This window comes from Streptomyces litmocidini, from assembly GCF_014649755.1.
GTDB classification, from domain to species: Bacteria; Actinomycetota; Actinomycetes; order Streptomycetales; family Streptomycetaceae; genus Streptomyces; species Streptomyces litmocidini.
This window is the reverse complement of the sequence record NZ_BMTQ01000005.1, coordinates 54,374-111,222: the sequence shown is the minus strand read 5'-3', so window position 1 is coordinate 111,222 and position 56,849 is coordinate 54,374. Positions and strand designations below refer to the sequence as shown.

Genomic DNA, 56,849 nt, shown 5'->3' with positions numbered 1-56,849 from the left:
TGGACATCACCCGCGGCCCCGGTCTGAGCTGGGTGCGCTTCGCCCGCCAGGTCGCCGCCGAGGCGCTCGCCGGGGAGGGGCTCGCCACGCACGAGCTGGTCGCCAGGCCCCTGCAGGAGGCGCTGCTGAACGGCCTGCTGCTGGCCGCCGAGCACCCGTGGCGGGAGGCGCTCGCCCGTCCGGCGGAGGCGCTGCGGCCGGCCCCGGTCAAACGGGCCATGGACGCGGTGCGGGAGCGCCCCGAGCATCCGTTCACGACCACCGAACTCGCCGCCCTGGGCCGCGTCAGCGTGCGGCGCCTGCAGGAGTCCTTCCGGGAGTACGTGGGGATGTCGCCGATGGCGTACGTGCGGGAGGTCCGGCTCGACCGGGTCCGCGAGGAGCTGCGGACGGCCGCGCCGGACGAGGTGAGCGTGAGCGAGGTGGCCTGGCGCTGGGGCTTCACCCATCAGGGCCGGTTCGCGGCCCGCTACCGGGAGAGGTTCGGCGAGACGCCGTCCCGGACGCTCCGCGCGGGCCGCTGAGCGGAAGGGGCGTGTCCCCGCGCGCGTGCTTCCGGTGCGCCGACCTGCCGCGCAATCCGGACAGGGGTCGCGTTCCGCGGCTCGCGATGATCTTCGTCCGGACCTACGGTGAGCTGGTCAGGTGCGTCGGCGCACCGACGCCCGGGCCCCGGCCGGTCTCCCCCGTATCAGTCCGGCCGGGTCCCGTGTGGCCCCCGGGCGCTGCGTCCCGGGACCTGCGCCGCCCCCGGGCGGCGCGGCGCGTACGGGCCCGTGCGCCCCGGCCGGTGAGGCGGGGCCCCGCGCGCCCGGTCAGTGCGGCCGGCGGGGCGGGTCCGTGCAGAAGCGGCCGCCCACGTAGAGGTCGTCGGCGCTGCCCTCGGCCGGGAGGCCCTGCTCGGCGATGACCTTCTCCGCGTAGACCTCCGAGTCGTCCTCCGGCGCGTAGCCGAGCGTCCGGGCCGAGGAGAGGTCCCACCACGCGCGCGTGTTGGCGGACGAGCCGTACGCGACCGTGTGGGCCACCTCCCCCGCGGTGAGCGCCGCGTGCAGGAGACGGGCGCAGTCGGCGGGGCTGAGCCAGATCGAGAGCATCCGTACCGAGGTGGGCTCCGGGAAGCAGGAGCCGATGCGCAGGGAGACGGTCTCGACGCCGTACAGGTCCCAGTAGAGCTGGGCCAGGTCCTCGCCGAAGCACTTGGAGAGGCCGTAGAAGGTGTCGGGCCGGTGCGGGACGTCGACCGGGAGCGGCGGTTCGCCCTCGCGCGGGCGCCGGGCGAAGCCGACCGCGTGGTTGCTGGAGGCGAAGACCACGCGCCGGACCCCCTCCTCGCGGGCGGCCTCGTAGAGGTGGTGGGTGCCGGCGATGTTGGCGGCCATGATCTTCTCGAAGTCGGCCTCCACGGAGATGCCCGCCAGGTGCACGATCGCGTCGACGCCCCGGACCGCCTCGCGCAGCGCCGCGCGGTCCGCGAGGTCGGCGACGATCGCCTCCGGGGCCTCCGGCACGGGGACGGCGTCCAGGAGGCGGAGCTCGTAGCCGTACGGGGGCAGCAGCTCCCGCATCAGCGTGCCGACGCCCCCGGCGGCGCCGGTGAGCAGGACGGTGCGGGGTGCGGTCATGGAGCGGGTCTCCTCCGTCGAGCGGCGTTCACGCACGGCATTCACGTACGGCGTTCACATGAGCGGCGTTCACAACCGTGGACACGCTAGGGAGCTGCCCGACGGAGCGTCAAGATCCTTGACGGGGCCGCGCGATCGCCTTGACCGGCCGATCGGCGCTGTTCTAGCGTGCGTCGGGTCAGTGTTCACGCATAGGGACGAAAGTCATGACTGTGCACGACGGACTTCCCTGGGAGCGCCCGTGACCACCGCCCCGCTCGCCGCCCGCCTCGACGGCCCGCTGTTCTTCCCCGTCACCGCCTTCGCGTCCGACGGCTCCGTCGACCTCGCCGCCTTCCGCGCCCACGTCCGCACCGGAGTCGACGCCGGCGCCGCCGCCGTGTTCGCCTGCTGCGGCACCGGCGAGTTCCACGCCCTCACCCCCGAGGAGTTCCGGGACTGCGTCGCCGCCGCCGTCGAGGAGGCCGCCGGACGCGTCCCCGTCGTCGCCGGCGCCGGCTACGGCACCGCGCTCGCCGTCCACTACGCGCGGCTCGCCGAGGAGGCCGGCGCCGACGGGCTCCTCGCCATGCCCCCCTACCTCGTCGTCCCCGACCAGGCCGGGCTGCTCCGCCACTACGCCGAACTCGCCGACGCCACCGCGCTCGACGTCATCGTCTACCAGCGGGACAACGCGGTCCTCACCCCCGACACCGCCGTCGCCCTCGCCCGCACCGACGGCGTCATCGGCCTCAAGGACGGCCTCGGCGACCTCGGCCTCATGCAGCGGATCGTCAGCGCCGTCCGCTCCGAGGGCCTCGACCTGCTCTACTTCAACGGCCTGCCGACCGCCGAACTCACCGGCGCCGCCTACCGGGGCATCGGCGTCACCCGCTACTCCTCCGCCGTCTTCTGCTTCGCCCCCGACCTCGCCCTCGCCCACCACCGCGCCCTCGCCTCCGGCGACGACGCCACCCTGAACCTGCTCGTCGACGGCTTCTACCGGCCCCTCGTCGAACTCCGTGACCAGGGCAGGGGATACGCCGTCTCGCTCGTCAAGGCGGCCGTGCGCAGGGTCGGTCCCGACGTGGGCGAGGTGCGACCGCCGCTGAGCGAACCCGCGCCCGAGCACGTCGACGCGCTCATGCTGCTCGTCGAGCGCGGCCGGGCCCTCCTGGAGGAGGCCGGGGCGTGAGGGCCGGAGCCTTCCTCCGCCCCTGGGGCGTCGACGGCGACCCCGCCGCGCCCGGGTTCCTCGCCGAACCCGGCCTCGCGCAGGTCACCCTCGCCGCCGCCCACCGCCCCATCCGGGCCCTGGGCGCCCGTCACCCCGCCCCCTGATCCGCCGCCCGGGGGGTGTCGGTCAGGCCGGGTCCCCGGCGTCCGGCAGCGCCGCGAGGAGGCGCCGGGCCGAGGCGCGGGTGTCGGCGACGTGGGCGCGGGCCAGGGCCTCCGCGCCGTCCTCGTCGCGGTCGCGGACCGCCTCGTAGAGCCGCTCGTGCGCCCCGCACATCGGCTCGCCGTCCGCCTGCGCCGAGGTGAGCCGGAAGAGGCGGCGCAACCGGGAGTCGAGCGGGGCCATCAGGTCCACCAGGAGCGGGTTCCCGGAGAGTTCGACGACGCTGCGGTGGAAGTCGGCGTTGAGCGAGACGGCCTCGCGCAGCCGCCCGGACTCCGCCGCCCTCCGCGCCCGCGCCAGGAGCCGCTCCAGGTCCCGCAGGCCGGCGGGGGGAGCGTGCCGGGCGGCGAGCCGTGCGGCCAGGCCCTCCAGGTTCTCCCGCACGTCGAAGAGGTACTCGGCGTCCCGCGGCCCGAACCCGGCCACCACCGAGCCCCGGCGCGGCTGCACCGAGAGGAAGCCCTCCGACTCCAGGCGCTGCATCGCCTCGCGCACCGGCACCCGGGAGACCCGCAGCTCGTCGGCCACCTCCCGCTCCACGAGCCGCAGCCCCGCCGGGTAGTCGCCCTCGATGATCCGCTCCCGCAGCTCCACGTACACCCGCTCCCGCAGGGACGGATGGGTGTCCCCGATGGCGGTGCTGCGGGCGGCGGGGCGGGGGGTGGTCATGGGGAGGGCTCCAGTCGGGAGGTGCGGGGACGGCGCTTCCCCGATCTTCGCAGACGGGCCGCAGACGGGCCGGAGAAGGTTCCGAAGGAGGGGCCGCACACCGTTGCCTGGTATTCGGTATACCAGCTACCTTGGCGCCGCGCCGCGATCACCAGGGGCATCGCGGCGCACGCCCCCTGCGACCCGTACCCACTCCGCGAAGGAGACACCATGCGCGAGGCCTCCGCCCCGCCCCGGCCCACCGCCCTCCTCGGGGCCACCCTCCCCGACGGCCGCACCGCCGACGTCCACCTCCGGGAGGGCCGGGTGAGCGCCGTCGAACCGCACCTCCCGGACCGCCCCGTCCCGCCCGGCGCGCTCCACCTCGGCGGCGCGCTGCTGCTGCCCGCCCTCGTCGACGGCCACGCCCACCTCGACAAGACCCTCCTCGGCGCCCCCTGGCGCCCGCACCGGGCCACCGCCACGCTGCGGGAGCAGATCGCCGCCGAGCGCGACTCCCGCCGCACCGAGGACGTGCCCGTCGCCGAACGGGCCGCCGCCCTCGCCCGCCGCATGGTCTCCCTCGGCACCGGACACGTCCGCTCCCACGTCGACGTCGACCCCGACACCGGCCTCGACCACCTGCACGCCCTCCTCGACGTCCGCGAGGAGTTCCGCGACCGGCTCGGCATCCAGCTCGTCGCCTTCCCGCAGTCCGGGGTCGTCACCGCGCCCGGCGTCGCCGAACTCCTCGACGCCGCGCTCGCCGACGGCGCCGACCTCGTCGGCGGCCTCGACCCCGTGGGCTTCGACGGAGACGCCGCCGGCCAGCTCGACACCGTCTTCGGCCTCGCCGAACGCCACGGCAAGGGCATCGACCTGCACCTCCACGACGGCGGCGAGACCGGCACCGCCCAGCTGCGGGACATCGCCGCCCGCACCGCCGCCCTCGGCCTCGGCGGCCGGGTCGCCGTCAGCCACGCCTACGCCCTCGGCGACGTCGACGCCACCGAACTCGACCGCACCGCCACCGCCCTCGCCGCCGCCGGGGTCGCGATCATGACCAACGGCCCGAGCGGCCCCGTCCCGCCCGTCCTCCGGCTGCGCGAGCACGGCGTCCGGGTCTTCGCGGGCTCCGACAACATCCGCGACACCTGGTGGCCCTACGGCACCGCCGACATGCTCGAACGCGCCACGATCATCGGCCTCAGGACCGGCCTGATGACCGACCCCGAACTGTCCGTCGCGGCCTCCCTCGTCACCGACGAGGCCGCCGCAGCGCTCGGCCTCACCGACCACGGCCTCGCCCCCGGCGCCCGCGCCGACCTCGTCGTCGTCGCCGCCGGCTCCGTCCCCGAGGCCGTCGCCGCCCACCCCCGCCGACTCCTCGTGCTCCACGCGGGCCTGGTCGTCGGTCCCTTCGCCGACGACGCCCACCCCGCGCTCCTCCCCGTCGCGGGAGGAGCCGCGTGAACGCCGAGACCACGTCCCGCACGGCTCCCGAGGCGGCGGGCCGGCTCGCCGCGGGCCGGGTCGGCACCTTCGACCTCGTCTTCTTCGTCGTGGCCGCCGCCGCGCCGCTCACCGTCCTCGCCGGCGTCGCCCCCTTCGCCATCGGCATCGGCGGCCCCGGCGCCCCGCTCGCCTACCTCGTCTCCGGTGCCCTGCTGGCCCTCTTCGCCGCCGGGTTCACCGCGATGAGCCTGCACGTCCGCAACGCCGGGGCCTTCTACGCGTACGTCGCCCGGGGCCTGGGCCGCACCCTCGGCGTCGGCACCGCCTACGTCGCCGTCGTCTCGTACAACCTCGTCACCCCCGGAGTCGCCGCCGCCTTCGGCTACTTCGCCGCCGGATCGGTCCGCGACGCCACCGGCGCCGACGTGCCCTGGTGGCTGCTCTCCGGGCTCTGCGTCCTCGCCGTCGGCGTGCTCGGCCTGCTGAAGGTCACGCTCAGCGCCAAGGTCCTCGGCATCGCCCTGGTCCTGGAGGTCCTCTCGCTCGTCGTCATGGACGGCGGCATCCTCGGCGAGCGCGGCACCGCCGCCCTCGACACCGCGTCCTTCGCGCCCTCCACGCTCGCCGCGGGCGGCGTCGCGGGCATGTTCGTGCTGGTCATCGGCGCCTTCACCGGCTTCGAGGCCACCGCGATCTTCGCCGAGGAGGTGCGCGAACCGCAGCGGACCGTGCCCCGCGCCACCTTCGTCGCGATCGGCTTCCTCGCCGTCTTCTACTCCCTCGGCTGCTGGCTGATCATGGGCGCCTTCGGCACCGACGAGGCCGTGGAGCTGGCCCGTGCCGCCGACGGGCCCGAACTCACCTTCCGGGCCGCCGAACTGTACGCGGGACCCTGGCTGGCGGACGCCATGCACGGCCTCATCGTCGTCAGCGCCTTCGCCGCCACGCTCGCCTTCCACAACGCCGGAGCCCGCTACCTGTACGCCCTCGGCCGCGAGGGCCTGCTGCCCCGCCGCCTCGGCACGGTCTCCGGGAAGCACGGCTCGCCCGGCGGGGCCGTCGTCGCCCAGACCTGCTTCGACCTGGCCGTCGTCGGCGCCGGGGCGCTCCTCGCCGCCGACCCGTACGGCGAGGTCTTCCTGTGGACCAACAGCGTCGGCGTCCTCGGCATCATGGGCATGCAGGCCCTCGCCGCGCTCGCCGTCTGGGCCTACTTCCGGCGCGACCGGAGGGGCCTCTCGGCCGCCCGGGTCGTCTGGGCACCGCTCGTCTCCTGCGCCGGCCTCGCCCTGCTCACCGTCCTGGCCGTGGTCCACTTCGACCTGCTCACCGGCCGCACCGGCGCCGTGAACACGGCCCTCCTGGTGCCGCTCCCGGTGGTCCTCGCGGCCGGTCTGCTCGTGGCCCTGCGCATCCGGCGCACCGACCCCGGGCGGTACGCCTCGCTCACCACGGTGGACGTGGAGCGGGACTGAGGCGGTGTACGGGCACGGGTACGGCGCCCGCGCGGGGCCCGTACCGCCCCGGCCCGTGCCCGTACACCCCGGCCCGTGCCCGCGCCGGGCCCGGGCCCGTGCCCGCGCCGGGCCCGTGCCCGCGCGGGGCCCGTGCCCGTACGCCTCAGACCAGGTGGCCGTCCCGCGCCACCACCCGGCCCGCGCGGACCACCAGGTCACGGCGGGGCACGTCCACCACCGCCTGCGGCAGGCACTCGCCGTCGACGAGCATGAAGTCGGCGGGGGAGCCGGGGCGCAGGTCGGACCTCGGGAGGCCCAGGAGCTCCGCGCCGCCGTCCGCCGCGAGGCGGAAGCAGGCCTCCAGCTCCTCGTCGAGCCGTGCCTCCAGGGCCCAGGCGGCGAGCCAGGCCCGGCGCAGCATGTCCGCGTCGCCGAACGGGCTCCAGCTGTCCCGGACCCCGTCCGAGCCCAGGCCGACCGGCACCCCGCGCTCGGCGAGCCTCCGGAACGGCAGGATCGTCGCCGGGGAGAGGGCGACCGTCGTGAGCGAGACCCCGGATTCCGCCAGGAGGTCCGCCGTCTCGTCGAGCGCGCGGTCCGGGAGGGACGCGACCGCGAAGGCGTGTCCCACGTTCACCCGGCCCCGGAGCCCCAGCGCGCGCGTGCGGGCCGCGATGTCCCGCAGCGGCGCGAGTCCCTGCTCGCCCCGGTCGTGGAGGTGGATGTCGAGGCCGAGCCCGTGCTTCTCGGCGAGCCCGAAGACCGTGCCGAGCTGATCGCCCCCGTGGCCGCCGTCCGCGTCGAAGCCGGCCGGGTCGATGCCGCCGATGTGGGTGACGAGCCCGCTCGCGGCGGCCTCCGCCAGGAGCTCGGCCACCCCCGGCGTCCGGACCACCCCGTGCTGCGGGAAGGCGACCAGCTCGACGTCGACGATCCCGGCGAGCTTCCGGGCCGCCTCGGCGACCCCCTCGATCCCGGAGAGCCCGTACGCCGGGGCCACGTCCGCGTGGGCGCGCATCGCGCGGGTGCCCTGGGCGGCGGCGTGCGACATCAGCCGCAGCGCCCGCTCGGCGACCGGGGTCGGCAGGGCGCGGGCCAGCTCCACGTCACCCGCGACGTACTCGGCGATGCCGTGCGCGGGGCGGCGGCTGTGCCAGGGCTCGCCCCAGGAGGTCTTGTCGGGGTGGACGTGCGCGTCGACCAGTGTCGGCAGCGCGAGCCGGCCGGCCCCGTCGACCCGCTCGACGACCGCTCCCCGCGGGATCTCGGCCACGAGTTCGCCGTCCACGGCGATCAGGTCGCGGGGCGGGGCGCCGAAGGGACGGACGTCGTGGAAGAGGGTGGCGGTGGGGGGTGGGGTCACGTGGGCTCCTCGGGGGCGGGTGCGGGGCAGGTGACGCTCCATTTGGTATACCACGGGTCGTGCGGAGCCCCCGCGGTGCGGGTTCGGGGGCGGGTCCAGGCACGGGAGCCCGGGCGCGGCCACGCGCGCCGCTCCGCCGTGCCCGCCCACCCCGGGCTCTCGCCCCCCCCCGAGCAGGGGCCCCTCGCCCCGGCGGAACGACCGCCCGCAACGGCGGTCGGGGGAACCGGGCGCTCACCAGGCCAGGTCCTCCAGGGCGTCCAGGTCCGGGACGGCCGTCGGGGCCGGTTCCGAGCCGTCCGCGCCCACCCTCAGTTCCGCCCAGATCGTCTTGCCGCGCCGGGCGTAGCGCGTGCCCCAGCGTTCCGCGTACTGGGCGACCAGATACAGCCCGCGCCCGCCCTCGTCCGTCGTCGCCGCGTGCCGCAGGTGCGGCGAGGTGCTGCTGCCGTCCGAGACCTCGCAGATCAGCGTCCGGTCGTGGAGGAGCCGTACGCGCACCGGATCGGCCCCGTACCGCACCGCGTTCGTGATCAGCTCGCTGAGGATCAGCTCCGCCGTGAACGCCAGCCCGTCGAGCCCCCACTCCGACAGCTTCGCCGCCGCCGCGTTCCGCACCGGCGACACCGCCGACGGGTCCCGGGGCACCTCCCACTCGGCGATCCGGTCCCGGGCGAGCAGCCGGGTCTCCGCCACGAGCAGCGCGATGTCGTCCCGCTGCGTCGACGTGAGGAGCGTCGCGAGCACGTCCGCACAGATCTCCTCCGGGCTCCGGCCCGGCCGGGCGAGCGTCGTCCGCAGCAGCCCGAGCCCCGCGTCCAGGTCCCGCCCGTGGTCCTCCAGGAGCCCGTCCGTGAACAGCACCAGCTTGCTGCCCTCCGGCAGCCACAGCTCCGTCGACTCGAAGGGCACGTCGCCCAGCCCGAGCCCCAGCGGCAGCCCCGGCGACAGCTCGGGGAACTCGACCCGCCCGTCGGGAGCCACGAGCGCCGGACCGGGATGGCCCGCGCTCGCCACCGTGCAGAGCCCGGACGCCGGATCGTAGATCGCGTACAGACAGGTCGCGCCGGTGATGCCCTCGTCCCGCCGCCGCACCTCGCCGCCCGCGGCCTCCCCGTCCCCGTCCTCGATCCGGCCCGTCAGCTCGTCGAGGTGGCCGAGCAGCTCGTCCGGCGGCACGTCCAGGGTCGAGAAGTTGTGCACCGCCGTCCGCAGCCGCCCCATGGTCGCCGCCGCGTGCAGTCCGTGCCCCACCACGTCCCCCACCACGAGCGCCACCCGCGCCCCCGGCAGCGGGATCACGTCGAACCAGTCACCGCCCACCCCGGCCTTCGCCGGAAGGTACCGGTACGCCACCTCCACCGCGCCCTGGTCCGGCAGCACCCGGGGCAGCAGGCTCCGCTGCAGCGTCACCGCCATCGCGTGCTCCCGCGTGAACCGGCGCGCGTTGTCGATCGCGACCGCCGCCCGCGCCGCCAGCTCCTCCGCGAACGACAGGTCGTCCTCCCCGAACGGCTCCGGGGTGTCCGCCCGCCAGAAGTTGGCCATCCCGAGGACCACCCCGCGGGCGAGCAGCGGCACCGTGAGCAGCGAGTGCATCCCGTACGCCAGGGCCTGCGCAGCACCCTCCGGGTCCTGCGCCCGCCAGCCCTCCGCCGAGGCCAGCTCCGGCTCCACCACCGCGTGCCCGGCGTACAGGGCCTTCGCCATCGGGGTGCTGCGGACGTGGAAGTGGACGGTGTCCCCGACCGGCTGGAGCGGCTGGTCGGGCCGCAGCCCGCTCAGCGCCGTCCGCCGCATCTCCGTGGACGCGGCCGCGGCCGCGGGGGGCTCCTCCCCGCGCAGCACCGGTTCGAGCAGCTCCACCGTCGCGAAGTCCGCGAACCGGGGGACCGCCACCTCCGCCAGCTCCTCCGCCGTCCGTACGACCTCCAGCGTCGTCCCGATCCGCACCCCCGCCTCGTACAGCAGCTGCAGCCGGCCGCGGGCCACCGCCGCCCGGCCGGTCACGGCCGCCAGCTCCGTGGTGTCCCGCATCGTCATCACGCTGCCCGACTTGGTGCCGTCCGTGAGCGTGGGCCGCACGCTCACCGCGAGCAGCCGGTCGCCCGCCCGGTGCACCTCGTCCGTCGCCGACCGCCCCGACTCCAGGAGTTCGACCGTCCGCGGATCCAGACCGAGCTCCGAGACCGGCAGCCGCTCCGCCTCCGCCGAGAGGCCGAGCAGCCGGCGCGCCTCGTCGTTGGCGAGCAGCAGCCGGTGGTCGGCGCCCATGATCAGGACCCCTTCCCGGACCGCGTGCAGCACCGCCTCGTGATGCTCCTTCATCCGGGTCATCTCCGCCGGCCCCAGACCGTGCGTCTGCCGCCGCAGCCGCCGGCTCACCAGGGCCGCCCCGCCCACGGCCGCCACCAGGGCGCCGCCCGCCGCGCCGATGAGCAGCGGCAGCCGGTTCTGCACCGAGTGCGAGATGCTCTCCACCTCGATGCCGCTGCTGACCAGGCCGACGATCTTTCCCTTCTCGTCCACCACCGGCACCACGGCCCGCACGGCGTCGTTGGGCGCGCCCCGGAACAGCTCCGTGTACGACTCGCCGTCCACCGTCGCCCGCGAGAGGTCCCCGGTCGCCTTCTTGCCGATCAGTTCCGGCTGCGAGTCGGTGTACCGCACCCCGGAGGGGCTCAGGACCGCTATGAAGTCCACGCCCGTGGCCCGCCGGGTCGCCTCCGCCCGGTCCTGCAGCCGTGCCGTCGGATTCGGCGAGGTCAGCGCCGTGTCGATGCCGGGCGCGTGGGCGAAGGCCTCCGCGACCGCGAGCGAACGGATCCGGGCGTCCCGCTCGGTGTCCCGCCGCTCCTGGTGGAACGTCACGAACGCCGCCACCGCGATCACGAGCAGCGCGATCAGCGCCTCCAGGGCGAACACCTGCCCGGCGACGCTCCGCAGCCCCGTGCCACGGCCCCGGACCCGCCCCTTCTCCTGTTTCTCCCGCGCGTGGGCCCGCCCCCGCCCCCCGTCCCGGTACCGGGCCGTCATCCCGTGCTCCTGGCGATCAGGAGCGCCACGTCGTCCGGCGCGCCCGGCCGGCGCAGCGCCCGCAGGAGCCGGTCACAGGTCTCCTCCAGCGGTCCGCGGTCCTCGTCGAGGAGGCGTACGAGCAGGTCGAGCCGCTCGTCGATCGCCTCGTGGCGGGTCTCGATCAGACCGTCCGTGTAGAGCACCAGGCGGTCCCCGGGCCGGAACGGCACCCGAGCCGTGCGGAAGGTGCCCCCTCCGACGCCCAGGGGCACCCCCGTGGAGAGCCGCACCAGCTCGGCCGGGCCGTCCACCGGGACCCGGACGGGCGGCAGGTGGCCCGCGTTCGCGATCCGGCACCGCTGCCGCACCGGATCGTGCACGGCGAAGAGACAGGTCGCGATGTAGTGCTCCAGACCCGCCGTGATCCGGTCCAGATGCCGCAGCACCTGCGCCGGGGACAGGTCCAGGTCCGCGAACGCGCAGGTCGCCGTCCGCAGCCGGCCCATCGTCGCCGCCGCGTCGATCCCGCTGCCCATCACGTCCCCGACGACGAGCGCCGTCTTGTCGTCGGGCAGCGCGATCACGTCGTACCAGTCGCCGCCGACCTCGCTCGACGCGTGCGCCGGCTGGTAGCGGGCGGCGACCTCCAGCCCCGTCCGCACCGGAGGCGCCCCCGGCAGCAGGCTCCGCTGGAGCGTCACCGCCGAGTTCCGCACGCTCTGGTACCAGCGGGCGTTGTCGATGCTGACGGCCGCGCGGGCCGCCAGCTCCGTCGCGAGCAGGACGTCGTCCCTGTCGAAGGGCAGCGCGTTGCGGTCCCGCTTGAGGTCCAGCGCGCCCAGCACCTCGCCGCGCGCGATCAGCGGCACCGCCAGATACGAATGGACCCCCGCCCGCGCCAGCAGCTCCGCGGCCTCGGGACTCCGCGCGATCCGCGACAGGTCGCCGGGGCCCACGTGCTCCACCAGGACCGGCAGACCCGTGTGCACGCACCGGGTGACCAGCCGGTCCGCCCCGTACATGGCGACCTCCCCCGGGGGGTCCGCCGCCGGCAGCGCCTCCGTGCGGCTCCCGGCCTTCACCGCGAGCGCGCGGAACAGCTCGGGCCCCTCCTCGGGCGCGCCGGGCCTGCGCAGCGCCAGGACGGAGTCGAGGACGTCGACCGCGGCGATGTCCGCGAGCTCCGGCACCACCACCGAGGCCAGCTCGTCGGCCGTCCGCTCCACCTCCAGGGTGGTGCCCACCCGCGCCGAGGCGTCCGCGATGAGCGCGAGCCGCCGCCGGGACCGGTCCGCGTCCGCGTCCGCGCGGTGCCGCTCGGTCACGTCGATCACCGAGGCCGCGACGCCCTGGACGCGGCCCTCCGCCCCCTCCAGGCGGTAGAAGGAGAGGGACCAGGTGTGCTCCTGCTCCGGATCCGCCGGGGTCCGGCCCACCACCGAGTGGTCGAGGACGGGCTTCCCCGTCGCCAGCACCGCGCGCAGCGCCGTCTCCACGGCCTCGGCGTCGACCTGCGGGAGCATGTCGCCGATCCGTCGGCCGAGGTGCGCCGCGGCCGGAACGCCGTTGATCCGTTCCAGGGCCGGGTTCACCAGGACGTAGCGCAGCTCGGTGTCGAGGACGGCGAGGCCGATCGGAGACTGGGACACCAGCCGGTCCGAGAGCGCCAGCTCGGTCTCGATCCGCTCGACGGCGGCGCCGTCGGCGGCGATCCCCAGCGCGTACAGGTCGCCCAGGTCGTCGGTGAGCCGCATGTTGCGGAACTCCACCCGGCGGACGGAGCCGTCCTTGTGCCGTACGGGGAAGGTGCCGGCCCAGGCCGTGCCGCCGTGCAGCACCTCGCCGAAGAGGCGCATCGCCTCCTCCCGGTGCTCCTCGCCCACGATCAGCCGGGCCACGTAGCGGCCGAGGGCCTCGTCGGCGCGGAAGCCGAAGAGGTTCTCCGCCTGCGGGCTCCACAGCACGATCCGGCCACGGGCGTCCACGACGACGGCCGCGACCCCGAGCACGTCGAGGAGCCCCTTGCCGTCCAGGGGCACCCCGACCCACCCCGTCGTCCCCGTCCCCGTACCCGGGAAGGAACCGGCCGTCACACTGCCCTCCTCCCGCCGCGCCGTGCTTGTCTCCATGCTCCACGCCCCCTGGCCGCGCCGCACCGCGAGGCCGCTCGTACCACTGGCTGCGGACAACCGCTCCACGGGTGCGGTGCCCACCCCCGCGGAGGCCATTCACCCTGCCGCTCCGGAACGCCCCGCGGCACGGCCCCCGCCGCGAGCCCGGGGGCCCACCCCACCCCCGCCACCGCGACCAGCGCGAGCCCCACGACGGCGAGGGTCCGTTCGGGGATCCGGCGCAGCGGGGACCCGTGACCAGCCCCGTGAGGACCGAGCCGACGCCCTGGACCGCGTACAGCACCCCGGCGAGCACGGGCGTCCAGAGGGCGAAGGCGGCCAGTGCCGCCAGACCGTCCGAGCCCGTGGGGGACTCGATCCAGATTCCGGAGACCAGCCACATCGCCGTCGTCCCGAATCCGGACACGGCGACACCCGTCCGATACCGGCGCATGGCCGAAGACCGGCGTCTGAGGAGGGCCGACCGGACCGGTCGGTTTCCCTGGACGGTTCCCCGGAGGCGGCGCCAGGACCAGGGCCCGCTCGTTTCCTCGCGGCTCCGCGAGCCCCGGGAGCAGCGGTGCGCGGGCGGGTTCCCGGTCACCGGTCAGCCGTCCGTGCGCCCCGGCCGGCAGGGCCCGGCGTGGTGCGCCTCAGCCGACGCCCTCCCCCTCATCCACGCGCGGCCGCCCGCTCCTCGTGCCGCAGCGCGGCCCCCGTCACCACCGCGCCGAGCCCCTCCCACAGGCCCACGCCGACGAAACCGGCCGGGGCGCGGCCGGTGACGACCGCCAGGGTGAAGACGGCGCAGGTCAGGAGCCGGAAGGGGACGGTCCACCGGAAGAACGGCTTCCAGTCGGCGAGCGCGGCGAGCACGTAGTACACGCCCATGTTCAGCGCGGCCATCGAGGAGGCCGTCAGGAAGACCAGGGTGTGGTCCCCGTCCGCGCGCCCGCCCTCGGGCACCGGCTCGAAGCCCATGACGGTGAGCAGGGCGTCCGGGGCGACCAGGCCCACCACTCCCAGGGCGGCGGCGAGGACGCCGAAGACCGCCATGGTCCAGCCGGACAGGGAACGGGGCAGGCGCACGGCGGTCCTCCGCGGGACGGGAGCAGAGTCGGCGAATCGAATGCGTGCTCGGTGAGAGCGTGACCCTGCATATCGCGCGACGGGGCACGACGGCCAATCGGCCCCCGCACCACGTCACTTCGGCGCCGTCTCCCCCGTCACCTCAGCGCCGCCTCCATCATCTTCTGCGCCACCGGCGCGGCCAGGCCGTTGCCGCTGACCTCGGAGCGGGCGGCGCCCGAGTCCTCGATCATCACCGCGACGGCGACCTGCTTGCCGGTCGAACGGTCCTTCGCGTAGGAGGTGAACCAGGCGTACGGCGTCTTGCTGTTGTTCTCGCCGTGCTGCGCGGTGCCGGTCTTGCCGCCGACCTCGGCGCCGTCCACGGCCGCGTTGGTGCCGGTGCCCTCCTCCACCACGGTCACCATCGCGCTGCGCAGCTGCTCGGCCGTCGAGGAGGAGACGATCCGCTCGGCGTCCCCGTCCTTGAACGAGGCCAGCGCGTCGCCGTCGGAGTCGACGACCTCCGAGACCATGTGCGGGGCGGCGAGCAGACCGTCGTTCGCGAGCGCGGCCGACACCATGGCCATCTGCAGCGGGGTGGCGGTCACGTCGAACTGGCCGATGCCGGTGAGCGCCGTCTGCGCCTTGTCCATGCCGGACGGGTACACGCTCGCGTAGGCGCGGACCGGGACGTCCAGCCCGGTGTCGTCGAAGCCGAACTTCTCCGCCATCGCCCTCATCTTGTCCTGCCCCAGGTCGGCGGCCATCTTGCCGAAGACGTTGTTGCAGGAGTAGCGGAGCGCGGTGCGGATCGTGGCGTTCTCGCAGGGCGCGGAGGCGTTCTCGTTCCTCAGCACGGTCCGGGTGCCCGGCAGGGTGTACGGGTCGGGGCTCTCCGTCGCCGTGTCCACGGAGCCGTACAGGCCGTCCTCCAGGGCGGCGGCCGCGACGACCAGCTTGAAGGTGGAGCCGGGCGGGAGCGGCTGCCGGAGCGCACGGTTCACCAGTGGCTTGTCCTCGTCGGCCATCAGTCGCTTCCAGGCGTCGCCGTCGTTCGTCCCGGAGATCGTCGACGGGTCGTAGGACGGGGTGGAGACCATGGCGAGGATCCGGCCGGTCGCCGGGTCGACCGCGACCGCGGCGCCCTTCTTGCTCCCGAGCGCCCGGTAGGCGGCCTTCTGCACGGCCGGGTCGATCGTGGTGACGACCGTGCCCGGCTCCTGCTGCTTGCGGGTGACGGCGTCCAGGGGGTTCTTCAGCCGGTCGTCGGTGCCGTCGAGGACGTGGGAGTAGATGCCCTCCAGCTGGGTGGCGCCGTAGGCCTGCGAGCTGAAGCCGGTGACCGCGGCGTACAGTTCGCCGTCCGTGTAGGTACGTGCGTACGCGAGGTCCGATCCCTCCGTCCTCTTCGAGCCGGTGACCGGGGAGCCGGCCACGACGATGTTCCCGAGCGGCTGCGCGTACTGCGCGATGGTCTTCCGCCGGTTCTTCGAGTCGTCCGCGAGCGCCTTGCCTTCGTACGCCTGCACCCAGGTGGCCCGACCGAGCAGGGCGAGCACCAGGAGCAGGACGAAGACCGACGTGTTCCTGATCGTCTTGTTCATCGCACTGATGGGGACGAACGGACCGGCGGCGGACGTTCCGGATGTGTCCCGTTTCTCAGCGAACCTTCATGTCCGAGCACCGTGTGATCATGTGGGTGCCCCGGGGGAGGGGCCGCGGACGTAAGGGGAGGGGTCGCCGTGGGCGAAGGTGGGGAGAAGGACGGTCCGTCCGTGCCGGACGAGATGTGGGAGGAGTTCCTGCGGACCTCGGCCGACGGCGCGGGGAACGCCCCGAAGGAGCTGTCGGCGGCGGACCGCGAGGCCGCGGGCCGGCCGCGGGCCGAGCGCGCGGAACCGACGCCGTGGCGTGCGCACACGCCCGCGCGGCCCGAGCGGCCCGGACGGGGTTCCCGGCGGAGGAACGGCTGGTACGCGGCGGGGTTCCTGGCCTCGCTGGTGCTGTTCGTCGTGGCCCTGGACCCGGGCGGCGTCGTCGGCCGGACCGGCGGCGGGGAGCCGACCGGGAAGCCCCTCGCGCAGGAGACGGGACGACCGGAGCAGGCGCCTCCCCCGGAGCCCGGCGGGCGGCCCACCCTCGACGAGCCCTTCCGGGGCTCCCCGGCGGCACGCTGGGCGAACGGCACGGCCGGCATCACCGTGCCCGCCGCCCGGGCGACCGGCTGGATGACGAAGGCGGAGGTGGAGCGCGCCCTCACGCGGTCCCGCGACTTCCTCGCCGCGTCCGGCCTGGACCCGGCGGTGCTGCGCGGCGGACGCCCGGAGAAGGCGATCGCCCTGATGAACCCGCACCAGAAGGACGTCACGACCTACGTGACGGCTTCGTTGCGCGCACCGGACGAGGAGCACGACCCGCTGCTGCTCTTCAGCCGCTTCGACCCCGCCCGGGCGCGCCCGGCCGGGGACGTGGTGAAGACCCGCGGCCGGATCTCCTACCGGGAGGGGCGGCGCGGGGCCCTGGAGGTGACCGCCGACGTCACGTACGTGTACCCGGTCGCGCCGGCCGGCGGCGGCGATGAGGTCGTGCGGGTCATCGTGCGGCGGGAGACGGTGATGAGCTGGGACGACCCGTCGAAGGTGATCACCGAGGAGGGGACCTTCAGCCTCCTGTCGTACAAGACCGACATGACGAACGGCGGATGCGGCAACGCCACCGGCTATTTCCGGCCGGAGTTCGGCGGGGGAGGGGCGGGGGGCGGCGCGGGCGGCGAGTCGGTCGACCCGTACGACCGCACCGGGCCGATCACCGAGGGCCGCGGGAGCTGCGGAACCGCCACGCGCTCGTAACACCACCCCCCCTGCACGGGCCCGCGCCCTGCCTGGGCGGCGCCCGCTCCCCCTGCCCGTGCGGGCCCGCGCCCCGCGGGGCGGACCGCTTCCGCCACCCGCCCGTGTGGGCAATCGTCCCGCTGGGGCGGGACGGGTGGGCACACGGGACGGCGCCCCTCAGCGGCGCCTCCGCGTTCCGCGCCTGAACCCGCACCCGTGTGCGCCGTGCCCGTCGGTGCGGGTCAAGGCGCAGCAGCCTCGGGCGCCGGCAAGGGGCGCCGTCCGTTGTGCCCACCCTCCCCCAGGCTCTCGGCTTCGCTCGAGCAGGGGGACCCCCCTCGCCCCGGCGGAACGACCGCTCACAACGGCGGGGCGCGAGGGGCGGGCGCCGCCCCGCGGGCGGAGCCCGCAACGGGGGGGCGAGGGCGCCGCCCCAGCGTGTGCCCACCACGGGGACGCCGGCCCGGCGGGGCGGCCGGGTGCGCCGTCAGCCCGTCCGGACGAACCCCGACTCGTACGCCAGGATCACCGCCTGCGTCCGGTCCCGCGCGCCCAGCTTCGACAGCACCGCCGCCACGTGCGTCTTCACCGTCGCCGGCCCGACCCCCATCCGCTCCGCGATCTCCGCGTTCGTGAGGCCCGTCGCGACCAGGCGCAGCACCTCCCCCTCCCGTCCGGTGAGCCGCGCCGCCCACGGCGGCGCCACCGGCGGGTTGCGGCGGGCGTGTTCGGCGGCCAGTCCGCGGACCGCCGCCGGGTAGAGCAGCGAGTCGCTGCGCGCGACCAGCCGGACCGCGCTCACCAGCTCCTCCGCCGCCGCCCGCTTCAGCAGGAAGCCCGCCGCGCCCACGCGCAGCGCGTCGTACACGTAGGAGTCGTTCTCGAAGGTCGTGACCACCACGATGCGCGGTGGTGCCGCCATCCCGGAGAGGATCTGCTCGGTGGCCCGGATCCCGTCGATCTCCGGCATCCGGACGTCCATGAGGACGACGTCCGGCCGCTCCGCCCGCACCACCGACACGGCCTCGGCGCCCGTGGACGCCTCGCCGACGACCCGGAGGCCGGGTTCCGCGTCCAGGATGACCCGCAGCGCCGTCCGGACCATCCGCTCGTCGTCGGCGAGGACGATCCTGACCTCCGGGGCGTTCACCGGGGGATCCTGACCGCGAGGCGCCACGCTCCGCCCAGCGGGCCCGCCTCGGCGGTGCCGTCGAGCAGCCGGGCCCGTTCGGCGATCCCGCGCAGGCCGCGCCCGCCGTCGGGCCGGGTGACCGGGGGGCGGTCGGGCAGGGGGTTCTCCACCGTGATCTCCAACTCCTCGGTGCGGGCGTCGAGCCGTACGGCGACGGGCGCGCCGCCCGCGTGGCGGGCCGCGTTCGTCAGCCCCTCCTGGACGATCCGGTACGCCTCCCGCGACAGCGCCTCCGGTACGGCGCCCAGGTCACCGTCCACCGTCAGCGCCACCCGCGGCCCCGCGCCCCGGACCAGGGCCTCCAGGGCGTCGAGCCCCGGGCCCACGCCCTCCTCGGCGCCCTCGCCGCGGCGCAGCAGGCCGAGGGCCCGGTCCAGTTCGCCGACCGTGCGCCGGGTGGTCTCCTCGATCGCGGCCAGCGCCTCCCGTACGAACTCGGGGTCGGCCCGGTCGCCGTCCAGGACCCGGCGGGCCGCGCCCGCCTGGAGGGTGACCGCGCTCAGGGCGTGGCCGACCGAGTCGTGCAGCTCGCGGGCGAGCCGGTTGCGGGCCTCCGCCTCGGCGGCGCGCCGCTCGGCCGCCGCGAGCCGGTCCGCCGGGCCGGGGCCGAGCAGCCGGGGTGCCTGCCGGGCGAGCAGGGCTCCGGTCGCGGCGGCGACGGCGGCGAGCGCGAGCAGCATGAGCAGTCCGGCCGGCACCGCGCCCCGGAGCAGCCAGGTCGCGTCCAGGCCCCAGAGCCGGCCGAGTTCGGAGTCCCGGAGCCCCTGCGAGAACGGCAGCGCGAGGACCGCGACCGCGAACGGCGGCAGGGCCAGCGTCGCCCCGCTGACCAGCGCCCCGGCGCCCAGGTGCAGGGTGAACCACGCGGCCGTCCGGGCCCTGGCCCGTCCGCCGCGCGCCGGGGCGTCGGCGAACCGGTCCGCCGGCACCCCGCACAGCGTCCGTGCCGCCGCCACCGACATCGGCCGGGCGAGCGGGAAGAGCGCGACGACGGCGGCGAGCGGCAGCCCCGCCGCGTACGCCCCGAGTTGTGCCCCGAGGCCGCCGGTGAACATGCCGACGCCGTCGAACAGCGGTGCCACGACCAGGGAGCCGACCATCCAGAACGGCATGAACAGCGCGCCGCCCAGGATCAGATGGAGCCAGCGCAGCCTGGCCCGCTGCCCGAACAGGGCCCGTGCCGGTCTCATGCCCCGGCGCTCCGCCGCCGCGGGGCCGCGCTTTCCCTCAGGAAGGCCGCCACGCCCGCGGCGAGCAGGAACCCGGTGATCATGTCGCCAGCGTAGGACAGCTGTACGAGTCCGGGGACGCGCTTGCTCGGATCCGGGTCCGGCAGCAGCGAGACGAGCGACATGTAGGCGCCCCAGCAGCCGACGGCGGCCGAGGCCGTCCAGGCCAGGGCGAGCGTGGTGCGGACCCGGAGCCGGGCCGGCCGGCGCAGCACCAGGAAGAGGACGAAGGCGACGGCGGCGACGACGAAGCCGAACCGCTCGGCCTCCAGGACGTGGAAGTCGGCGTCGCGTTCGGCGATGCGGCGGGCGGACAGGCCCGTGGTCGAGCCGGCCGCCCACAGCAGGTGGAGCGCGCCCGGTACGAGCGCGGCCACCGCGCCGGCCACGGCGAGGCCCCGTGTCCCGGGCCCGGACGTGCGGGCGGACAGTTCGCCGAGCCGTCCCCGCCACGGACGGCCCCAGCGGTCCCGGGCGTACAGGGCGAAGAGGGTGCCGAGGGCGAGCCCCTGGAGGATGAAGCCGCCGTACACGACGCCGAAGACCCAGTCGTCCAGGAAGGGTTCACCGGGAGCGGCGGCCTTCTCGTCGCCGGTGACGAGGGCGACCGCGAGCTGCGCCGGGTAGCCGGTCACGATCGGCGCGAGCAGTCCGGTCGCCGCCCACATGGGGAGGACGAGGAGCCGGGTGGGGAACCGCCGGCCCCAGGCCTGGGTGAGCAGCAGGGCGAGGACGACGACGAGGACGTCGGCGACCACCGTGACCGAGTTGGCGATCACCATCATCCGCCGGTGCTCCAGGAGCACGCTCCCGGCCGGGATGCCGATCTCGCCGCCCGCCACCCAGACGGTCTTGAGCGAGACGTACGGGACGCAGGCGAGGATCGCGAGGAGGCGCAGCGCCCGGCGGGCGGGGCCGGGGCGGTGGCCGGCGCCGGGCGCCGGGGCGGGGAGGGACTCGGTCCGTGTCATGGCCCCACGCTCCCGCGCCGCTCCCGGCCGCCGCCTCCTGCCGGGCGGTGAACCCTCTCCGCCGCACGGGGGAGGAGCCCTCCTCCCGTCCGTCGCGCGCGGCCGGATTGGCCCATGCCCCCGATGATCGATTGGACCTGTCTGCCGGGCCAACGCCCGCCTAGGGTAAGGAACATGAACGAGATCGAGACCTTCGCCCCGCTCCTCACCCGCGCGGCCACCGCCGAGACCGCCGCCGACCCGAGCAGCGTGATGACCCTGCTCGCCGACTCCGACACCACCGGCGGCCTGCTCACCAGCTACCGCTCCTCGTTCGCCGAGGGCGCGGTCGGCGCCCCGGCGCACTTCCACACCAAGGCCTCGGAGATGTTCTTCGTGCTCGGCGGCTCGCTCCAGGTCCTGGTCGGCGAGGAGCTGACCGTCCTGGAGCAGGGCGACTTCCTCCTCGTCCCGCCGCACACCCCGCACGCCTTCGCGGCCGCGCCCGGCGCCGAGGCCGACGTCCTCTTCGTCTTCACGCCCGGCATGGCCCGCTTCGACTACCTGCGTCTCCTCGGCCGCGTGATGCGCGGCGAGGCGAGCTTCGAGGAGATCAAGGCGTCCTCGGAGCAGTACGACAACCACTACGTCGAGAGCCCGGTGTGGCAGAAGGCCCTCGCCGACCGCGCGTGAGCGGGTGGTTCAGAGGCGGCGGGTCGCGAGCGTCAGCCGGTCCCGCGCGTCGAACAGCGCGTCCTTGATCATCTGCTCGTGGGCCGGGGTGAGCCGCGCCACCGGCACCGAGCAGCTGATCGCGTCCCGCGCCGGGGTCCGGTAGGGGACCGCGACGCCGAAGCAGCGCAGCCCGAGGGTGTTCTCCTCGCGGTCCACCGAGTGGCCCTGCTCGCGGATGACGTGCAGCTCCTCGATGAGCTCCTCGCGGTCGGTGATCGTGTGCTCGGTCAGCGCCGGGAGCGTCTCCGGGAGCAGCTTGCGCACCTGCTCGTCGCTGTGGGTGGCGAGCAGCGCCTTGCCCAGCGCGGTCGAGTGCGCGGGCAGCCGGCGGCCGACCCGGGTGAACGGCCGCAGGTAGTGCTGGGACCGGCGGGTCGCCAGGTAGACGACGTTGGTGCCGTCGAGCCGTGCCAGGTGGATGGTCTCGGTGGTGTCGTCGGAGAGCCGGTCGAGGGTGGGCCGGGAGGCGGCCACCACCTCGTCGCCGTCGATGTAGGAGGTGCCGACGAGCAGCGCCCGCACCCCGATCCCGTACCGCGTGCCCGTCGCGTCCGTCTCCACCCAGCCCAGCTCGACCAGGGTGCGCAGCAGCATGTACAGGCTGGACTTGGGGTAGCCGACGGCCTCCTGGACGGCGGCGAGCGAGTGCATCCCGGGACGCCCCGCGAAGTACTCGAGCAGCTCCACGGTCCGCACCGCGGACTTCACCTGTGCCCCACCCGCGTCGGCAGTCGCCATGGCCCTCGCCCCTCTTCCGTTGCGCCGGCCGCCCCCGGCCTCCCCGTCCGGACGGGGCCCCTTGTGGAGACGGCCGGGCCGTCCATAGAGTCCCACCCGGATGCGTTCATCCATGGGAACTGCGTTCAGAATAGCGAACAGGGGCGTGGCGGTGGCGGCAGAACCAGTGTGGAGCGTGGACCCCCGGACGGGGAAGCCGCGCGAGCAGGTTGCGGTGGAGGCCACAGCCGAGGAGGTCGACCGCGCCGTCAGAGGCGCGCACGCCGCCCGCGGGGCCCTCGCCGACCGCGCCGCGCGGGCCGCCTTCCTCCGTACCGCCGCCGACCTCCTCGACGCCTCCGGCGAGCACGTCGTCGAGGCGGCCGACGCCGAGACCGCCCTCGGACCCGTCCGCCTCACCGGCGAACTCGCCCGCACCACCGCCCAGTTGCGCGCCTTCGCGGACGTCGTCGAGGACGGCTGGTTCCTCGACGTCCGGATCGACCTCCCCGATCCCGGGGCCACCCCGCCCCGCCCCGACATGCGCCGCTGGAAGATCCCGCTCGGCGTCGTCGCCGTCTACGCCGCCGGCAACTTCCCGCTCGCCTTCTCCGTCCCCGGCGGCGACACCGCGAGCGCCCTCGCGGCCGGCTGCCCCGTGGTGATCAAGGCCCACCCCGACCACCCCGCCACCTCCGAGCTCTGCGCCTCCCTGCTGCGCCGGGCCGCCGTCAAGACCGGGCTCCCCGAGGACGTCGCCGTCCTCGTCCACGGTTTCGACGCGGGCGTGGAGCTCGTCCGGCACCCGCTCGTCGCGGCGGCCGGCTTCACCGGCTCGATCCGCGGCGGCCGGGCCCTCTTCGACGCGGCCGTCACCCGGCCCGTCCCCATCCCCTTCCACGGCGAACTCGGCTCCCTCAACCCGGTCGTGGTCACCGAGGCCGCCGCGGCCGAGCGCGCCGAGGAGATCGGCGCCGGACTCGCCGGCTCCATGACCCTGGGCGCCGGCCAGTTCTGCACCAAGCCCGGCTTCGTCCTCGCCCCCCGGGGGGAGGGCGGCGACCGCTTCCTCGACGCCCTCACCGCCGCCGTCAGCGAGACCGAACCGGCCGTCATGCTCGACCGCCGCATGCGGGACGCCTTCGTCGCGGGCGTCGCCGAGCGCGCCGCCCTCGCCGGCGTCCACACCCCGGTCACCCCCGGCGCGGGCGGCGCCCACACCGTCAGCGCGGGAGTCCTCGCCGTCGACGCCGCCGCGCTCGCCGACGGCGGCCACCACCTCCTCCTGGAGGAGTGCTTCGGACCGGTCACCGTCGTCGCCCGCTACTCCACCCGGGAGGAGGTGACCGCCGTCCTCGGCCTGCTGCCCGGCAACCTCACCGCCACCCTGCACATCGCCGAGGACGCCGCCGAGGACGCCGACGCCGCCCCGCTGCTCGCCGAACTCACCCCGCTGGCCGGCCGCGTCCTCGTCAACGGCTGGCCCACCGGCGTCGCCGTCGCACCCGCCCAGCACCACGGCGGCCCCTACCCCGCCACCACCTCCACCTCCACCTCGGTCGGCGCGACCGCGATCGAGCGCTGGCTGCGCCCGGTCACCTACCAGTCGACCCCCGACCACCTCCTGCCGCCGGAGCTCCGCGACGGCAATCCGCTGGGGGTGCCGAGGCGCTGACGCCCCTCAGGAGGAGACGCGCACCACGAGCTTCCCGAGGTGCGCGTTCGACTCCATCAGCCGGTGGGCGTCGGCGATCCGCTCCAGACCGTCGAAGGTCTCGGCGATCACCGGAGCCAGGGAGCCGTCCCGCAGCCCCGAGCCGATGAACCCGGCCGCGAGCCGACGCCCCTCCTCGGTCCTGGCCAGCGCCCCGTTCGCGTACGTGTGCGTGGTCAGCGGCCAGTTCCGCGACAGCTCGACCGGCCGGGGGTCGAGCCATCCGTACAGCACGGCGGTGCCGCCGGTCCGCAGCGCGTCGCCGAGCCGGGCGAAGCCGGGCCCGCCGATCGCGTCGAAGGCCAGGTCCGCGCCCGCACCGCCGGTGACCCGCCGCACCACCCCGACCAGGTCCTCGGTGTCCGTGGCGATCACGTGCGCGGCTCCCAGCTCCAGGAGCCGCTTCCGCTTGCCCTCGCCGCGGGTCGTGGCGATCGGTACGGCTCCGACCCGCAGCGCCGTCTGGATCGCGGCCGTCCCCACCCCGCTCGACGCACCCGTGATCACCACGTGGTCACCGGGACGCAGTCCGCCGGTCAGGACCATCCCGCCGTACGCGGTGAAGTGGCCCAGCCACACGGCCGCCGCCGTCACCGCGTCCGCCCCCTCGGGCCGGGCCACCACGTACTCCTCCGGGAGGACCACCCGCTCCGCGTACACGCCGTACGTCCCGAACTCGAAATTGGCCGCCGCCATCACCGGGTCGCCCGGGGCGTACGCGGTGACCCCCGCGCCGACCGCCTCGACCACGCCCGCCGCCTCGTAACCGAGCCGCGAACCCGGCAGCGTCGCCGGGTAGTGGTACGTGCCGGAGCGGAACAGCGCCTCGGCGCGGTTCAGTCCGATCGCCTCCACCCGGACGAGCACCTCCCCGGGGCCGGGCTCCGGCAGCGGCACCTCCTCGACCCGCAGCACCTCGGGCCCGCCGAGCTCGTGGAAGAGAACGGCCTTCGTCGTCATGCCTGTTGTCGTCATGACCTCGACGCTAGGCGGGCCGGAGGAGACGATCCATGTCTCCCCGACTCCCCTTCATGTCCGATCGTCTCGCACGCTACCGTTCGGGCCATGGACGTACTGAGCGATGCCATCGCCGCCATGCGCACCGGGCGCCCGCACTCCTCCCGCACCGTCCGCTTCGCCCCCTGGGGCCTCCGCTTCCCCCCGAGCGAGGGCGCCGGATTCCACGTCCTCCTCCAGGGCACCGCCTGGCTGCTGCCCCCGGACGACGGCGCCCCCGTCCGGCTCGGCCCCGGAGACGTCGTCCTCCTCGCCCACGGCACCGGCCACGGCCTCGCCGACCGGCCCGGCACCCCGCTCGTCGACGCCCTGCCCGCCCCCGACGGCTCCTGGCCCACCCCGCCCGACCGCGGGCCCGTCGGCGCCGAGGAGACCCTGCTGCTCTGCGGCGCCTACCAGCTCAGCCGGGCCCGCGCCCACCCCCTGCTCACCGAACTGCCGCCGTACGTCCACCTCCCCGCCCGGGTCGGCTCCCACCCCCGGCTGCGCGCCGCCGTCGACCTGCTCGGCGCCGAACTCGCCGAGCCCCGGCCGGGCTCCGACGCGATCGTCCCCGCCCTCCTCGACACCCTGCTCCTGTACCTGCTCCGCACCTGGTGGCTCACCGAGCGCGCCGACCGCTCCACCGGCTGGTCGGCCGCGCTGAGCGATCCGGCCGTCGCGGGCGCCCTGCGCGCCCTCCACGGCGATCCCGCCAGGGCGTGGACGGTCGAGGAGCTGGGCGCCCTCGGCGGCCTCTCCCGCGCCGCCTTCGCCCGCCGCTTCACCACCCTCGTCGGACGCCCGCCCCTCGCGTACCTCACCTGGTGGCGCATGACCACGGCGGGCCGCCTCCTCCGCTCCGACGACCTCCCCCTCCGCGCGGTCGCCGAACGCTCCGGCTACTCCTCGGAGTTCGCCTTCGCCAAAGCCTTCAAGCGGGAGTACGGGGTGGCGCCCGGCCGGTACCGCAAGGGCGCCTAGGGCGTTAGCGGAACGTCAGTGGAACGCCAGGGGTGGCGGCCAGACTGGCCTCCGCACCGCCACCCCTACCCGAACCGGAGCCCCATGTCCCGCCTCACCCCCCACGCCACGGGCGCCGGATCGCGCCGGCGCTCCCGTCGGCCGACCGGCCTGATGACGGCCGCCTGCCTCGCCCTGGGAGCCGCGCTGCTGACGCCCGTCCCCGCCGATGCGGCGGGGTCGACGAACCAGGACGCCTACCGGAACATCGGGCAGCCGGACCGGGCCGAGTGGATGTGGGGCGTCGCGAGCGACACCCCGCTCTCCGCCATGTCCATCCCCGGCACCCACGACACGCTCGCCATCCACGACGGCACCAGCGTGCAGACGCAGGAGGACTGGGGAGACAGCGCGGACACCCTGACGGCGCAGCTGGAGCGGGGCATCCGGGCCATCGACGTCCGGGCCCGGGTCTCCGGGGGCTCGGCCTTCACCGTCCACCACGGCGTGTACTACCAGCAGGCCAACTTCGACGACGTCCTGACCAAGGCACAGTCCTTCCTCCGCGCGCACCCGACCGAGACGGTCGTGATGCGGCTGAAGTCCGAATGCCCCTACTCGGACGCGGGCGCCTTCGACTGCGCGCACGACCCGAAGTCCGTGACCCCGGCGACGGTCAGGGCGATCTTCGCCGGCTACGTGGCGAGGTACCCCAACCTCTTCTACACGCCCTCGACGTCGGGCTCCGGCAGGGCGGAGGTCCCGACGCTCGGGCAGGTCCGCGGCAAGCTGGTCCTGGGCAGCTTCGACAGCGTCGACAGCGACAGCTACGGGATCAAGGGCTTCAACGACCGCAAGGAGGACCACTGGGCGGCGGAGACCGTCGCGGAGAAGTGGGGCTATGTCAAGGGCAACGTCGACCAGGCGCGCTCCGGCCGCCCCGGTGACACGTACGTGACGTACACCTCCGCGTCCAGGGCCCCCTTCGGCCTGCTGCCGTCCGACTACGCCGGCGGCTGGAAGCTGGGCAACGAGAACGGCGACATCGTCCACGAGGAACCCGGCGTCAACGTCCAGCTGATGAAGCACCTCAACGGCAGCACCGGCCGCGTCGGCATCGTCATGACGGACTTCCCCGGCTGGGGCCTGGTCAACGCGATCATCGACCACAACGCCGACCACGCCGTCAGGGGCGGCAACCGGACCATCTGGCTGGTCAACGCCGACAAGACCTACGTCAACAGCCTCTACGGCCGCTGCATGGTGCGGGGTCCCGAGTTCGACAGCTCCAGGACCGGCGGCCTGGTCACCCAGCGCGAGTGCCAGTCGTCCCCGCCCAGCAGCCACCAGTGGGGGGCCGAGAAGCCGTCGACGTACGACGGCAAGGGCTACTACTGGATCAAGGCGAGCAACGGCAAGTGCCTGACCGTCCCCTACGACAACGGCACCCCGCCGGGCTCCGGCACCCAGCTCTTCTGGTGGGACTGCGAGACCCGCTGGTTCTCCGGCAGCCAGCTGTGGAACGTCGTCCCGACCAAGCTCGCCACCGCGACCGGATCCCGGCCGGCGTACCAGTTCATCAACAACTGGACGGGCCTGTGCCTGTCGATGGACCCGGCCACCGCCGCCACCGCGGGCGGCAAGGTGACCCAGGAGACCTGCTCCAAGTAGCCCCGCCCGCAGGGGGCCCGGCGCGCGGCGCGCCCGCCCCGCCCACGCCCCGGGCCGCCCTTTCCCCCGAAGGGCGGCCCGGCCGCGTCGGCTCGCCGCCGCCCCTAACGGCTCCGGCGGCGCGGCAGCCGCAGCGAGGCCAGGGCCGTCAGGGTGAGCAGGCCCGCGCTGATCAGGAGGCTCGTGTGCAGGGCCGTCGTCATGTCCCGGGCCGCGAGCGAGCCGAAGACCGCGACCGCGAGGGCGCCCGCCGTCTGCCGGATCGCGTTCAGGAGACCCGCCGCCGTGCCCGCCCGCTCCGCCGGGACGGCCTCCATCATCGCCGCGATCAGCGGCGGCAGCGAGAAGCCGGCCCCGAGCGCGAGCGGCACGAGCAGGAGGGCCTGCGCCGGCCGCGAAGAGTCCGCGTCCACGGTGAGCAGGCCCAGGAGCCCGGCCACCGCGACCGTCTGGCCCAGGACGATCGGCAGTCGCGCCCCGTACCGCGCCGCCACCCTCGCCGACAGGACGTTCACCCCGGCCAGCAGCCCCGTCATCGGCAGGAACATCAGCCCCGCGCCGAGCGCCGAGAGCCCCAGCACCTGCTGGAAGAAGAGGCCGAACACGAAGACCATGCCGTAGAAGGCCACGCTGTTCGCCGAACCCGCCGCGACCGCCACCGCCACCGTCGTGTTCCGGAACAGCCCGAGCGGCACCATCGGATGCCGCCGTCGCGCCTCGACCAGCAGGAACGCGGCGAAGGCGACCACCGCGAGCCCCAGCGCCCAACGGCCCTCCGCGCCGCCCTCGATGGCCGCGAAGGTCAGCGCCCCGAGCGCCGTCACCGCCGTGAGCTGCCCCGGCAGGTCCAGCGGGGCGGGCCGGCGCGACGAACGGGCCACCCGCGTCAGCAGGGAGAGCGCGAGGAGTCCGAGGGGCAGGTTGACGAAGAAGATCCCGCGCCAGCTCCAGGCCGTGGTCAGCGCCCCGCCCGCGACCGGGCCGAGGGCCACCGCGACCGTGCCGCCCGCCGCCCACAGCGACACCGCCCGGGCCCGCCGCCCGGGATCGCCGTACGCCTCCCGTACGAGTGCCAGCGAGGCCGGCAGCATCACGGCCGCCGCCGCGCCCTGCACCGTCCGGGCCGCCAGGAGCCCGGTCAGGCCGGGGGCCAGGCCGCAGACCGCCGAGGAGAGGACGAAGACGACGACCCCCGCCCCGTACGCCCGGCTCGCCCCGACCCGGTCGGCCAGCGCCCCGCTGGAGAGCAGCAGCGCGGCGAAGGCCAGCGTGTACGAGTCGACGACCCATTGCAGGCCCGTCATCCCGGCCCGGAGGTCCGCGCCGATCGCGGGCAGGGCGACGTTGACGACGGAGGTGTCGAGGGTGATGAGGGCGAAGCCGAGCATGGCCGCGGCGAGCGCGGGCCCGGGGGAGGGGGCGCCGTGACGGACGACCGGCCCGGTGGTGAGCACTGTGGAGGACATGCCCCCAGCTTCGTGAGCGGCGGCCTCGTACAGTAGTGGCTCGAATGCCATACGACCGGAGGTTCTGGCCATGCCCGTCGGTTCCCGCGTGCGGCGCGTCGCCGTGATCGCCGCACCGCCCGTCTCGATGTTCAACCTGGCCATCCCGGAGATGCTCTTCGGCAAGGTCGAGATCGACGGCGGCCCCGGGTACGAGACGGTCATCTGCGCCCCCGACCCCGGGCCCGTCACCACCACCGGCGGCCTCGACCTGGTCGTCCCGCACGGGCTCGAAGCCGTCGAGGGGGCCGACACCGTGATCCTCGCGGGCAGCGGGGCGTACGAGGACCCCGACCCGCGCGTCCTCGACGTCCTGCGGGCGTCCGCCGGCGACGGCAAGCGGATCGCCTCCATCTGCACCGGCGCCTTCGCGCTCGCCGAGGCCGGACTGCTCGACGGCCGGGCGGCGACGACCTACTGGGCCTACCGGCCGCTGCTCGCCGCCCGCCACCCGGCCGTCGACCTCCAGGACGACGTCCTCTTCGTCCAGGACGGCCCCGTGCTCACCTCCTCCGGATACGCGGCGGGCATCGACCTCTGCCTGCACGTCATCCGCACCGACCACGGCGCCGCCGTCGCCAACGCCGTCGCCCGGCTCGCCCTCGTCGCGCCCGTCCGGCCCGGCGGCCAGACCCAGTTCACCCAGACCCCGCTGCCGCCCGAGCGCGGCGTCTCCTTCGCCGACACGCGCGCGTGGGCGATGGAACACCTCGACGAACCCCTCGGCCTCACCGACCTCGCCCGGCACGCCGGGGTCTCCGTCCGCACCCTCTCGCGCCGCTTCCTCGCCGAGACCGGCGTCAGCCCGCTCCAGTGGCTGCTCCACCAGCGCGTCGAGCGGGCGAAGGAGCTCCTGGAGACCACCTCCCTCGCCATGGACCGGGTGGCCCGCGCGAGCGGGCTCGGCTCCGCCGACTCGCTGCGGCAGCACGTCCTGCGCCGCACCGGCCTCACCCCGAGCGCCTACCGGTCCTCCTTCAACCGCCTGACGCGCGCGGTCGCCCCCTGACGCCCGGTGCTCCTGCTCACACCGGGGCCGGAAACGGAATGAAACGGACCGGCCGGCGCGTTCCCTCCGGCGTACACACCCCGTACACCCCACCGGCAACCCCTCGGAGAGAAGTCACATGCGCGTCGAGATCTGGAGCGACATCGCCTGCCCCTGGTGCTACATCGGCAAGGCCCGCTTCGAGAAGGGGCTCGCGGCCTTCGCCCACCGCGACGACGTCGAGGTCGTGCACCGCTCCTTCGAGCTCGACCCGAACCGCGCCAAGGGCGACACCGGCCCCGTCCTGGAGATGCTGGCGAAGAAGTACGGCCGCACCCTCGACGAGGCCCGCGCCATGGAGGCGCACGTCGCGTCGAACGCGCACTCGGAGGGCCTCGCCTACCTCACCGACGGCCGTGACCACGGCAACACCTTCGACATCCACCGGCTGCTGCACCTCGCCAAGGAGCGCGGCCGCCAGGGCGAGCTCCTGGACCTGGCCTATCGCGCCAACTTCGCCGAGGAGCGCTCCGTCTTCGACGCCGAGACCCTGGTGGCGCTGGGCGTGGAGGCCGGTCTCGACGAGGCCGAGGTCCGGGCCGTCCTCGCCGACGGGTCGGCCTACGCCGATGCCGTACGGGAGGACGAGCGGGAGGCCGCCGAACTCGGCGCCACCGGCGTGCCGTTCTTCGTCCTCGACCGCCGCTACGGCGTCTCCGGCGGCCAGCCCGCCGAGGTCTTCACCCAGGCCCTGGAGCAGGCCTGGCAGGGCCGTGCCCTCCAGCCGGTCGGCGCCGACGCGGAGGTCTGCGGCCCGGACGGTGCCTGCGAGGTCCCGTCGGCCTGACCGTTCCGAGCCGCGCAGGGTCTGACCCGCGGAGACACGCGGGGCGTGGACTTCCCCACGATCGGATCGCCATTGACGGGTGATCGTGGGGAATCCAGGGTGGGGGTCATGGAATCCCTTGACCAGCCGCTCGGCGGCGCCGAGTTCGCGCCCAAGAAGACCTATCTGAACACCTCCGCCTGCGGCCTGCTGCCCCGCCGGACCGTCGAGGCCGTCACCCTCCTCGCCGAGGAGACCGCCGACGGCCGCGCCGGGGGCGCCGGCAGCTTCGACGTCGTCGACGAGGCCCGCGCCGCCTTCGGCCGGATCGCCGGCGTCTCCCACGAGCGCGTCGCCGTCGGCAGCTCGGTCGCGGTCCACTGCGGGATGATCGCCCAGTCGCTGCCGACCGGGTCCGAGGTCCTCTTCCCCGAGGGCGACTTCTCCTCCGTCATCACCCCCTTCACGATCCGCGGCGACCTCAAGACCCGCTTCGTGCCCCTGGACCGGCTCGCCGAGTCCGTCCGGCCCGGGACGGCGCTCGTCGCCTTCTCCGCCGTGCAGTCGGCGGACGGCCGCACGGCCGACTTCGCGGCGATCCGGGAGGCGGCCGCCGCCCACGGCGCCCGCACCCTCCTCGACGCCACGCAGTCGGCGGGCTGGCTGCCGCTGAACGCGGCGGAGTGGGACTACACGGTCACCGCCGGTTACAAGTACCTGCTCTGCCCGCGCGGCGCGTCCTTCCTGACCGTCACGGAGGAGGCGCAGGACACCCTGCTCGCGATCCACGCGGGCTGGGTCACGGGCGAGGAGCTGTGGGTCAACAGCTACGGACCGGTCCGTGAACTGGCCCGCTCCGCCCGCCGCTTCGACGAGCCGGCCGCCTTCCTCTCGTACCACGGGGCGGCCCGTTCGCTCGCCCTCCTGGAGGAGGTCGGCATCGAGCGGATCGAGGCCCACGACAAGGGGCTCGCGGCCCGCTTCCGCGCCGGGCTCCTCGACCTCGGGCACGAGCCGGTCGCGGACGACTCGACGGTCGTCGCCGTCCCCGGCCTCGGCGACCGGGCGGACGCCCTGCACGACGCGGGCGTCGTGCTCTCGGTCCGCGCGGGCAACCTGCGGGTGTCGTTCCACCTGTACAACACGGCGGCGGACGTCGACCGCGTCCTGGACGTCCTGGCGGGCTGACCCCCGGCGAACGGCCCCGTCCCGGCGGTGGGCGCGGGCCTCAGCAGACCGGTCCGGCCCCCTCCTCGCCCGCCTCCTCGGCCAGGTTCCCGCCGACCAGGCCGAGCAGACGGGCGAGTTCCGCCCGGTCGGCCGGGGCGAGTCCGGCGAGCGTGCTCTCCTCCAGGTCCGCCCACGCGCCCTCGACCCCGGCGCGCAGGGCCGCGCCCGCCTCCGTCGCCTCGACCAGGACCGCGCGCCGGTCGGCCGGGTCCGGGCTGCGGCGGACGTATCCGCACTGTTCCATGCGCTGGAGCATCTTCGTCACCGTGGAGGGATCGAGCCCGAGCGACTGGATGAGCTCCGACTGGCGGACCGCCCCGCAGTCCCACAGGCGCATCATCATCAGCTCCTGGCCCGGGTAGAGGCCGAGGTCCCGCAGCCGCCGGCCCATGGCGATCCGGTGGAGCCGCGCGACCCACGCCAGGGCGTGGCTGACGGTCCCGCCGCACCCGGCGGGCACCGGGGCCTCGGCGGACGGGACGGTACAGACGGGGTCGGTTCCTGGCATGCGGGCTCCTCGGGGCGGCTCTCCTCCCCAAGATTACCTTCGGGCGACAGATTCTATTGGCTGGCCAAATAAATGGGTTACAGTGGCGTCGGCCCGATTAGTTGGCCGACCACATATTCTTGTGAGGGACAGCCGTGACCACTGCATTCGACCCGTTCGACCTCGCCGGCACCCGTCTCGCCAACCGCATCGCGATGGCCCCGATGACCCGCAGCCGCGCCAACGGCGAGGACGGCACACCCACCGCGGTCGTCGCCGAGTACTACGCCCAGCGCGCCTCCGCCGGACTGATCATCAGCGAGGGCGTCCAGCCCGTCCCCGAGGGCCAGGGCTACCCCAACACCCCCGGACTCCACAGCCGCGCGCAGATCGCCGCCTGGCGCGAGGTCACCGACGCCGTCCACGCACGCGGCGGCCGGATCTTCGCCCAGCTCATGCACTCCGGCCGGATCGGCCACCCCGACCTCCTCGACGGCGACCTCCACCCCGTCGGCCCCTCGCCCGTCGCCGCCGCCGGCCAGGTCTACACCCACGAGGGCCCCAAGGACTTCGTCACCCCGCGCGAACTCACCGGCGACCAGGTGCGCGAGGCGATCGCCGGCTTCGCCTCCGCCGCCCGCAACGCCGTCGAGGCCGGCTTCGACGGCGTCGAGGTCCACGGCGCCAACGGCTACCTGATCCAGCAGTTCCTCGCCTCCGGCTCCAACCGCCGCACCGACGAATGGGGCGGCCCGGTCGAGAACCGCATCCGCTTCGCCGTCGAGGTCGTGAAGGCCGTCGCCGCCGAGATCGGCCCCGGACGCACCGGCCTGCGCATCTCCCCGGCCGGCACCCTCAACGACATCAGCGAGACCGACACCGAGGAGCTCTACACCCGGCTGCTCACCGCGATCGAGCCCGTCGGCATCGCCTACCTCCACGTCCTGGAGACCGCCCCCGAGCGCCGCCCGCTCGTCCTCGACCTGCGCAAGCGGTTCGCCGGCGCCTTCATCCTCAACCCGGCCACCGGCGCCGACCCGACCGGCGCCGAGTCCCTGGCCCTGATCGAGGACGGCACCGCCGACCTCGTCGCGTACGGCAGGCTCTTCATCGCCAACCCCGACCTGCCCGCCCGCCTGCGGACCGACGGTCCCTACGCCACCCCGGACCCCACCACGATGTACGCCGGCGGCCCCCAGGGCTACGTCGACTACCCCGCGCTCTGAACCCGGGTGCGCGAAAGGGGCGGGGGTCCGGACCCCCGCCCCTCCCGCGCACGGACTACCAGGCCTCCGTGACCGCCCGGCGCGCACCCTCCAGGTCCACCGCGCGGCCCGACTCGCCGAGCGCCGCGCCCAGGGCGGCGAGCGAGGACTGCACGGCCCCCGGTGTGGCGTCCACCCCGTAGTGGTTGACCCGGATCATCTCCCCGGCCAGCGCCCCGCCGCCCGCGATCAGCGGCAGCGACGGATCGGCCGCGAGGGCCTTCGCCACCAGCTCCGAGGCGTCGACGCCCGCGGGCGTGCGCAGCGTCGTCGCCACCGGCGCCGCGTCCTCCGCCTCGTGCACGTACGGCTCCAGACCGCCGCCCAGGGCCAGCGCGCCCGCACGGGTCGCGGCCGCCGCCGACGCGTGCCGGGCCATCAGCACGTCCAGGCCCTCCGCCTCGATCCGCTCCAGGCAGGCCTCCAGGGCCAGCATCTCCAGCTGCGCCGGAGCGTGCAGAAGGGCCTTCCGGCCGCCGTCGATCCAGCGCTCCTTCCAGTCCAGGAGGGAGAGGTACGAGCGGCGCGGCGCGGCCGGGTTGGCGGCGAACCGCTCCCACGCCCGCGCGCTCACCGACACCGCCGACACGCCCGCGGGCCCGCCCATCGCCTTCTGCGCGCCGATGATGCACATGTCCACGCCCCAGGCGTCCGGCAGCACCGGCTCGGCGCCGATCGACGCCACGGCGTCCAGGTAGAACAGCGCGCCGTGCGCCCGCACGACCTCGCCGATCTCCGCCACCGGGTTGGTGTTCCCGGTCGCCGCCTCGGCGTGCACCAGCGACACGAAGTCGATCTCCGGGTGCTCGGCGAGCGCCCGCTCCACCTGCTCCGCCGTCACGGCCGTGTGGAAGGGCACCGCCAGGTCGACCACGGTCGCCCCGCAGTCCCGCAGCCAGTCACCGAAGGTCTGGCCGTACGGACCGGTGACGACGTTCAGCGCGGTCGAACCGGCCCGCGCGCCACTGCGGATGCACCCCTCCAGGGGCAGCAGCGCCTCGCCCTGGGTGATCACCACGTCCTGCTCCGTGGAGAGCAGCGCGGCCACCCGGCGCTCGATCGACGCGAAGTGCGCGGCGGTCATCGGCGCCAGGTCCAGCAGCGGATGTGTCACGGTCACGGAGGTTCCTTCTTCGGTGTCGCACGCGTGTCGCATGCACGCGTGCATCGGGATCGGGCTCGTGCCAGCGTAAGCGGTCCCCGGCGCCCGACCGGGGGGCGGTGCGCCGTCACGGTGCCGTACGGAACGTGTCACAGGGGTTCCACCACCGCGTCCGGGCGCTTCCCCCGGGGCCCCGCCGGTGGGACGGTGCGGGCCGGAGCGGTCCCGACGGAGGCCGCCGGGAGGAACGGGGTGGACACGATGATCCGGAGAACCGGCAGAGCCGGAACCGGCGCGAACGGAACGGCGCGGCCGCGCCGGGCGCTGGTGGCCGCCGCGGCGCTCACCCTCGCCGCCCCGCTGACCCTCGCCGCCCCGGGGAACGCGGGAGCGACCGGCGTGGTGTGGGCGGCCCCGTTCCGCACGATCGTCTTCGCCCGCTACGACGCGGCGGCGCCCGTCGAGGACCTGGACGCGATCGCCCCGTTCGGGGGCTCGCCCACCCGGCTCACCCACACCCCCGCCGTCAGCGACGTGATGCCCAGCTGGTCCCCGGACGGCAAGCGGGTGGCGTTCCTCCGCTACGGCTCCGACGGTGCGGTCGACGGCATCTGGACGATGAACAGCGGGGGCGGCGACCTGAAGCCCGTGCCCGGCACCGAGGGCGCCTCCGACCCGGCGTGGTCCCCGGACGGCGCGCGGATCGCCTACTCCAAGCCGGCCGGCACCGAGCGCGAGATCTACGTGGCCGACACCGACGGCACCCCCGCCACCCGGCTCACCCACACCCCGGAGGACGAGTTCCGCCCGGCGTGGTCCCCGGACGGCGGACACCTGGCGTACAGCCGCGCGGACGCGTCCGGGCACAGCCGGCTGATGAAGATCCGGCTGTCCACCCTGGAGCAGACGCCGATCACCCCGGCCGGCTCCCAGGACTGGACGCCCGACTGGTCGCGCGGCGACCGGATCGCCTTCAGCCGCGTGGACTCCACCGGCTTCGCCCACCTCTACGCGGTCCGGCCCGACGGCGGGGGGACGCACCGCATCACCTCGGCCCGCGCCCACGACACGTACCCGTCCTGGTCGCCGGACGGCAGGCGCCTGGTCTTCACCCGGGGCGGCACCGACGACGCCGACCCCGAGCACCTCTTCGTGGTGCGGGCCGACGGCACCGGCCTCTTCCGGCTCACCAAGGCCGACTCGCACGACCTGGAGGCCGACTGGCGTCCCCAGGGGGTGCCCGGACCGTGACGAACACCGCCGCCCGGGACCCGGGCGGCGGCTCGTAGAGTGCGGGTATGAGCGATCACGAGGTGCTGCACGTGAAGGGGCGGGTGCTCGTCGGCCCGGAGGACGTCCGCGACGAACTGTGGTGCGTCGACGGGCGGATCACCTTCGACCGGCCCGCCGCCGAGGCCGTCGCCGTCGAGGGCTGGGTGCTCCCCGGACTCGTCGACGCCCACTGCCACGTCGGCCTCGACCGGCACGGTCCCGTCGACGAGGCCACCAGCGAGAAGCAGGCCCTCACCGACCGGGACGCCGGCACCCTGCTCATCCGGGACGCGGGCTCGCCCTCCGACACCCGCTGGATCGACGAGCGCGAGGACCTCCCGAAGGTCATCCGGGCGGGCCGGCACATCGCCCGCACCCGCCGCTACATCCGCAACTACGCCCACGAGATCGAGCCCGCCGACCTCGTCGCGTACGTCGGCCGCGAGGCCCGCCGCGGCGACGGCTGGGTCAAGCTCGTCGGCGACTGGATCGACCGCGAGGTGGGCGACCTCACCGCCTGCTGGCCGCGCGCCGAGGTCGAGGCGGCCATCGCGGAGGCGCACCGGCTCGGCGCCCGGGTCACCGCGCACTGTTTCGCCGAGGACTCGCTCCGCGACCTCGTCGAGGCCGGCATCGACTGCGTCGAGCACGCCACGGGCCTCACCGAGGACACGATCCCGCTCTTCGCCGAACGGGGCGTGGCCATCGTCCCGACCCTCGTCAACATCGCGACCTTCCCGCACCTCGCCGACGGCGGCCAGGAGAAGTTCCCCCGCTGGTCGGCGCACATGCGCCGCCTCCACGAACGGCGTTACGACACCGTGCGGGCCGCCTTCGACGCGGGCGTGCCCGTCTTCGTCGGCACCGACGCGGGCGGCTCCCTCGCCCACGGCCTGGTCGCCGAGGAGGTCGAGGAGCTGACCCGGGCCGGCATCCCGCCGATCGACGCGCTCTCGGCCACCGCCTGGGGGGCCAGGGCCTGGCTGGGCCGCCCCGCCCTGGAGGAGGGCGCCCCGGCCGACCTCGTCGTCTACGGCGAGGACCCGCGCGCGGACGTCCGCGTCCTCGCGGCGCCGCGCCGGGTCGTCGTCAACGGCCGGGTCGTGGGCTGAGCTCCGGCGCCCGGGGCCGGGCCCGGTGACCGGACCCCGGCGGCCCGGGGCCGGGTCCGGGCCGCCGGCCGGTCAGCGGCTCAGGAACGCCAACCGGGCCCGCTTCTCCGGGATGAAGACCTCCGGCAGGTCCACCTCGGGCAGCACCACCTCCGGCCCCAGCTCGAAACCGGCCCGCACCAGGCGGGCGATCGCCTTCTCGTTGGCGGCGTCGGGCTCGACCACGATCCGGGTGCGGTCCCTCAGCGAGAAGGCGACGAGCGCGGTGAGCAGCCGGCCCGTGAAGCCGGCCTCGGGGGCGAGGCCCGGCGCGACGAACAGGTGCACGCCGATGTCGCCGGGCCGCACCTCGTAGCACTCGCCCACCCGGTCCGCCGCCGGGTCGTACGTCTGGAAGAGGGCGACCGGATCCCCGTCCCGGCCGACCAGGTAACCGTGGTGCGTGGTCAGCGAGTCGAGGTGCGCGTAGACCTCCCGGACCTGCTCGACGGTGGTCCCGACCATGCCCCAGAAGCGGGCCCGCTCCTCGTTGACCCAGCCGTGCAGGAGCGGGGCGTCGCCCTCGGGGTCGACGGGGCGGACGGTGACGGTCCCGAAGCCCTCGACGGTCTGGACGTGTACGGCGGTGGTCATCCCTGCTCCTTCGTGAGCTTCTGCCAGTCGGTGGTGACGGGGGCGAGCTCGCCCCGCAGCCACAGGGGGAGTTGGTCGCGGTGGTGCGGGTCGCCGGGGACGCCGGACGCGCCGAACGGCACGATCCAGCGGCTCCGCTCCCGGTCCGCCAGGTCCCAGACGTACCGCGCGGCGGAGGCACGGGCGCAGCGGTCGGTCCAGCCGGGCACGCTGGACGTGGAGAGCACGCAGTCGTGGTCCCCGCCGAGCCCCGGCCACCGGTCGTCGTCCGGGTCGGGCAGCGCCTGCCAGGGCGCGAGCCGGTGCGTCACGCCCCAGGCGGCGGGCGGCTCCCCGGCGCCGACCTCGTCGAGCGCCTCGCGCACGATCCGGTCCACGTCCCGGGCGGGCACGGGCCCGGCCACGAGCAGCGTCTCCAGGGCGAAGGCGACGCGCGGTCCGAGCGCCAGCCAGGGGCGGAAGAGCTCGGGGTACGGGGCGGGTTCGCGCAGCGCCGCGAAGGCCTCGTGTTCGGCGAGCCGGCGCGCGACGGCACCGCGCACGGCCGCGTAGAGCCCGGCGTCGACGCTCTCGGCGTCCATCCGCCGGTCCCAGCCGAGCAGCCGCCGCCGCACCTCGGAACCGGCGGGGGAGAGGGGGGCGGGCCGCCCGTCGTCGCCGACGGCCCCCGGGTCCTCGCCCGCGCGTCGTACCGCCTCCAGGAGGCGGGCCGCCGAGGGGTTGTCGGTGTCCCGGTGGATCGCGGCCGTCGTCTCCGGCGTCCAGGCCGCCGAGGCGCGCAGCAGCTCGTCGATCCGGGCCGCCCGGTGCGGTGGCGCGAACTCGACGCCCAGCGGCGCGGCCAGGCCCCGGGCGTTGGCCATCACGGCGTGGCCGTGCACCTCGGCCCGGGGCAGGGGGGCCGGACCGTCGGCCCAGGCGTGCGCCGGGTCCCGGGCGGGCACGACGCGCAGGGAGTTGGCCCGGTCCCGTACGGGCACGTGGCCGGCGACCCGGTGCAGGAGGCCGCCCCGGGTGTCGGCGGCCTGGACGACGTTCACCGGCTCGACCCACCCGTCGAGGGCCGCGTCCACGTCGGCGACGGTCCGGGCGCGCAGCAGCGCGGGCAGCACTCCGAAGCCGAGCTCCCCGGTGACCCGCGGCGGGTGCCGCAGGGCGACGCCCTCCCATTCGGCGGAGCCGTTCCGGGGCTCGCCGATGATCACCGGTCCCCGGTCCGTCTCGATCACCTCGACCCGCACCGGTTCCGCGTCCGCGACCTCGATCGTCTCCGTGTGCGCGGCCGCCGGGGCCCAGCCGTCGGGGCCGAGGGCCTCCACGGTGCCGTCGGGGAGCCGTCGCAGCCGTTCCCGGTACAGGTCCTGGTAGTCCGCCATGGCGTTGGTGATCGCCCAGGCCACCGGCCCGGTGTGGCCGAAGTGGGCGAGGCCGGGGACGCCGGGCACGGCGAGCCCCACCACGTCGTACGCGGGGCAGGCGAGCCGGATCTGCTGGTAGACGCCCGGGGCCTCGACGAACCGGTGGGGGTCGCCGGCCACCAGGGCCGCCCCGCTCGCGGTCCGTCCGCCCGCCACGACCCAGCCGTTGGAGCCCGCGGTCCCGGGGCCGTCGGTCGCGAAGAGTTCCGTCCACTCCTCGCCGAGCCGCCGGGCGACCTCGTCCCGCCACAGTTTGGTGGGGAAGCCGGCGAAGAGGATGTGGGTCGAGAGCCAGACGGCGAGCGGGGTCCACGGCTCCCACCGGCCGGCCGCGAGGCCGGTCGCGGCGAACTCGGGCGCGCGGCCCGCCCCTTCGGCGAGGCCGTCGTTGACCCCGGCCGCGTACGCGCGCACCCACGCGGCCGTCGCCGGGTCGGTCGCCGCGAGCCGCTCGAAGCAGCGGCGGGCGGTGTCGGCGAGCCGGGCCCGGCGGACGAAGGCGTCCCAGCCGAGTTCGGCGGCGCCGAGGAAGGCGGCGGTGGTGCCCCGGGCCCGGTGCCGCTCGACCTCCAGCTGCCAGGCGCGGTCGCGTGCGGTGACCCGGCCCTGGGCGAAGGCGAGTTCCTCCGGGTCCGCGGCCCGCAGATGGGGGACGCCCCAGGCGTCCCGGTAGACCTCGATGCTCACGGAACCCTTCGATCACTAAGGTTAGGCTGTCCTAAATTAATCTACAGGAGGTCCTCGGGTTGACGATCCGTGACCCTGGTCGGCCGCGGATCGTTCTCACTCCTCACGCGCACGGCGCCCCGTACGAAACGCGCGGGGTGGCTGGGAACGGTTGTGTCGAAGAAAATCGAAAATGAACACGGAAACCCCCCTTTGGAGTGAACTCACGGCAGGCGACCGCCGGTTCACTCTCCGTGCGTAAAGATTCCGGTGTCTCAAGTCGCCGAGGCCGCAGCGACCCACCGTCCCCGTGGTGAGCGGCCCGGCGGCGCCATGTCTCCTGTGGGGGTTCCACCATCTTGAACAGCAACACCTTCCGCCTGCCCGTACGCCGTTCCGCCGCTGCCGCGACCGTCGCCGCCCTGGCCGTCGGACCCGTGCTCCTCGCGGCCCCGGCGGCCCACGCCACGGGCGGCGAAGGGCGCTCCACCGCCGTCGTGCTGCGGGCCGGTCTCGACGTCTCCCTCCTCGGCAAGACCGTGGACGTGCCGGTGCGGACCTCCCTCAACGAGGTCGAGGCGCCGGCGAGCGAGAACGAGACCGCGCTCTCCGTGAAGGTGCGGGGGGCCGAGGGCGGGAAGCCGGTCGACCTCCTCAAGGCCGACGTCGCCACCGCGGACGCGACCGTGGACGAGGAGAAGGCCGAGGGACACGTCAACCTCGTCAGGGCGCGGGTGCACGTCCCCGGCATTCCGCTGCTCTCCCTCGTCGAGGTCGAGAAGGTCACGTCCAAGGCGCTCTGCGAGGTGGGGAAGAAGCCGGTCGCCGAGTCGAACGTCCTCGGTCACGTGACGGTGTTCGGCAAGAAGACCACCCTGTCCGCGGGCGGCCGGACCCAGGTCGCCGTGCCGGGCGTCGGCCGGGTCACCCTGGACCTCTCCCGCACCTCCACCACCTCCCGCACCGCCGCGGCCACGGCCCTCGAACTCAAGGTGGAGGTCGACCCGCTGAAGCTCGGCGTCGCCGCGGTCGACGGCACGGTGACCCTCGCCGAGGCCACCTGTGAGACGCCCGAGGGCACGGCCCCGACCCAGGAGCCCACCCGGAAGCCGACCGACCGGCCCACCCGGAAGCCGAGCGAGCGGCCCGCGCCGCAGCCCTCGGTCCGGCCGGGCGACGCCGGCGGCGTCAAGACGAACAACGGCGGCACCACGCCCACCGAGAACCTCGCCGAGACCGGCGGCAGCTCCACCACCCCGTACATCGCGGCCGGAGCGCTCGCCCTCCTCGTCGCCGGCGGCGGCGCCCTCGCCGTGACCCGCTCGCGCGCCCGTTCCCGCGACTGACGGCCCGAGGGGGAAGCGCCGGGGGCGCCGGGAGGGAAGCGGGGGTCCGGGGAGGGCGGTGACGACGCCGCCCTCCCCGGGCCCTTCCGCACGCCCCGGCGGGGCGATCAACCGCCGATCAGCAGTGCCTGGTCCAGCGCCTGCAGGAAACGGTTCGTCGTCACCCGGTCCCGGACCGCCAGCCGCAGCCAGTTCCGGTCGAGCCCCGGGAACGTGTCGCCCCGGCGGGCCGCGAACCCCAGCGACCGCAGCCGCTCCCGCACCGCGTCCGCCCCGTCGATCCGCAGCAGCACGAAGGGGCCCTCCGCCCCCTCCACCGTGCGCACCTCGTCGAACTCCGCGAGCCCGGCCAGCAGATGGGCCCGCTCCACCCCGATCCGGTGCGCCGCGTGCTCCGCCTCCGCGAGCGCCGCCCGCGTCATGCACGCCTCCGCCGCCACCAGGGCGGGCGTCGACACGGGCCACAGCGGCTGCGTCCGCTCCAGGGCCCCGATCGTCTCCGGCTCGGCCAGCACGTACCCGATCCGCAGCCCGGCGAGCCCCCAGGTCTTGGTGAGGCTCCGCAGCACCACGAGCCCCGGCACGTCGGTCCGCCCGGCCAGCGACTCCCGCTCACCCGGCACCGCGTCCATGAACGCCTCGTCGACCACCAGGGTCCGGCCCGGACGGGCGAGCGCGGCGATCGAGGCGGCCGGGTGCAGCACGGAGGTCGGGTTCGTCGGGTTCCCGATCACCACCAGGTCCGCGTCCTCCGGAACCGCCGCCGGATCCAGCCGGAAGCCGTCCTCCTCGCGCAGCAGCACCCGCTCCACCTCGTGCCCGGCGTCCCTCAGCGCCGCCTCCGGCTCGGTGAACTGGGGGTGCACCACCACCGGCCGCCGCACCGGCAGGGCCCGCGCGAGCAGGACGAAGGCCTCCGCCGCGCCGGCCGTCAGGAGCACCCGCTTCGCGGGCAGGTCGTGCCGCTCGGCGACCGCGGCCCGCGCGGCCCGGCCGTCCGGGTAGGCGGCGAGACCGGTCAGCGAGTCGGCGATCCGCTTCCGCAGCCAGTCCGGCGGGGTGTTCGTCCGGACGTTGACCGCCAGGTCGATGAGTTTCTCGTCCCGGACCTCGGCGTCACCGTGGTGGCGCAGGTCGTGGGCGTCGGTGTGCGTGTGCGTGTCCATGGCCGCCGTCGTGTGGGGGGTGGGGATGGTGGGGGGTGAGCCAGGCTCGCCAGCGATGTACCCGTGCGTCAAGGGCAACAACCGTGCGACGGACGTCACTTCGTTCGGACGAACCGGGACGAAAGCGGCGATCGCGCAGGTCGCGCGCCGAGATTTCCGCTTCGGGACGACCAACACGGGCCCGCCCCGCCCGACGAGCGGCGCCCCGGGCCCCGCCCGGCCACCCGCCCCGGCGCCTGCCACCGCCGCCGCACCGGCTTCCGACCCCGCGCCCGCACCGGCTTCCGACCCCGCGCCCGCACCGGCTTCCGACCCCGCGCCCGCACCGGCTTCCGTACCCGCGCCCGCACCGGCCTCCGACCCCGCGCCCGCCTCCGACCCCGCCTCCCCGGCCGCACCCGCCGCGAGCAGCGCCGCGGCCTCCGCCACGGAGGCCGTGCCCGTCGCGGCCAGCGGCAGCGGCGAAGGATGCGGTACGGGAACGACCGCCAGCTCCCGGGCCGAGAACCCCCGCACCGGCACTCCCAGGGCCGCCGCGGCCGCCACGATCCCCGGCTCGGCGGCCCGCGCGTCCAGCGTGGCGAGCGACCGCACGCACCCGGCCGGAAGCCCCGCCTCCCGCAGGGCCTCCCCGATCAGCGCCAGCAGCTCGTCCACGGTCGTCCCCGGCCGGGCCCCGACGCCGAGGTGCGCACCCGCCACCCCATCCGATAGCAAAGGCCCATGGCAGTAGTCGTCGCGCTCGGCGCGTTCCTCATGACGCTCTTCGGCGGCTGGGTCGCCGGGCGCGTCACCGACCGCCGCCACCTCGTCCTCGGCCTCGCCGGCGGACTCATGCTCGGCGTCGTCGGACTCGACCTCCTGCCGGAGGCCCTGGAGGCCGCGGGGAAGAAGGTCTTCGGCGTCCCGGAGGCCCTGCTGCTCTTCGTCGGCGGCTTCCTCTTCGCGCACGTCGTCGAACGCCTCCTCGCCGTCAACCGCGCCGCCCACGGCGTCGGCGCCGACGAGAGGGTTCCTCAGGTCGGCCTCACCGCGGCCGCCGCGATGGTCCTCCACAGCCTGATGGACGGCATCGCGCTCGGCGCCGCCTTCCAGGTCAGCGGCGGCATGGGCGCCACCGTCGCGCTCGCCGTCATCACCCACGACTTCGCCGACGGCTTCAACACGTACACGATCACGAGCCTCTACGGGAACGCCCGCCGCAAGGCCCTCGCCATGCTCGTCGCGGACGCCGTCGCCCCGCTCGCCGGCGCCGGGCTCGCCACCCTGTTCACCCTTCCGGAGGAACTGCTCGGCTGCTATCTCGGCTTCTTCGGCGGCGCCCTGCTCTACCTCGCCGCGGCCGAGATCCTGCCGGAGGCCCACCACGAACACCCCGCCCGCTCCACCGTGCTGTGCACGGTGGCGGGCGTGGCCTTCATCTGGTTCGTGGTGGGCGTCTCCGGCGGCTGAGCTCACGCGCAGTGCTCCACGAACCGCGCGGCCACCCCGGGGGACCCCGCCCAGTGGGTGTGCACGTAGCTGGCGTGCACCCCGCCCCGCACGAAGCCCTCGACGCGCCGCTCGGGCTGCCGCAGCCCCCAGGCCGCCAGCGGTCCGGCGCCCGGCTCGATCACGGTGCGGTGGAACTCGTGCCCCCGCATCCGCGTCCCGGCGGGCGCGAGGACGCTGTCGTTCACGGCGACGGCGTCCCGGTAGCCGAGCGTGAGCCGCTCCGACATCCGCGCGTCGGCGTCGAGCACCCCGCACATCGGCGTCCCGTCGAGCGACCGCGCCAGGTACAGCAGCCCGGCGCACTCGGCGGCGACGGGCGCGCCGGAGGCCGCCAGTTCGGCGACGGCCTTGCGGAGGGGTTCGTTGGCGGACAGCTGCTCGCCGTACATCTCGGGGAAGCCGCCGCCGATGACGAGCCCGCTCGTCCCCTCGGGGAGGGCTTCGTCCCGCAGCGGGTCGAACGTGACGACCTCGGCGCCGGCGGCCCGGAGCAGCTCCGTGTGCTCGGCGTACGAGAACGTGAACGCGGCGCCTCCGGCGACCGCCACCACCGGCCCGCGGCCGCGCTCGTTCGTTGCCCGCGGCCCGGTGGCCGGGTCGTGCCCACCGGTTCCGCCCCGCGGAACGCCCGCCCACGACCCGTGGGCGTCCCACGGCTCGGCGTGCAGTCCAGGCGCCGACCGCGCGAGCGCCAGCAGTGCGTCCAGGTCGCACCCCCGGAGCACCTGCTCCGCCTGGGCGGCCACGGCTTCCACGGCCTGAGCCTGCCGCTCGGCGACCGGCACGAGACCCAGGTGCCGCGACGGAGTCGAGACGGCGGGGGCCCGCCGCAGCACGCCCAGCACCGGCACCCCGGACTCGCCGAGCGCCTCCCGCAGCAGGTGCTCGTGCCGGTCCGTCGCGACCTTGTTGAGGATCACGCCCCCGATCCGCACCTCCGGGTCCCAGGACGCGAACCCGTGCACGAGCGCCGCCACCGACCGCGACTGCGAGGAGGCGTCGACGACGAGGACCACCGGCGCCTTGAGCAGCTTCGCGACCTGCGCGGTGGACGCCAGTTCGCCCTGGTCGGCGGCGCCGTCGTACAGGCCCATGACCCCCTCGACCACGGCCAGGTCGCAGCCGCGCGCCCCGTGCAGGAAGAGCGGCGCGACCAGCCCCGTACCGCACATGTACGCGTCGAGGTTGCGGCCCGGACGGCCGGTCGCGAGCGCGTGGTAGCCCGGGTCGATGTAGTCGGGCCCGACCTTGTGCGGGGACACCGCCAGACCACGGCCGGCGAACGCGGCCATCAGGCCGGTCGCGACCGTGGTCTTGCCCGCGCCGGACGACGGCGCGGCGATGACGAGACGTGCTACCACTCGATGCCCCGCTGGCCCTTCTGACCCGCGTCCATCGGGTGCTTCACCTTCGACATGTCGGTCACCAGGTCGGCGAAGTCCTGGAGCTCCTGCGGCGCGTTGCGGCCGGTGATGACGACGTGCTGCTGACCGGGACGGTCGCGCAGCACCTCGACGACCTCCTCGACGTCGATCCAGCCCCAGTGCAGCAGGTACGCGAACTCGTCGAGGACGTAGAACTTGTACTTCTCCTCGGCGAGGTCGCGCTTGACCTGCTCCCAGCCCTCGCGGGCCTTCTCCTCGTGGGACTGCTCGCCCTCGGCGACCTCGCGCTGGATCCAGGACCAGCCCTCGCCCATCTTGTTCCAGGTGACCGTGCCGCCCTTGCCGGTCTCGCCGAGCGCCTTGAGGGCGTTCTCCTCGCCGACCCGCCACTTGGCGGACTTGACGAACTGGAACACCCCGATCGGCCAGCCCTGGTTCCAGGCGCGCAGCGCCATGCCGAACGCGGCGGTCGACTTCCCCTTGCCGACGCCGGTGTGCACCATCACCAGCGCCCGGTTGCGGCGCTGACGGGTGGTGAGGCCGTCGTCGGGCACGACGGTCGGCTGTCCCTGCGGCATTAAGCGGCCCTCCATGCTGTCTGCGTTGTCTGTCCTGCAGCCTGTACGTCCCTGACGAGGCCGGCGATCGAGTCGGCGCGCAGCTCGTCCAAGGTGACGGCGGTGCCGCCGAGTTCGCGCGCCAGGGCCCCCGCGAGTCCGAGCCGCACCGGGCCGGTCTCGCAGTCCACGACCACCGACGCCGTGCCCTCGGCCGCGTGCAGCCGCGCCGCGCGGGCCGCGAGCGCCACAGGGTCGGCGCCGCCGCCGGTCGCCCGCCCGTCGGTCACGACGACGAGCAGCGGGCGGCGCGAGGGGTCCCGCAGCCGCTCGACCCGCAGCACGTCATGGGCCTTGAGCAGCCCGGCGGACAGCGGCGTACGGCCTCCGGTCGGAAGCTTCTCCAGCCGGGCGGCGGCCGCGTCCACGGACGAGGTCGGCGGCAGCGCGACCTCGGCGTCCCGCCCCCGGAAGGTGACGAGACCGACCTTGTCGCGCCGCTGGTAGGCGTCGAGCAGCAGCGAGAGCACGGCGCCCTTCACGGCGCTCATCCGCTGCCGCGCGGCCATGGAGCCGGAGGCGTCGACGGCGAAGAGCACCAGGTTCCCCTCGCGCCCCTCCCGGGTCGCCTGCCGCAGGTCGTCGCGGCGGACCACGAGCCCGGGCCCGGACCGTCCGCGGGCCCGCTGGTGCGGGGCGGCGGCCCGGACGGTCGCGGCCAGGTGCAGCTTGGTCAGCGCGCCCCGGGGCCGGGTGGAGCCGGTGGTGCGGCCGTGCTCGGTGCGGGCCCGGGAACGGCGCCCGGCCGCTCCCTCGCCGAGACCGGGCACGCTCAGCACCTTCGTACGGAAGGGCTCGCCGGCCTTGACGGCCCCGCGCTCACCGGCGCCGGAGCCCTGCGGGGCGTCCTGCGGGGCGTCCTGCGGGGCGGGCGTGCCCTCCGGGGCCCCGGCAGACTCGGGCGCGGGACCGTCGGGCCCCTCGCCCTGCGGCGGGATGCCCCCGCCGTCGGGACCGCCGCCGTCGGGACCGCCGCCACCGGGACCGCCGTCACCCGGCCCGTCGGGCTCGGGATCCTCGTCCGGCTCGTCCCCCTTGAACTGCTCCAGGGTCTCGTCGAGCTTGTCCTCGTCGAGGCCGGGCGCGTCGAAGGGCGAGCGCCGCCGCCGGTGGGGGAGGGCCAGGAGCGCGGCCTGCCGCACGTCCTCCGAGGTGACCTCGGTCCGTCCGGCCCAGGCGGCGAGCGCGGTCGCGGCCCGGGCCATCACGATGTCGGCGCGCATGCCGTCCACCTCGAACGCCGCGCAGGTCGCGGCGATCTGGAGCAGCACCGCGTCCCCGAGCGTCACCCGGGGCAGCAACTTCCGGGCGGTGACGATCCGTTCGCGCAGCGCCGTCTCCTCGTCGGCCCAGCGGGCGGCGAAGGCGGCCGGGTCGTCCTCGAACGCGAGCCGCCGCCGCACGACCTCGACCCGCTGCTCGGGGTCCCGCGAGGCGGCCACCTCGACGGTGAGACCGAACCGGTCGAGCAGCTGCGGCCGCAGCTCGCCCTCCTCGGGGTTCATGGTCCCGACGAGCAGGAAGCGGGCGGCGTGCCGCACGGAGACGCCCTCGCGCTCCACGTGGGAGGCGCCCATGGCGGCCGCGTCCAGGAGGAGGTCGATGAGGTGATCGTGCAGGAGGTTGACCTCGTCGACGTAGAGGATCCCCCGGTGGGCGGCGGCGAGCAGCCCCGGTTCGAAGGCCTTCACGCCCTCGGCGAGCGCCTTCTCGATGTCGAGCGCGCCGACGAGCCGGTCCTCGGAGGCGCCGACGGGCAGCTCGACCATCCGGGCGGGACGGGAGGTGCCCGGCGCGTTGCCGTGCGGCCCGTCGGGGCAGCCGGGGTCGGGCGAGTCGGGGTCGCAGCTGAAGCGGCAGCCCGCGACCACCGGGACCTCGGGCAGCAGCTCGGCGAGCGCGCGGACGGCGGTGCTCTTCGCCGTGCCCTTCTCACCCCGCACCAGCACGCCGCCCACGGCCGGGCTGACGGCCGTCAGCAGCAGCGCGAGCCGCAGGTCGTCCATGCCGACGACGGCGGTGAACGGGTAGCGGGTGTTCATCGGATGCTCGCTCCTTCGGGTGACTTCTGTTCGGCTCGGGCGCAGGCGCGTGAGCCTCGGGCGGGACCGCCGGCGTTCCCCACGCGCGCGGGGACGGCCCCGCCGTCGGCCCGGCTGTGGGCGGACTTCCCGTGCGCTCCCCGCCCACGCGGGGAGCCGGCGCTCACGGCGCCCCCGGCGGCACGAACGGCAGCCCCTCCGGGGCGCCCTCCTCGATCAGCCGCAGCAGCGCGTCCGTGTCCGCGTGTTCCTCGACCAGGTCGCCGAGCCGGTCGAGCTGCTCCTCGCGCAGCGCGCCGAACGACGTGTCCGGCGCCGGCACGAACCGCCGCCCGGCCGCCGCCGCGACCTCCCGCAGGAACGCCCGCCGGAAGCCGTCGCTCTCCAGCGAGCCGTGCCAGTGGGTGCCCCACACGGAGCCCACCCGGCAGCCGTCCAGGAACGCGTCCCCGCCGAGCACCTCGGCCACGCCGTGGTGGATCTCGTACCCCTCGACCCGCTCGCCGAGCGCCTCGCCGACCGGCCGGGCGAGGGTCTTCTCGGGCGCGAACCGGACCCGTACGGGCAGCAGCCCGAGCCCGTCGACCACGCCGGCCTTCGACTCGACCTCGTCCTCGATGCGCTCGCCGAGGGCCTGGAAGCCGCCGCAGACGCCCAGCACCGGCCGGCCCTCGGCCGCGCGCCGGACGAGGGCGTCGGCGAGCCCCCGCTCGCGCAGCCACGCCAGCGCCTTCACCGTGCCCCGGGTGCCCGGGACGACGACGAGGTCCGCGTCGACGAGCTCCTCGGGCCGGTCCACGAACCGGACGACGACGCCCGGCTCGGCGGCCAGCGCGTCGACGTCCGTGAAGTTGGACATCAGCGGCACGGCGCAGACGGCGACCCGCAGCACGTCCTCGCCGACCGGCGGTGCGACGACCGACTCGCGGACGGTGCCCCGCAGGGACACGCGCAGGCCGTCCTCCTCGTCGATGCCGAGCCCGTGCGCGTACGGCAGCACGCCGAAGGTCCGGCGGCCGGTGAGCCCGTGCAGCATGTCGAGGCCGGGTTCGAGGAGCGTCACGTCGCCCCGGAACTTGTTCACGAGGTAGCCCGCCACGAGCGACTGGTCCTCCGGCGAGAGCAGCGCCGTCGTCCCGAAGAACTGGGCGAAGACCCCGCCCCGGTCGATGTCCCCGACCACGACCACGGGCAGCTTCGCGGCCCGCGCGATGCCCATGTTCACGATGTCCGTGCGCCGCAGGTTGATCTCGGCCGGACTGCCCGCCCCCTCGCAGATCACGGCGTCATACGTGCCCCGCAGCTCCTCCAGGCACGCCAGGACCGGCTCGAGGAGTTCCCCCTGCCGTCCGCCGTGGTAGCCCCGGGCGCTCAGTTCGCCGACGGGCCTGCCCATGAGGACGACCTGGCTGGAGCGGTCGCTGCCGGGCTTGAGCAGCACCGGGTTCATGAGCGCGGTCGGCTCCACCCGCGCGGCCTGCGCCTGCATGGCCTGCGCCCGGCCGATCTCGGCGCCCTCCCGGGTGACGAAGGAGTTCAGGGACATGTTCTGTCCCTTGAACGGCGCGACCTTGACGCCCTGCCGGACCAGCCAGCGGCAGATGCCGGCCGTGACGACGCTCTTGCCCGCGTCGGACGTGGTCCCGGCGACGAGCAGCCCCCCACCCCTCATGCGTTCCTCCGCTTCAGCGCGCTCGCGATCATGCGGCCGCCCACGCAGGCGGCCAGGGTCAGTCCGGTGATCCGGCGGGACAGCCGGACCGCGCGGTCGATGTCGGCGACCTCCACGGGCCGCCCCTCCCCGTTGAGGACGGGCCGGTGCTCGACCCGCCCGGCGTACGAGAGGGTCCCCCCGAGCCGTACGCCGAGGGCGCCCGCGAAGGAGGCCTCGACCGGTCCCGCGTTCGGGCTCGGGTGCTTCGCGGCGTCCGCACGCCAGGCCCGTACGGCTCCGCGCGGGTCTCCGCCGGCGACGGTCGCGAGCGCGGCGGTCAGCCGGGCCCCGGGCCAGCCGGCCAGGTCGTCGAGGCGGGCCGAGGCCCAGCCGTACCGGCGGTGGCGGGGCGACTTGTGGCCGACCATCGCGTCGAGGGTGTTGACGGCCCGGAAGCCGACGAGGCCCGGCACGCCCGCGACCGCTCCCCAGAAGAGGGCGCCCACGACGGCGTCGGAGGTGTTCTCGGCGACGGACTCGACGACCGCGCGGGCCATCGCGGGACCGTCGAGGGACTGCGGGTCGCGTCCGCACAGGTGCGGCAGCCGTTCCCGGGCCACCTCCAGGTCCCCGGCGGCGAGGGCACCGCCGATCGCACGGGCCTCGCGCCCCAGGGTCGTACCGCCGACGACGGCCCAGACGGCCGCCGCGGTGAGCGCGACGGATCCGGCGCGGCTGCCCCGTACCGTACGGGCGGCCAGGGCGCCGGCCGCGACGGCGGCACCGGCGCAGACGGCGGTGTGCAGGGCGCCCCAGCCGCGGTGGTCGCGCCACAGGGCCCGCTCGACGCGGGCCGCCGCCCGGCCGAAGGCGGCGACGGGGTGTCCGCGGCGGGGGTCGCCGACGAGCAGGTCGACGGCGAGGCCCAGGGCCGCGCCGTACGCGAAGACACCGGTGGCTGGGGAGACGCTGCGGCCGCGGCCGGGCATGGCGCTCTGTCCTCACTCAGGGTCCGCGCCCTGGATCGACGTGACCGGCGGCGAGAGTTCCTGGCTCCCGGACCCCTCGGATCCGGTCACAGTGGCGGGACCGCGCCGGATTCGCACCGGACTTCCTCTACTGCCGCCGCAATGGCCCCGGCAGTCCACCACGGGCCGAGAACAGCCGTCAACTCACCCTTGACCTGCGTCGCGTCACTGTGCGAAGCACCACAGACACGACGGCCGGGCGGCCCGCATCCGGGGATGCGGGCCGCCCGGCCGAGGTGAACGGGAGCGTCAGGCGACGATCAGGTAGATGCCGTACGCCACGGCCGCCAGGCACAGGGCGAAGCAGGCGTAGGCGCCGGTGCGGGCCAGGGCTGCGGAGCCTCCCTGGGCGGCGGCCCGCTCCTGCTTGGAGAGGCCGATGACACCGAGGGTGAAGAGGGCCACGAGGGCGACGGTCGCCCCGAGGCTGACTCCGAAGACGGAGCCGAGAGCTGCCCAGTCGATCTTCATGCTTGGTTCCAGTTCCTCAGACCGCGGCGGGAGCCGGGGGAGCGGCCGGGTCCGTGGGGACCGGCGCGGGGATGGTGGTCTTCAGGTCCTCGTCCGCGACGGCGGCGACGGAACCGGCCGGCGGCGGGGTGACGGCCGCGATCGCGGTGGTCACGACACCGGCGGCCTCGGCGTCGGTGTCGACGTCGTTGACGTTGTTGTGGTCGACCACCTGGCGGCGGGAGACGAGCCAGATGCCGACGCAGGAGGCGATCAGGAAGGCGGCGACGACGTAGACGCCCCAGTCGCCCTGGCGGGCGACGTACTCGGCGCCCGCGCCGACCAGGCCCGCGGCCGGCAGGGTCAGGCCCCAGGCGGCGAACATGCGGGTGGCGGTCGACCAGCGGACGACACCGCCCTTGCGGCCGAGGCCCGCGCCCATGACGCCACCCGAGACGACGTGGGTGGTGGAGAGCGAGAAGCCGAGGTGGGAGGAGGCCAGGATGGTCGTGGCCGCGCTGGTCTGGGCGGCGAAGCCCTGCTGGGGCTGGAGGTCCGTGAGGCCCTTGCCCATGGTGCGGATGATGCGCCAGCCGCCGAGGTAGGTGCCGAGCGCGATCGCCAGACCGGCGGAGACGATGACCCAGACGGGCGGGTTGGAGCCGGGGGCGAGGGCGCCGCCGGCCACCAGGGCGAGGGTGATGATGCCCATCGTCTTCTGGGCGTCGTTGGTGCCGTGGGCGAGGGAGACGAGACCGGCGGAGGCGATCTGGCCGACCCGGTAGCCCTTGGCCGTGTCCTTCTCGTCGGTCCTGGCGCCGATCCCGTACGTCAGCTTCGTGGCCAGCATCGAGGCGATGCCCGCGACGATCGGAGCGGCGACGGCCGGGATGAGGACCTTGGTGACGACGACCTCGCCGTTGACACCGCTGACGCCGATCGAGGCGACGGTCGCGCCGATGAGGCCGCCCATCAGGGCGTGGGAGGAGCTGGAGGGCAGTCCGACCAGCCAGGTCACCAGGTTCCAGAGGATCGCGCCGACGAGCGCGGCGAGGATCACTTCGGGCTGGATGCCCTCCTCGTTGACCAGTCCCTTGGAGATCGTCTTGGCGACCTCCACGGACAGGAACGCGCCGGCGAGGTTCAGCACGGCGGACATGGCCACCGCCGTCTTGGGCTTGAGCGCACCGGTCGAGATGGTCGTGGCCATCGCGTTGGCGGTGTCGTGGAAACCGTTCGTGAAATCGAACACGAGAGCTGTCACGACCACAATGGCGAGCAGCAGCGTGATGTGTTCCATTTACCCAGGCAATCGTTTGACGTCAGTGGCGCGTCGAACGTAAGCAACCTGGGTGAACGGAAGATGAACTGGGACGGTCGGCGCAGTGTCCCTATCCGGTGTCAAGAGGTTCCGCTTCCGGCTCCGGAGCGCCCGGTGTCCACGATGCGGTCACAGGGGGACCACGGGTAATCCCGGTCCTCACGGGACGCGTGTGCCCCGCCCCGTCTCCTTCCCCGGCACCCGGTCCCGCCCCCTGGACAGGACCGTCCGGCCGGGGGACCCCCCGGGAGGAGACCCACGTCACTTCCCCGGGCGACCCCTCCGGTCCCGCCGCGGTCCGCCCGGGCGACCCTTCCCGTCCCGCCGCCGTCCGCCCCGGGCGGGTCCGTCCGGTGGCACTCCCGCCCCGCCCTGCCCGACACTGGGGAGCGTGCGCCCGGCTACAGCGACGGCAGCGGCCGTCACCACACTGATCGGTGTCGGCGCGGCCGCGATCGCGGCCGGCCGGTACGCCAGCGACGTCGCCCTCAAGGTGCCGTCCGGACGACCACTGCCCGGGGATCCCGGACTCACCGTGCACGCCACGGGGCCCGAACGGATCACCCTCACCCGCAGCCTCGCCTCGCTGCGCCCCGGCACGTACGGCATGGACGCCCCCGGCCTGCACGCCGTCCTCGGCCCCGTCCTCGACCGGGTCCCGCACACCGCCGACACCGTCGTCCGACGCCTGGAGCGGGTCGAGCTGGGCGTCCTCGGACCCGGCGCCCGCGTCCGGCTCACCCCCCAGCTCCACCGCGGCACCCCGACCAGCGCCCTCGGCCTCCCCCACGAGGACGTCGAGATCCCCGGCGAGCTCGGCCCCCTGCCCGCCTGGCTCGTGCCCGGCCACCGCGCCACCTGGGTGATCGCCCTGCACGGCCTGGGCACCACCCGCGAGCACCCGCTGAACCTCGTCCCCTTCTACGACCGCCGCAAGATCCCCGTCCTCGTCCCCGCCTACCGGGGCGACGAAGGGGCGCCCGCCTCCCCGGACGGCCTCGCCCACCTCGGCGACTCCGAGTGGCGGGACGTCGACGCCGCCATCCGCTACGCCGTCCGCCGGGGGGCCCGGCAGGTCGTCCTGCACGGCTGGGGGACCGGCGCCACGATGGCCCTGCGCGCCGCCGCCGAATCGGGCGTGCGCGACCGGATCGGCGGCCTCGTCCTCGACTCCCCGGTCCTCGACTGGGAGGCCACCCTCCGCAACCTCGCGGCGGCCCGCCACGTCCCGGGCCTCCTGCTCCCCCTCGCCGTCCGCGCGGCCCAGGGCAGGACCGGCCCGCACGGCGACCTCCTCCGGACCGTCTCCGAGCCGGGCGCCCTGCGCGCCCCGGCCCTCCTCTTCCACGGCCCCGACGACACCCTCGCCCCCTGGGAGCCCTCCGTCGAGCTCGCCGCCCGCCTGCCCGGCCTGGTCGGCCTGCGGACCGTGAAGCAGGCCCCGCACGCCGCGATGTGGAACGCCGACCCGAACCGTTACGAGGAGTCCCTGCGCCGCTTCCTCACCCCCCTTCTCTGACGGCCCTTCCGAGGCCGTTTCGGCGCCCGGTCCGACGGGGCGTCCGATTCCGATTGGGCTTTCGGGCCGTCAGCGGGAAGACTGCCCCCGTGACGTCTCGAAAGCCCGATGAACCATTGGCGCGCAACTCCAGACTCCGACTCGTCCGCCCGCGGGCGCTGGCCACCGCCCGACGGGCCGTGACGACCCGGCGCACCCGGCCGGCGCCGCGGCCGCCCGAGGGCACTCCGCCCCGCGCGGAGCTCGCCCGCCAGGCCCGGCACGTCCTCGCCGACGCCGTACGGATCGCCCGCTGGGCCGCCGTCGAGCACGGGGCCGACACGGCACCCCGCACCGGCCCCGGAGCCGGCCCCGCCCAGGAACGGGCCGCGGCCGCACTGGACCTGACACCCGGCCAGGTCCGGGCCGGCTGGGACCGCGCCCGGCTCGCCGGGCTCGTCGAGCTGCACGGCGACACCGCCCGCCCCGGCTGGCGGCTGCACGCCTGGGACCGCGACGACTCCGCCGTCCTGCGCGGCTGGGTCGCCCTCTTCGACGCCTGGTCGCTGGTGCACCCCGCCCCCGAGGGGGTCGCCCCGAGCGCCGTCGCCGAGGTCGTCGAGGCCGTCCCGCAGGTGCTCTCGCTGCTCCAGCTCTCCCAGGGCCCGGTCCTCGTCCCCGCCCTCCTCGACCTCCTCGGCCAGCGCGTCGAGGAACTCCGCGAGGAGCGCTGCGAGGTCCCCGCGACCGAGCAGCCGCCCGAGACGGCGGACGCCCCCGCCCTCGACGGCCTGCCCGCCCTCCTCGACTGGGCCCTGGAGGGCCTGGCCGCCGTCGGCGCGCTCACCCTGGACCCCGGCGCCGACGAGCGCCACGCCACCCTGACCCCGCTCGGCAACTGGGCGGTCTGGGTCAAGCTGGAGCAGATCTGCGTCGCCGCGCAGAGCCCCGCGGGCAACATCGAGCAGTCCGCCGAGGACATGCTCCGCGGCTGCGCCCGGCTCACCCCGGGCCCGGCCCGCGACGAGTACCGCGCCTGGCTCGCGGCCCGCACCCTGTCCAGCGCCGTGAGCGAGCTCCTCGCCGTCGCCCGAGGCGAGGACGCCCTCCTGCGCGGTCTCGCCTTCGAGGCGCTCCGCGTCGTCGGGGCGCCCGCCGAGGCCGAGGTGCGGGCCACCGTCGCCGAGCCCTCGCTCCGCCCGTACGCGCTGCTCTGGCTGGCCGAGTACGAGGGGGCGGACCCCGACGAGGCCCAGGAGGTGCTGACCCGCGAGGAGGCGACCTGGCTCTGGGTCGACACCGCGGCGGCCGTCGCCGACCACGGCGAGAGCGAGCTGCTCGTCCGCCACCTCGACTCCGCCGTGCAGGGCACCGTCCCGGCGCTGCTCGACGAGGTCCGCGCCGTCGGCCACCCCCGCACGGTCCAGGTCCTGGTCGCCCTGGCGGCCGCCCACCCGGACCCGGCCCTGGCCAAGGCGGTCCGCAGGGCCGCCTTCCAGGTCCACACCGGCGGGGCCTGACCCAGGGGGTGCCGGGCGTCACGAGCCGGACGGGACTTCCCGGGCGCCCCCGGGAACGGCCTCCCGGGAACGGCCCCCCGGGAACGGATCCCCTTGGGGAACGGATCCCCTCCGGGAAACGGCTCCCCTCCGGGGAACGCGTCCCTAGGGAACGCCCACCCTCACCCCGCCGCGCCGGGGGCGTACGTACCGAAGCTCCATACGTTGCCCTCGGCGTCCCGGGCCGTGTAGTCCCGCGCGCCGTACTCCTGGTCCGTCGGCGGCATCACGATCTCGACGCCCCGCGCCACCGCCCGGGCGTGGTGCTCGTCGACGTCGTCCACGCGCACGTACACCGCGGTGGGGCCGCCGTCGCCCATCAGCCGGTCGAACTCGGTGCCGCTGCCCTTGCTGCCCAGCATCACCATGCCGTTCCCGCAGGCGAGCTCGGCGTGCATCACGCGGCCGTCCTCGCCCTCGTACACGGCGTGCTCGGTGAAGCCGAAGCCCTCCGTGAGCTGTTTGATCGCGGCCTTCGCGTCCTCGTACCGCAGCGCCGGACAGATGTCGGGGGTCCCAGCCATCCCGATCACTCCCTCTCGATGTGACCCGGATCTCAGTCTGGCAGCCGCCGCCGACAACTCAGCGGAAGGTGTCGCACCGGGCCATGTCGCCGGTCCGGTAGCCCTCGCGGAACCACTGCTGCCGCTGCGCCGCCGAGCCGTGCGTCCAGCTCTCCGGTGTCACCCGCCCCTGGAACCGCTCCTGGATCCGGTCGTCGCCCACGGCCGCCGCCGCGTCCAGGCCGTCCCGGATGTCCTCGTCCGTGAGCCGGGTGAGCAGCGGCCGGCCCGTCTTCTCGTCGGGGGTGGTCGTCGCGTGCCGCGCCCAGACCCCGGCGTAGCAGTCGGCCTGGAGCTCCACCCGCACGGCGTCGGAGCCCGCGCCGGTCCGCCCGTCCTGGGCGCGGCCGAGGGTCCCCATCAGGTTCTGGACGTGGTGGCCGTACTCGTGCGCCACCACGTACGCCTGGGCGAAGGGGCCGCCGGTCGCCCCGAACCCGGTGCGCAGCTCGTCGAAGAAGTCCAGGTCCAGGTAGACCCGCCGGTCACCGGGGCAGTAGAACGGCCCCACCGCCGAGGTCGCCGTGCCGCACGCGGTCGCGACCCGCTGGGTGAAGAGCTTGGTGGAGGCGGTGCTGTAGGTCCCGCCCCGGCGCTCGTACTCGCCCCGCCAGTAGTCCTGCACGCTGTTGACGACGGCGACGATCCGGCAGTCCTCGCGCGCGTTGGCGTCCGAACCCTTCTTGCAGACCTGGTTCACCCGGGCCGCCGAGGACGAGGTCGCGGCCGGCTGGTCGCCGCCGTCCGAGAGCCCCAGCTGGTCGGGCCCCACCCCGAAGAACAGCCCCAGGACCAGCGCGACGAAACCGATGATCCCGCCGCCGATGGTCGCCCCGCCGCCCGGGATCCGGCTTCCCCGGGAGTCACTGACCTCCGAGGTGTCCAGATCGGCGTCGTCGTCGAACTGCACGGTCCACCACCCTCCGCTGTCCGCCGGGCAGAGACCGCCGCCCTGCGCCGAGTATCGGTCGGCCGTGTACCCGGCGCTCCTTTTGCGAAGCGTCGGTGGGAACGGCGAACGGGCGGAGGGCGCGGCGGCGGTCCGCGCCCCACATGGCCGAAAACCAGTTGCAGGGGCCCGTTAGACTGGCCGCATGG

The 56,849-nt window shown here is 75.2% G+C and carries 47 protein-coding genes and 1 riboswitch (1 of these 48 cut by a window edge); of the genes, 20 read left to right on the top strand and 27 right to left on the bottom strand.

Annotated features, from left to right (window positions below; genetic code table 11):
• Positions 1-524, top strand: partial view of an AraC family transcriptional regulator gene (locus IE180_RS12770; RefSeq protein ID WP_229860461.1) — the 3' portion only. 481 nt of this gene lie to the left of the window's left edge; 524 of the gene's 1,005 nt are visible here — the last part of the coding sequence; its start codon lies beyond the left edge, outside the window; its stop codon occupies positions 522-524.
• 291 nt (positions 525-815) lie between these two features.
• Here the strand turns inward: IE180_RS12770 and IE180_RS12765 are convergent, their stop codons facing one another.
• Entirely contained in the window at positions 816-1,625 is an 810-nt protein-coding gene (locus tag IE180_RS12765; RefSeq protein WP_190156972.1) for an NAD-dependent epimerase/dehydratase family protein, read from the bottom strand.
• A 241-nt stretch (positions 1,626-1,866) separates the two neighbouring features.
• Between IE180_RS12765 and IE180_RS12760 the strand changes: the two genes are divergently transcribed.
• Positions 1,867-2,799 carry a 5-dehydro-4-deoxyglucarate dehydratase gene (locus IE180_RS12760; protein ID WP_190156971.1) on the top strand — a complete coding sequence of 311 codons (933 nt, stop codon included), beginning with the start codon at positions 1,867-1,869 and terminating at the stop codon, positions 2,797-2,799.
• Positions 2,796-2,945, top strand: coding sequence for a hypothetical protein (locus tag IE180_RS12755; protein WP_190156970.1), 150 nt, complete (start codon positions 2,796-2,798; stop codon positions 2,943-2,945). The genes IE180_RS12760 and IE180_RS12755 overlap by 4 nt, the downstream gene beginning before the upstream one ends.
• A gap of 22 nt (positions 2,946-2,967) precedes the next feature.
• On the opposite strand, the gene IE180_RS12750 is transcribed toward IE180_RS12755, so the two are convergent.
• Complete coding sequence (locus IE180_RS12750) at positions 2,968-3,672, bottom strand: GntR family transcriptional regulator (protein ID WP_190156969.1); 705 nt, start codon at positions 3,670-3,672, stop codon at positions 2,968-2,970.
• A gap of 210 nt (positions 3,673-3,882) precedes the next feature.
• On the opposite strand from IE180_RS12750, the gene IE180_RS12745 reads away from it, so the two are divergent.
• Positions 3,883-5,124 carry an amidohydrolase gene (locus IE180_RS12745; protein ID WP_190156968.1) on the top strand — a complete coding sequence of 414 codons (1,242 nt, stop codon included), beginning with the start codon at positions 3,883-3,885 and terminating at the stop codon, positions 5,122-5,124.
• On the top strand, positions 5,121-6,581 hold the full coding sequence (locus IE180_RS12740) for an APC family permease (RefSeq protein WP_190156967.1): 1,461 nt from the start codon (positions 5,121-5,123) through the stop codon (positions 6,579-6,581). Before IE180_RS12745 ends, IE180_RS12740 begins: the two co-directional genes overlap by 4 nt.
• A gap of 145 nt (positions 6,582-6,726) precedes the next feature.
• Here the strand turns inward: IE180_RS12740 and IE180_RS12735 are convergent, their stop codons facing one another.
• The 5 genes from IE180_RS12735 to IE180_RS12715 all read right to left on the bottom strand — a co-directional run bounded on the left by IE180_RS12735 (position 6,727) and on the right by IE180_RS12715 (position 15,730).
• The gene (locus tag IE180_RS12735; RefSeq protein ID WP_190156966.1) at positions 6,727-7,968 is read right to left on the bottom strand and encodes an amidohydrolase; all 1,242 of its coding nucleotides are present in this window, start codon (positions 7,966-7,968) and stop codon (positions 6,727-6,729) included.
• Positions 7,969-8,160: 192 nt separating this feature from the next.
• Complete coding sequence (locus IE180_RS12730; protein WP_190156965.1) at positions 8,161-10,962, bottom strand: SpoIIE family protein phosphatase; 2,802 nt, start codon at positions 10,960-10,962, stop codon at positions 8,161-8,163.
• Positions 10,959-13,073, bottom strand: coding sequence for a SpoIIE family protein phosphatase (locus IE180_RS12725; protein WP_190156964.1), 2,115 nt, complete (start codon positions 13,071-13,073; stop codon positions 10,959-10,961). Before IE180_RS12725 ends, IE180_RS12730 begins: the two co-directional genes overlap by 4 nt.
• A gap of 654 nt (positions 13,074-13,727) precedes the next feature.
• Entirely contained in the window at positions 13,728-14,111 is a 384-nt protein-coding gene (locus IE180_RS12720) for a hypothetical protein (RefSeq protein ID WP_190157363.1), read from the bottom strand.
• 170 nt (positions 14,112-14,281) lie between these two features.
• Entirely contained in the window at positions 14,282-15,730 is a 1,449-nt protein-coding gene (locus tag IE180_RS12715; protein WP_190156963.1) for a peptidoglycan D,D-transpeptidase FtsI family protein, read from the bottom strand.
• A gap of 138 nt (positions 15,731-15,868) precedes the next feature.
• On the opposite strand from IE180_RS12715, the gene IE180_RS12710 reads away from it, so the two are divergent.
• The gene (locus IE180_RS12710; protein ID WP_190156962.1) at positions 15,869-16,975 is read left to right on the top strand and encodes a hypothetical protein; all 1,107 of its coding nucleotides are present in this window, start codon (positions 15,869-15,871) and stop codon (positions 16,973-16,975) included.
• 469 nt (positions 16,976-17,444) lie between these two features.
• Here the strand turns inward: IE180_RS12710 and IE180_RS12705 are convergent, their stop codons facing one another.
• The 3 genes from IE180_RS12705 to IE180_RS12695 are packed head-to-tail and all read right to left on the bottom strand — an operon-like array spanning position 17,445 to position 20,349.
• Positions 17,445-18,062, bottom strand: a complete 618-nt coding sequence (locus IE180_RS12705) for a response regulator (RefSeq protein ID WP_229860487.1) — start codon at positions 18,060-18,062, stop codon at positions 17,445-17,447.
• 41 nt (positions 18,063-18,103) lie between these two features.
• Positions 18,104-19,339, bottom strand: coding sequence for a sensor histidine kinase (locus tag IE180_RS12700; protein WP_190156960.1), 1,236 nt, complete (start codon positions 19,337-19,339; stop codon positions 18,104-18,106).
• A complete protein-coding gene (locus IE180_RS12695) occupies positions 19,336-20,349 on the bottom strand; it encodes a hypothetical protein (protein ID WP_190156959.1) in 1,014 nt (337 codons plus the stop codon). Before IE180_RS12695 ends, IE180_RS12700 begins: the two co-directional genes overlap by 4 nt.
• A 174-nt stretch (positions 20,350-20,523) precedes the next feature.
• Here IE180_RS12695 and IE180_RS12690 point away from each other — a divergent pair, with 174 nt between their 5' ends.
• Complete coding sequence (locus tag IE180_RS12690) at positions 20,524-21,021, top strand: cupin domain-containing protein (RefSeq protein ID WP_190156958.1); 498 nt, start codon at positions 20,524-20,526, stop codon at positions 21,019-21,021.
• Between the two features lie 9 nt (positions 21,022-21,030).
• Here the strand turns inward: IE180_RS12690 and IE180_RS12685 are convergent, their stop codons facing one another.
• The gene (locus tag IE180_RS12685) at positions 21,031-21,801 is read right to left on the bottom strand and encodes an IclR family transcriptional regulator (protein ID WP_190156957.1); all 771 of its coding nucleotides are present in this window, start codon (positions 21,799-21,801) and stop codon (positions 21,031-21,033) included.
• A gap of 214 nt (positions 21,802-22,015) precedes the next feature.
• On the opposite strand from IE180_RS12685, the gene IE180_RS12680 reads away from it, so the two are divergent.
• Positions 22,016-23,455, top strand: a complete 1,440-nt coding sequence (locus IE180_RS12680; protein WP_229860459.1) for an aldehyde dehydrogenase (NADP(+)) — start codon at positions 22,016-22,018, stop codon at positions 23,453-23,455.
• Between the two features lie 6 nt (positions 23,456-23,461).
• On the opposite strand, the gene IE180_RS12675 is transcribed toward IE180_RS12680, so the two are convergent.
• On the bottom strand, positions 23,462-24,469 hold the full coding sequence (locus IE180_RS12675; RefSeq protein ID WP_190156955.1) for a zinc-dependent alcohol dehydrogenase family protein: 1,008 nt from the start codon (positions 24,467-24,469) through the stop codon (positions 23,462-23,464).
• 90 nt (positions 24,470-24,559) lie between these two features.
• Here IE180_RS12675 and IE180_RS12670 point away from each other — a divergent pair, with 90 nt between their 5' ends.
• Entirely contained in the window at positions 24,560-25,474 is a 915-nt protein-coding gene (locus IE180_RS12670) for an AraC family transcriptional regulator (RefSeq protein WP_190156954.1), read from the top strand.
• 84 nt (positions 25,475-25,558) lie between these two features.
• Positions 25,559-27,124 (top strand): phosphatidylinositol-specific phospholipase C domain-containing protein, encoded by a 1,566-nt coding sequence (locus tag IE180_RS12665; protein ID WP_190156953.1) that lies wholly within the window; start codon positions 25,559-25,561, stop codon positions 27,122-27,124.
• 104 nt (positions 27,125-27,228) lie between these two features.
• Here the strand turns inward: IE180_RS12665 and IE180_RS12660 are convergent, their stop codons facing one another.
• Positions 27,229-28,590, bottom strand: a complete 1,362-nt coding sequence (locus tag IE180_RS12660; protein ID WP_190156952.1) for an MFS transporter — start codon at positions 28,588-28,590, stop codon at positions 27,229-27,231.
• A 70-nt stretch (positions 28,591-28,660) separates the two neighbouring features.
• Here IE180_RS12660 and IE180_RS12655 point away from each other — a divergent pair, with 70 nt between their 5' ends.
• From IE180_RS12655 to IE180_RS12645, 3 genes are all read left to right on the top strand, one after another.
• Positions 28,661-29,638: a GlxA family transcriptional regulator gene (locus tag IE180_RS12655; RefSeq protein ID WP_190156951.1), complete on the top strand. Its 978-nt coding sequence runs from the start codon at positions 28,661-28,663 to the stop codon at positions 29,636-29,638.
• Between the two features lie 118 nt (positions 29,639-29,756).
• Positions 29,757-30,464, top strand: coding sequence for a DsbA family oxidoreductase (locus IE180_RS12650; protein ID WP_190156950.1), 708 nt, complete (start codon positions 29,757-29,759; stop codon positions 30,462-30,464).
• Positions 30,465-30,572: 108 nt separating this feature from the next.
• Complete coding sequence (locus IE180_RS12645) at positions 30,573-31,631, top strand: aminotransferase class V-fold PLP-dependent enzyme (RefSeq protein ID WP_190156949.1); 1,059 nt, start codon at positions 30,573-30,575, stop codon at positions 31,629-31,631.
• 40 nt (positions 31,632-31,671) lie between these two features.
• Here the strand turns inward: IE180_RS12645 and IE180_RS12640 are convergent, their stop codons facing one another.
• A complete protein-coding gene (locus IE180_RS12640) occupies positions 31,672-32,181 on the bottom strand; it encodes a MarR family winged helix-turn-helix transcriptional regulator (RefSeq protein WP_190156948.1) in 510 nt (169 codons plus the stop codon).
• A 134-nt stretch (positions 32,182-32,315) separates the two neighbouring features.
• On the opposite strand from IE180_RS12640, the gene IE180_RS12635 reads away from it, so the two are divergent.
• On the top strand, positions 32,316-33,386 hold the full coding sequence (locus IE180_RS12635) for an alkene reductase (protein WP_190156947.1): 1,071 nt from the start codon (positions 32,316-32,318) through the stop codon (positions 33,384-33,386).
• Positions 33,387-33,441: 55 nt separating this feature from the next.
• Here IE180_RS12635 and IE180_RS12630 read toward each other — a convergent pair whose 3' ends face one another.
• Positions 33,442-34,539: a pyridoxal-phosphate-dependent aminotransferase family protein gene (locus IE180_RS12630; RefSeq protein WP_229860486.1), complete on the bottom strand. Its 1,098-nt coding sequence runs from the start codon at positions 34,537-34,539 to the stop codon at positions 33,442-33,444.
• Positions 34,540-34,788: 249 nt separating this feature from the next.
• On the opposite strand from IE180_RS12630, the gene IE180_RS12625 reads away from it, so the two are divergent.
• Together IE180_RS12625 and IE180_RS12620 are read left to right on the top strand one after the other, a co-directional pair.
• Complete coding sequence (locus IE180_RS12625) at positions 34,789-35,778, top strand: beta-propeller domain-containing protein (RefSeq protein WP_190156945.1); 990 nt, start codon at positions 34,789-34,791, stop codon at positions 35,776-35,778.
• 47 nt (positions 35,779-35,825) lie between these two features.
• Positions 35,826-36,911, top strand: a complete 1,086-nt coding sequence (locus IE180_RS12620) for an amidohydrolase family protein (protein WP_190156944.1) — start codon at positions 35,826-35,828, stop codon at positions 36,909-36,911.
• Positions 36,912-36,983: 72 nt separating this feature from the next.
• Here IE180_RS12620 and IE180_RS12615 read toward each other — a convergent pair whose 3' ends face one another.
• Together IE180_RS12615 and IE180_RS12610 are read right to left on the bottom strand one after the other, a co-directional pair.
• Entirely contained in the window at positions 36,984-37,544 is a 561-nt protein-coding gene (locus tag IE180_RS12615; RefSeq protein WP_190156943.1) for a GNAT family N-acetyltransferase, read from the bottom strand.
• Positions 37,541-39,649, bottom strand: coding sequence for a penicillin acylase family protein (locus IE180_RS12610; protein ID WP_190156942.1), 2,109 nt, complete (start codon positions 39,647-39,649; stop codon positions 37,541-37,543). Before IE180_RS12610 ends, IE180_RS12615 begins: the two co-directional genes overlap by 4 nt.
• Before the next feature lie 338 nt (positions 39,650-39,987).
• Here IE180_RS12610 and IE180_RS12605 point away from each other — a divergent pair, with 338 nt between their 5' ends.
• Positions 39,988-40,974, top strand: coding sequence for an SCO1860 family LAETG-anchored protein (locus tag IE180_RS12605; protein ID WP_190156941.1), 987 nt, complete (start codon positions 39,988-39,990; stop codon positions 40,972-40,974).
• 107 nt (positions 40,975-41,081) lie between these two features.
• Here the strand turns inward: IE180_RS12605 and cobC are convergent, their stop codons facing one another.
• On the bottom strand, positions 41,082-42,842 hold the full coding sequence (gene cobC / locus IE180_RS12600) for an Rv2231c family histidinol phosphate aminotransferase CobC (protein ID WP_190156940.1): 1,761 nt from the start codon (positions 42,840-42,842) through the stop codon (positions 41,082-41,084).
• Between the two features lie 21 nt (positions 42,843-42,863).
• Between cobC and IE180_RS12595 the strand changes: the two genes are divergently transcribed.
• Entirely contained in the window at positions 42,864-43,592 is a 729-nt protein-coding gene (locus IE180_RS12595; RefSeq protein ID WP_190156939.1) for a ZIP family metal transporter, read from the top strand.
• A gap of 2 nt (positions 43,593-43,594) precedes the next feature.
• Here the strand turns inward: IE180_RS12595 and IE180_RS12590 are convergent, their stop codons facing one another.
• The 7 genes from IE180_RS12590 to IE180_RS12560 all read right to left on the bottom strand — a co-directional run bounded on the left by IE180_RS12590 (position 43,595) and on the right by IE180_RS12560 (position 52,110).
• The gene (locus IE180_RS12590) at positions 43,595-44,995 is read right to left on the bottom strand and encodes a cobyrinic acid a,c-diamide synthase CobB (protein ID WP_190156938.1); all 1,401 of its coding nucleotides are present in this window, start codon (positions 44,993-44,995) and stop codon (positions 43,595-43,597) included.
• Entirely contained in the window at positions 44,989-45,597 is a 609-nt protein-coding gene (gene cobO / locus IE180_RS12585) for a cob(I)yrinic acid a,c-diamide adenosyltransferase (protein ID WP_190156937.1), read from the bottom strand. The genes IE180_RS12590 and cobO overlap by 7 nt, the downstream gene beginning before the upstream one ends.
• Positions 45,597-47,678, bottom strand: a complete 2,082-nt coding sequence (locus tag IE180_RS12580; protein ID WP_190156936.1) for a putative cobaltochelatase — start codon at positions 47,676-47,678, stop codon at positions 45,597-45,599. Before IE180_RS12580 ends, cobO begins: the two co-directional genes overlap by 1 nt.
• Positions 47,679-47,841: 163 nt before the next feature.
• Positions 47,842-49,350, bottom strand: a complete 1,509-nt coding sequence (locus IE180_RS12575; protein ID WP_190156935.1) for a cobyric acid synthase — start codon at positions 49,348-49,350, stop codon at positions 47,842-47,844.
• Positions 49,347-50,321, bottom strand: a complete 975-nt coding sequence (locus IE180_RS12570) for a cobalamin biosynthesis protein (protein WP_190156934.1) — start codon at positions 50,319-50,321, stop codon at positions 49,347-49,349. The genes IE180_RS12575 and IE180_RS12570 overlap by 4 nt, the downstream gene beginning before the upstream one ends.
• A 35-nt stretch (positions 50,322-50,356) precedes the next feature.
• Positions 50,357-50,496: riboswitch (cobalamin riboswitch) on the bottom strand.
• A gap of 113 nt (positions 50,497-50,609) precedes the next feature.
• On the bottom strand, positions 50,610-50,831 hold the full coding sequence (locus tag IE180_RS12565; protein ID WP_123451027.1) for a hypothetical protein: 222 nt from the start codon (positions 50,829-50,831) through the stop codon (positions 50,610-50,612).
• A gap of 16 nt (positions 50,832-50,847) precedes the next feature.
• Complete coding sequence (locus IE180_RS12560; protein WP_190156933.1) at positions 50,848-52,110, bottom strand: inorganic phosphate transporter; 1,263 nt, start codon at positions 52,108-52,110, stop codon at positions 50,848-50,850.
• A gap of 412 nt (positions 52,111-52,522) precedes the next feature.
• Between IE180_RS12560 and IE180_RS12555 the strand changes: the two genes are divergently transcribed.
• Positions 52,523-53,650: an alpha/beta hydrolase gene (locus tag IE180_RS12555; RefSeq protein WP_190156932.1), complete on the top strand. Its 1,128-nt coding sequence runs from the start codon at positions 52,523-52,525 to the stop codon at positions 53,648-53,650.
• An 89-nt stretch (positions 53,651-53,739) separates the two neighbouring features.
• Complete coding sequence (locus tag IE180_RS12550) at positions 53,740-55,149, top strand: hypothetical protein (RefSeq protein WP_373302744.1); 1,410 nt, start codon at positions 53,740-53,742, stop codon at positions 55,147-55,149.
• 161 nt (positions 55,150-55,310) lie between these two features.
• Here IE180_RS12550 and IE180_RS12545 read toward each other — a convergent pair whose 3' ends face one another.
• Together IE180_RS12545 and ypfJ are read right to left on the bottom strand one after the other, a co-directional pair.
• Positions 55,311-55,712, bottom strand: coding sequence for a VOC family protein (locus IE180_RS12545; RefSeq protein WP_190156931.1), 402 nt, complete (start codon positions 55,710-55,712; stop codon positions 55,311-55,313).
• Between the two features lie 58 nt (positions 55,713-55,770).
• The gene (gene ypfJ, locus IE180_RS12540) at positions 55,771-56,661 is read right to left on the bottom strand and encodes a KPN_02809 family neutral zinc metallopeptidase (RefSeq protein WP_190156930.1); all 891 of its coding nucleotides are present in this window, start codon (positions 56,659-56,661) and stop codon (positions 55,771-55,773) included.
• Between the last annotated feature and the right edge of the window lie 188 nt (positions 56,662-56,849).

Excerpts from the sequence above, each read along its gene's own strand:
- IE180_RS12765 (WP_190156972.1), bottom strand. The coding sequence starts at position 1,625 with ATGACCGCACCCCGCACCGTCCTGCTCACCGGCGCCGCCGGGGGCGTC.
- IE180_RS12750 (WP_190156969.1), bottom strand. The coding sequence starts at position 3,672 with ATGACCACCCCCCGCCCCGCCGCCCGCAGCACCGCCATCGGGGACACC.
- IE180_RS12745 (WP_190156968.1), top strand. The coding sequence starts at position 3,883 with ATGCGCGAGGCCTCCGCCCCGCCCCGGCCCACCGCCCTCCTCGGGGCC.
- IE180_RS12735 (WP_190156966.1), bottom strand. The coding sequence starts at position 7,968 with ATGGAGCGTCACCTGCCCCGCACCCGCCCCCGAGGAGCCCACGTGACC.
- IE180_RS12730 (WP_190156965.1), bottom strand. The coding sequence starts at position 10,962 with ATGACGGCCCGGTACCGGGACGGGGGGCGGGGGCGGGCCCACGCGCGG.
- IE180_RS12725 (WP_190156964.1), bottom strand. The coding sequence starts at position 13,073 with ATGGAGACAAGCACGGCGCGGCGGGAGGAGGGCAGTGTGACGGCCGGT.
- IE180_RS12720 (WP_190157363.1), bottom strand. The coding sequence starts at position 14,111 with ATGGCGGTCTTCGGCGTCCTCGCCGCCGCCCTGGGAGTGGTGGGCCTG.
- IE180_RS12715 (WP_190156963.1), bottom strand. The coding sequence starts at position 15,730 with ATGAACAAGACGATCAGGAACACGTCGGTCTTCGTCCTGCTCCTGGTG.
- IE180_RS12705 (WP_229860487.1), bottom strand. The coding sequence starts at position 18,062 with ATGGTCCGGACGGCGCTGCGGGTCATCCTGGACGCGGAACCCGGCCTC.
- IE180_RS12700 (WP_190156960.1), bottom strand. The coding sequence starts at position 19,339 with ATGAGACCGGCACGGGCCCTGTTCGGGCAGCGGGCCAGGCTGCGCTGG.
- IE180_RS12695 (WP_190156959.1), bottom strand. The coding sequence starts at position 20,349 with ATGACACGGACCGAGTCCCTCCCCGCCCCGGCGCCCGGCGCCGGCCAC.
- IE180_RS12690 (WP_190156958.1), top strand. The coding sequence starts at position 20,524 with ATGAACGAGATCGAGACCTTCGCCCCGCTCCTCACCCGCGCGGCCACC.
- IE180_RS12685 (WP_190156957.1), bottom strand. The coding sequence starts at position 21,801 with ATGGCGACTGCCGACGCGGGTGGGGCACAGGTGAAGTCCGCGGTGCGG.
- IE180_RS12675 (WP_190156955.1), bottom strand. The coding sequence starts at position 24,469 with ATGACGACAACAGGCATGACGACGAAGGCCGTTCTCTTCCACGAGCTC.
- IE180_RS12670 (WP_190156954.1), top strand. The coding sequence starts at position 24,560 with ATGGACGTACTGAGCGATGCCATCGCCGCCATGCGCACCGGGCGCCCG.
- IE180_RS12665 (WP_190156953.1), top strand. The coding sequence starts at position 25,559 with ATGTCCCGCCTCACCCCCCACGCCACGGGCGCCGGATCGCGCCGGCGC.
- IE180_RS12660 (WP_190156952.1), bottom strand. The coding sequence starts at position 28,590 with ATGTCCTCCACAGTGCTCACCACCGGGCCGGTCGTCCGTCACGGCGCC.
- IE180_RS12655 (WP_190156951.1), top strand. The coding sequence starts at position 28,661 with ATGCCCGTCGGTTCCCGCGTGCGGCGCGTCGCCGTGATCGCCGCACCG.
- IE180_RS12650 (WP_190156950.1), top strand. The coding sequence starts at position 29,757 with ATGCGCGTCGAGATCTGGAGCGACATCGCCTGCCCCTGGTGCTACATC.
- IE180_RS12645 (WP_190156949.1), top strand. The coding sequence starts at position 30,573 with ATGGAATCCCTTGACCAGCCGCTCGGCGGCGCCGAGTTCGCGCCCAAG.
- IE180_RS12640 (WP_190156948.1), bottom strand. The coding sequence starts at position 32,181 with ATGCCAGGAACCGACCCCGTCTGTACCGTCCCGTCCGCCGAGGCCCCG.
- IE180_RS12625 (WP_190156945.1), top strand. The coding sequence starts at position 34,789 with ATGATCCGGAGAACCGGCAGAGCCGGAACCGGCGCGAACGGAACGGCG.
- IE180_RS12620 (WP_190156944.1), top strand. The coding sequence starts at position 35,826 with ATGAGCGATCACGAGGTGCTGCACGTGAAGGGGCGGGTGCTCGTCGGC.
- IE180_RS12615 (WP_190156943.1), bottom strand. The coding sequence starts at position 37,544 with ATGACCACCGCCGTACACGTCCAGACCGTCGAGGGCTTCGGGACCGTC.
- IE180_RS12595 (WP_190156939.1), top strand. The coding sequence starts at position 42,864 with ATGGCAGTAGTCGTCGCGCTCGGCGCGTTCCTCATGACGCTCTTCGGC.
- cobO (WP_190156937.1), bottom strand. The coding sequence starts at position 45,597 with ATGCCGCAGGGACAGCCGACCGTCGTGCCCGACGACGGCCTCACCACC.
- IE180_RS12580 (WP_190156936.1), bottom strand. The coding sequence starts at position 47,678 with ATGAACACCCGCTACCCGTTCACCGCCGTCGTCGGCATGGACGACCTG.
- IE180_RS12575 (WP_190156935.1), bottom strand. The coding sequence starts at position 49,350 with ATGAGGGGTGGGGGGCTGCTCGTCGCCGGGACCACGTCCGACGCGGGC.
- IE180_RS12570 (WP_190156934.1), bottom strand. The coding sequence starts at position 50,321 with ATGCCCGGCCGCGGCCGCAGCGTCTCCCCAGCCACCGGTGTCTTCGCG.
- IE180_RS12565 (WP_123451027.1), bottom strand. The coding sequence starts at position 50,831 with ATGAAGATCGACTGGGCAGCTCTCGGCTCCGTCTTCGGAGTCAGCCTC.
- IE180_RS12560 (WP_190156933.1), bottom strand. The coding sequence starts at position 52,110 with ATGGAACACATCACGCTGCTGCTCGCCATTGTGGTCGTGACAGCTCTC.
- IE180_RS12545 (WP_190156931.1), bottom strand. The coding sequence starts at position 55,712 with ATGGCTGGGACCCCCGACATCTGTCCGGCGCTGCGGTACGAGGACGCG.